Origin of the sequence: Paenibacillus enshidis (assembly GCF_042136365.1) — a bacterium.
GTDB lineage: Bacteria > Bacillota > Bacilli > Paenibacillales > Paenibacillaceae > Paenibacillus > Paenibacillus enshidis.
The window spans coordinates 1-57,671 of the sequence record NZ_JBHHMI010000013.1 but is presented as its reverse complement, the minus strand read 5'-3'; the positions used below and the strand labels follow the sequence as shown (position 1 = coordinate 57,671).

The window sequence follows — 57,671 nt, the reverse complement described above, 5'->3', positions numbered from 1 at the left end:
GATGGACCGAATTCCGTAGGGAGGCTTTCCCCCGAACGAGATGACGTGCCACATCGAACGCTTGTGGAGATCCAGTCAGACAAAGACTGTGATCGTCGAACAAGAAGCACCCGCCTCTTCAGGCATTGGGGGCATTCACTTAAGTCATTCTTATGGGCGGATCTCAACGTGATTAAGTTTGAGTGATACGACATACAGAGATTAGAAAAGAAATAGAAAGTTGTGAATATTAGGATTCGTAACGAATCGTTATTAATATAAGATAGCGTGCGGATTTTTAGGTTTTGCTTGATAATAGGGATACCTAACGCTGCGTTAATTTGATGTAGATAATAAAACCGCTCATCCCCTACTCTCCCATGCGCTTTACTTACTTGACAGGATGCATTCGGTTAAGGAATAATAGAAAATGACGATCCGTAACGGTGCGTGATCTTCGAAATAACGACACCTTAATTGCCTGAGTGCAGCTATACCTACATAAATTAACGCAACGTTATTTTCTATTTTCACGTATCGTAAGGAAACTTTATTAAGCGATTGGAGGTGACTACTTTGGAGGATAATGGTTTATACTACCCTCCACAGCTGCTTGCTCTTATAGTCAGCAGAATTCCCAATGATCTGATGAAGGTGTTTACGCAAATTTGGAACAGTAAATCAACCAATGAGTCGGGTAGTAGCGAGTCAGGAATCACTTGGACAAGCTTAGTGAAGGAGATTGGTGATCGCTCTATAGTTGAAAAAGCGTTGCTGATATTCGAGATTAATGGGTTTGTATATTCGGAGTCATCTGCGCTTGATCGGAGACAAAAAAAGTATCTTCCCCATAGTGTTCTGGGCAGGCAGCTAGCAAAATATTTAAGAGAACAACAAAATTAGGAGGTAACTATTAATGGATTATAAATTGGGTTTCATTACGCTTGAAGGATTTGTCCGAGGTGTTGCAAATAAAGAGAGCCTTAAACTTTGCTTTATCGCTTGTGGCCAATTTGGCGGCAAACAAGGAGATGAATTGGCAAGACTAAATCATAGTGTCCATGCCATCAATACGGCCGAGACTGATTTAGCGGATTTAAAAGTCATTAAGAACATTATCAAACTGGATAATTATAATGGTGCTGTGAAAGATATTGAGCGCGGTCAAATGGCCATTAGAGATAATCGCGAAAAAGTACTGAGTGTTCTGCAGCATCCTGATGTTACTGAAGCTGATTTTGTTTTTGTTGCTGCTGGTATGGGTGGTGGAACGGGAAACGCAGCTGCTCCTATGTTGCTTGCTAATCTTGCGAAAATTAGGAAACCTTTCAATGGGAAGCCTTCTTACGGTGGATTAATCTCTGTACCTGGCTCCTGGGAACAAAGAGGAATCAAGAAAAATGCTCGATGGGGATTGTCCCATATTGATGACTTGATCCGGGAAAATGCATGTGGATCGGTAATGATTATTGATAATGAGAAACTATATAATCTGACGGAGAGTATCTTTAGTGACAACGGACCACTCAGCTGGGAAGACTATGGAAACAGTACGATTGCTGCACTAATCACAGAAGTGCTTGCTTTAACAGCTCTTCCATCTGGTAAAACGTTCGATGCTGATGAACTTCTAGATGTATTGTGCACCCCTGGCTACTTTTCTTTTGGTAAAACTATAATCAAAGATGGAGATTCACGTGAATCAAACAGTTTGAGTAGTTACATCGATAGAGCTTTTAAATCTTCTCCAACTGCAAGTGACTACGATTATGAATTGGACGCAATAAATGGTTTTGTAGCGGTTGTGCACCCTAAATCGAGTAGAAATCCTATAATTACGGATTCAGATTTTCGCACAATTGAAGAAAACTTTGGTGAGTATATAGCAAATGCGGAAAAACCGCACAGTGGAATGATTGCAAATGAAGATTGGGGTTTGATAACCGGGAATGGGAAAGTAAAAGGGGAAGATCCTAAGGCTCTGCTGTATGTCGGAGCAGTAACGGATCAGTTGCCTGCTCGTATTACACAGATGCTTGAAGAGATTGAACAAGAGGAGAAAACTCTTTCTGAGAAGAAAAGCAAGCGAGCGTCACAGGCTCCTTTGGATCTATCCGCATTTAAAAAGCTCGACAAACGCGAGTTTGCTGCGAGTAGTGAGGTTGGAAATGAGTTTGACTTGTTTGCCCCCAGTAAAAGTAAAGATGATGAAGATGATGATAACTTCTTGTTGTAACCCTCTACATGGAAAGCCCTATCCCTATGGATGGGGTCTTTTCTTGTAGGGGTCTATAATATGCTTGTAGCTTGTTACAAGCATATTATAGACCCTGGATCTTTAGATGCCGGTTTAAATCAGTGTTGAGTTGCCGGCGGCAGAACGTCATTTCTGAATCTGTTTGATCGGCAGCCTGCCAAAATGATAAGCAGATTGCTCATGGATGATGTAGAAGCCCTCCCCTACTCCCTCCTCTCATCTTCTACAGAATTTGACCAAGAAAGCCCTGTAGATAGAATTGAAGTTCAAGAAATAGTGTGTCGTAAAGGAACGTTACACCTCTTTACGTTCCGTTAATTGAACCAAGTCTAAAGGCTGCTATATAAGACTTTTTCATATTAACGACCCCTAACGCTACTTAACGTAGCGTTATTTTTGTAAAAAATAGTACCCGTTTTTGGGGTACTATTTTCCGCCGAATAATCCAAATAACCCTTTTCGTTTGGGTGTACTGCTCTCTACTAGATGCTCTCTAGTGACAACTGCCCATTCATTTAAATTATTCTGCATCTGTTCTGACAACGAATTAACACTGTTCTGTAGAGTCTCTTGCACCCCCTCTTTAATCGTTGACATATTATCTTGAATTTGCTGGTTTATAGCGGCTTTTACTTCATTGCTGCTATCTACAGACAATTCTTTAAGTTCATTTATATGCCTAGAAAGCATTTCTTCGTTTTTTTCTATATGGGAATTGAGAACGTTGTCTAGGTTGGTTAGAAAACCATTTAGTCTGTTGCTTAAGTCAACCACTAGAGAATGCATTTGTTGTTGCTGCAGTGCTGTTCCTGGAGCTTGAGTAGGTACAAGAGATTGTCCTCCTCCCTCCTCTTCTATGTTGCTGTTTGTAAATCCATTAGCTCGCATCTCCATTACTTTTAGTATGAATTTCTGGATCATGGGCATTGAGTAGTTTTCATCCCGAAGTTCTTTGATCGTCTTGATCAAATCAATGTGATGAGAAGTATAATATCTATTATTTTGGGCGTCACGTGGGACATAAAATGCATCTCCAAGCTTCTCTTCCCAACTTCTGATTGTGCTTTGATGTTGTTCCGTTATTTCAGCCATTTCTGAAATGGTATAGACTTTTTCAAATTCACTCACACTTCCACCTCCTTAGTGCTTTTTTAGTGCTACAACTAACATGTAACCCCTCTACAATCAACACTTGTAGAGGTCTATATGTTCTATTATACACCACTATACATGCTTTAGAGAACCGTAAATAGGCAGAGAATATCAAAGAGCCCTCTTTCACTTGTATATCTCTACAATAAAGGGCTGTTATATTCGATGAATAAATACCCCTACAACCAAGATGTAGAGGTATTTATTGTAGATTGTATATCTCTAGAATGTAGACGGTATTTAACCGTTGTTGTAGAGGTCTATATGTTGAAAATATATATATACATGTACAGATTACTTTGGAGGTGGTCTTCATTGTATAGGTATAGATGTGTGTTGGAGTTGAATACATCTAAAGGTGTATCCATATAGATCTGTTATTGTAGTTGTATATATCTTAAAGATGTATACATATATATATTCAGTATGTAGGGGGTCTCCAAGTTACTTGGAGAGGATCGACATCATTAATCAGTTAATTAATTAGTTGATTAATGTATGACTATCGTTTATTTTAGGGAATAAGCGTTAGTATTTTCCTGTAATATTTAAGAATGACCTTGAGGAGGGGTATTTAGAATTCAATAGATTTGAAAGGATGGCATCTGATGAATTTCATATCAATGATTATTGGTGGTTTTTTTTCGGCATTAGGACATGTACTTGCCTTTGTCCTAAAGCATATTTATATGACTGCCAAGCAATTTTCGCGCAATAAGAAGAACGCATCTAAAATTTGGAACATGAAAGCTATATTTTGGCTGCTTGTAACTATAATCATGTTTCTGTTAATCGTTGCGAGGTACCAGGACGCTATTTTCGCTGGACGTGGGCCGGCATTGTATCTGTCTATACCTGGTCTGTTTTTGTTTTTATCTGGACATACGATTTATTCTTCACCGTTTCTAAGAGACGTGACAGGGATAAAGGTTCTGGTCAAAACGCTGCAGTTTTCACTTGCGGTTCTGGCTGGAGGGCAAATTCTGCTTCGCTTTATACCTTTAGCCGCAGTACTGCCTATAACCGCAATTACACTTGCAGCTACAATTGCTTTTGTTTTGAAGAAATCTGTTCTTGCACCCAAAGATGATTCTGTTTTTTCACAACTAACGAGTGTAGTAGAGCAGACCGAGGAAAACCTTGGAGATAACCTTGCTAAAAGGGTAAAGGCTCTTAGTACGATCTTCAGGAGAGAGAAGGGGGCGTCATTACCCATAAGCTCATTTGAAGCATCAAGCTTTGAAGGTATTGATCTAAGTCAAAAGGGTTGTTTATCTCATCTTAGATACAATGATCCTAGTGCAAAACTGGATTTGTTTTATACCGTGCCCACAGAAGATGAAGAAGCACGTCTTATTTCAATTAGCCTATACGACCGGGTGCAGCACTCACAAAACCTAGGCGGTACAGGTGCCGGTAAAACGATGTTAGCAACCACGAAATTAGTCCAGGATATTCTTAATGATGCAGTTGGTGTAACGCTGTTGGAACCAAAAGGATCATATATCTCAAGAATGTCTAACTTTATTGAAAGGGTAGGTAGGGAATACTACAGACTCGATCCCACTCTTGAGACATCTGATTGTTTGAATCCTCTGTATGTACCCGAAGGAGAGGACATTGAACAAATGATCGAGGCCAATATTGCAGCCTTTCATGCCTGGCTTGGACCTGATGCTAGACAATTCTTTAAAGGAAGATCTACGGGGTTAATTCGAACATCTATAAAAGCATTGAAACTTGGATACGGCAATAAATGTGGGTTCAATGATTTGTTTGATATCATTAATCCGGATGGACATGACAAACGAGCTGAGCTCTTGTATCTCTTAAAGGATAAAAGAAACTTGGTTCCAAGTTTGGTGAGTTATCATAACAATTTATCAGGTCAACAAAAACTGATGGAATACACGATTCAGACCTATTCAAGTGCGTATGATTACATGTTGGAACTCACTTCAAATAAATACATTCAACGGATGTTCTGTAGAGAATCTACTTTTACCATTGATGAAGTGATGAATCAGGGAAAGCTGTTATTAATTAACGCTGCGTACGGTAAGCTGCAATCTTTGACTTACACAGTTGGTAAACTTGTCCTGAGTTTGATGAGAGCAGAAACGATGAGAAGAAATACTTCAAGCAAATTAATACCACATCCAGTCTATGTCGATGAGGTAGAGATGTTTGCAGATAATGAGTTGTCTGTCTTCTTTGAAATGGCCCGTGAATTTGATGTCCCTGTTGAAGTAATTCACCAAGGGAATGAGCAGCTGAAGGATGAAAGTAAGCGTTTGGCAGCTATGGTCAAACAAAATGCAGCGCAAAAGTACATTCTCGCTGGCACAGAGGTGGAAGATGCTAATTATTACTCCGAATTGTTTTTAGAGGAATATGTTCCGACAATTTCAAGTGGAACTGATGAAATGTCAACGACCGGCTACAATACGCAGATCAGAGAGGAAAAGCGGAGGAAGGTAGACACTTCTGATATTTTAAGTTTGAAAGGATACAACTATGCTACTGGAGAGCCTGCCGAATGTTATTTCCGGGGGGTCATTAATAACGTGAGAATGGACGCAGTGAAGTGCCACATCTATCCGGTTCCTTCAGTCCTGTTTAGTCCATTAGGAGACAGTGAGCAAGCCAATTCAGAACAAGTTGATTTGGCCAAGGACAGAGAAGAGCAGATGGGGGGGGAGCCGGAGGTTGTTAGCGAAGATTCTAAAACAATTCCGCAAGAAGCCACTAAACCAATACCCGAGAGTACAAAGATCATCGCTAATAAGAAACCAGAAAGAATTCGCAATGCGATCTGGGATGATGAAGGTGAGAAACGGGAGGAGCAAGGTAAGGAAGAGGAGGGGGGAGGAGAAACAGCTGTAGACAACACGAAACCACTTCAAACTGCTTATGTTGATAACAAGATGATGTCTGTAGCTCAGAAGATTAAAGCGAATGCCATATCTATACGTGAAGAACAGAAAGAAAAAGATGAAGCGTAGTTCCGCTTCATCTTTTTAGTCAATCAATCTGTAAACGGTCTTGGAAAACTTCGTACACTGTTTTCCCCAGGGGTGTTATCTTAAATGGTTTGGACTTCCCAACAGACATGGATGAAATCAAACCAAGAGCCTCTAAGTGCAAGCAAGCGTTGTTGAGCTCACCTCTGCGAACTCGGCTATGGAGGGCCAGATCTTCTCGGTTATAGGTTGCATGAGAATTATCGTAAATTGTTTTGTAAATCTTCTTTGCGGCATCCGATAATTGCTCAAGAGCCTGTCCAAAGTACTCTTGAATTGACATGTTTAAATCTGTTATGTCGAATGGGTTTCGATACATCGTAAAACCTCACTTTAGTTATTTTCTCATGGAATTAATTATGACATAGTTAAAGGTGATTCACAATAATTAATTACTTAGTTATTTACACAGTTAGTTATTTAATTAGTTAATTGGTATCAGCCTGGATAGCAATACGAAATGTTCTAGGATGAGCCAACACTTAACTTAGTAGACTGCACAAAACTGAGATGGCCTAGGTGCGGTGAACTAACTAAGAATCTCATGACATAGCCATGTTGGAGGCTCAAAAGTCTCGATGATCTGAGAAGCACCTGCCTTTAGTTTCCACCCATTTGGTATCTATCTTCTAAAATGTTACTTTACGAATGAGTGTAGTCGGCTTTTGGATAACTGCGGAGTTTCTAGTATTTTTTTCAATGGATTGCATAATCGTGCGTTTGTATTTATTGAGTTGATTATAGGTAATGGTAAGCTCCTGCTCGATCTGCTCCGAGTGGAATATGAGCTTGAGGTTAGATGAATCAACTCCCTTGATCTGATCAAGATTAATAAATAAGCCACTTTGAATCCGTATGAAATTGTACTTTTCAAGTTTCGTTTCCAGGAGCAGATAATCGAATAGGGGCTTTGTATCATGAATGACTTCAGCTTCAAGGTGATATTCGATAAGATTGTCCTGGTTCACAGTTAGGTAAAGTACAAGCTGCAGATCAATCTCAATAAATTCGATACTCTCGAATGTTTCATCCGAAGTCGTATGCCCAGCAAGGGTCATAAGTAGGTTGAAATTAGCGTTATATGCAATTGCTAATTTTCGTAAAGTATCAGGTTTTGGAATAAGAGGGGTATTATTATTTCGATTTGTCCCTATCTCAAGATCTCGGATGTAGCCATGACTTAATGTACTTTTCTGAGCTGCAGTATGTAGGGAGTAACCAGAGGATATCCTCAGTTTTTTTAGATAGCTTCCTAATGAACTCATAAACCCTCCATGGATCAGTTATTTAAACAATAAAACCATATTTGTATTCATTATACAATCATAGGTACTTAGACCTAAACAATCAAGTACTATTTATTGCTCTTTCGGAAATTGTTAATCGATAAGAAACTTCCTGATCTATCCAATTCCACATTTATATATTAACCGATTTTTGAGTTAGTTTGAAAATATTGAACTTCATAACATAAAATAGTCGGATAAATGATATGTTTTGTCGAAAAAAGTCGTATTAAGTAGTAGTTTGTCGATCATTATTTTATATTCAAAGAAAAAGATGGCACCAATGGAAAAGTTATTGACCATATGTCGTATTTATAGTACACTTTCACTGTCTTTGGTCTATATGGACTATCAATGGTTCGTAAGAACTAGATTTATAATCGCGAGGAGAAGGGTGAATATGTATAATACGGTAAAAATGGATCATAATAAGAGTTTTCTTGAACAATCGGAAAAACACATGATGTTGATTGAAGGTAGCGAGGTAACCGAAGGAGACTTGGTGGGATATCTTCCAGGTTTGCGATTAGGTGTGAAAGGACATACCAGAGAAGAGTTGATTTCAAAAGCAAAAGAGTTGATCAAGGTGATGAAAGAAGAGGGATCTACGTTTTATAACGACGTCGAGTATATAAACCTTACGGTTTAATTTTGACACCTGGATTGGAATTTGCGGGCGCCTAAAAAGGTACTTTCACATAAAATAATAAAAAGCATTGTTTTTTGGGTTACAGTTATTGTAATATACTATCTAGTTATCTAATTAATTAGCTGATGACTGTATAATAATAGATTGAGATATTGGGAATAAATGTATAATACATCCGGTATCTCAATCATAAACCCAAGAACGGCTTATTTTTTTATTTTTTAGTCATTTAATTAATGACTTAGTTAACATCAATAAAAGATAAATATAACAAAAACTAACAACTAAATAGAATGGGGGATGTCATTTGGGGCAGGATCATCTTATTGATGAATTGGATTTCATCCTAACTCATCCTGCAGTCAAACCTGAAAACTTGGAGGGGTTCTATAACCAATGCTTGATGGCATACCCCACAGTGCCGCTTTATAAAATTGTGAATCATGTCTATAAGTCGAATAGGCAGCTGTTAGCGGATTGGTCTGCTGTAAATAGAACGATTCGACATGCGGTATTAGGGCTCGGGGTGGAACTGAATAATAGCGATGATGGTCTGTCTATACAGATATCCAAATCTGACTTGAACGTGAGTAAAGACTATTTTGTATATAATTACACATCAAAGCTGGAATTCAGCCAACTTAGAACACTTCACCAATTAGGAAAAATACGTATTCGTTGCAGCGATGCTAAAAGTTTGGAACTGGTTGGGATCAGGAAAATTCATTCAGGTACATACAAATTATACCTAAAGGGAGAGTTAACATTATGAATGAGGCGTTGACTATTAATAAAATGGCTCGGTATGAGAAAGCTTTAAAACACAAGGAGATCCTAAGCGGCCGGGTCAGCTCCATTGAAGAGCACATGCCTTACGGTCAAAAAATGTCTTGTGCGATCGTTGAACTGGATCATGGACTAAAAGGAATGATCTATGAAAGTCAATTCGATTCACAGCAATATCGTTCACTCGTTGGGTTTGTGGATCACACGATTGATTTTATGGTTTTGGATGTTAAGCAGCAGGGTCTAGATGCTGGTCTTCAGGTATTTGACAAAGAGAACGGTATTGTTTTGCTATCCAGAATTCAAGCTTTAGAAGTTCTGAGAGAGAATTTTTGGAGCTTACCTGACGAAGAGTTAATAGATCATGTGGTTGTCGGTGCTGTATCTGGCTTCGAGGACAGGGCGATTTATTTATTAGTCAATGGCGTTGACTGCTACCTGAGCAAAAAAGACTACGAGTATGACTGGAATGAGTCTATGAAGAAGAAACTTCCTTTAGGGGCCAAAGTTACAGTCAAAATCAAAGAAATTGATCGAGATAAGGGACGTGTACATGTTTCTCGTAAAGAGTTGATGGAGAATCCATGGGATCGTGTGCATGAAAACTTCGGCGTAGGGAACTTTTACTCGGGCAAGGTGATTAATGAAGTACAAGGCACAGGCCTTTTTGTAAAAGTGAAACCAGGAATTCATGCTCTTTGCTGGTTTCCAAATCGCAGACCCGAAGGTTCGCTACTCGGAAAATCGGTGACGGTCAGAGTTAAGAGCATTAACAAAGACACTCAAAGAATGGCTGGGAACATTGTTAGCTTCCCACATGAGGTTTACTAAGGGGGACGGACGGTCCATGGAAACATCACCATTGATTAATCCATTGGAAAGTGCAAATGTGCTACATAAATATCCTGTATTTGATGATCCGTACGCTCATGTCACAGGAATTGATCCACTTACGAATCATCAATTTTACTATATTGAAAGCTTGATCGAGCGGGAATGGATTACAGAGCGGGATATCAATATCGTGAAGACGATCTTTGTTCACCGCTGCATGACATTTACACAGATCCACTCCATTTTCTTTCCAGATTGTAGCCGGCTAGAGACGATTCGAAAGCGGCTTGGCCGCCTGGTTAAATATGGACTGGTCCGGAGAGTTTCTTGGGGAAGTTACTCCAAGAATAAATCAGAGTGTCCCATATTGTACGAATTGGGGGCGAGCGGAGCTGACATATTGAAGTATAAATATGGTACCCAGGTAGGTTCGAGAGATCCTCGGTCCACTAAGCCATCCACATTGACATTCAAGTTTAAGTATGTGGTTACCAACCAGCTCTATTTGGAATTATCCAAACTGGATTTGAAGCATTTCGAATTTAATCCGGTCCTTAAATTGAATGAAGAAGTGCAAGTTCCAATGGCCTATTATGTGTTACGAAACCCTAAGGGGTTGGACATACAATTCCATCTTCTATGTTACCGGGAAGATGAGAAGTGGATGAAGACGATGACCTATCAGCTGGATTTTTTCAAACGCTATTACCAGGCTGAAGACCAAAGAAGAACTGTCTTAGTGGTTCATGTTTCAGATGATGCCAAAGCTGAGTCAGCTATGAAAATAGTGCAGCTGGCAGGCCTATCATTTGAACCGTGGTTCATAACTGACGCTGACCTGTATAACAAGGATATACCCGTAACCGGTAAGTTCTTCATGTTTGAGAGTGACGGTTCGAGGTATTATTACGATCTTTCGTAGCAGTCCTAGTTGTTACCGGCAAATTAATCAAAACACATTGATTAATTGCCTAAGCGATGTAGTGAAAATTATATTGCTTAGGCAATTCATAGATGAAGAGGTGTGCTTGATGCAACGCATATTAATGGCCTCTGCAGATTCAGCCGAACAGGAATGGTTTACAGAGGAAATGAAAGACGCCCGGATCGTCGGGAAAATCCAGTCTTTAGAATTCTTCATCCAGCAGTGGCAGTCCGTACAAGCAGATACATGCATTGTGGCTGACAACGTTGCAGAAAATGAAGAATTGCTGCTAAGTCATGTGAATTGGCTCCAAGCACAGGAGTCTTCAGTAACGGTCGTCTTTATTCATTTGCGAGATGCTGAGGATGAATTCATCTCCACGCTTATGAATCATAATGTTATTTGTGTTCATTATGACAAGCTGGAGCCGGGAACGGTTGAATCAACCTTAAGTGCTTTTACGGATGGGGAGACAGAGTTTCAATATAGTGTCGAAGATAAGGCACCTTTGCAGGCAGATTCTGTTCCGGAAGACGTTGTGGAATTTAGCCCCCCGGATGAACCAGCTTCAGTTTCGCAATCTCAATCGGACGAGGCAGCAGATAGTTCAGATAAAGAGGACGTTAAACATGAGGAAGAAGTTCCTGGGAAGACGAAGCTACAAGAAGTCCTCCCGTTTCTGGCCAAGCGTGCAAGGAAGGCAGGAGAGCAAGAAGCTGCTGCGCATGAAGAGGGCCAGGCCGAGGAAGCAACTAAGGTGGAGGAGGTAGTAGAAGAGCCAGTGCCCGAAGCCCAAGATAAGCCAAGGAAGGAGGTGAAACCGAAGAAAATAAAAACGTCGGTTCCCAAAAAACAGGAGGCACCAAAAGCATTCGCTCTGCCAGCTACGTCTGGTACCTATACTATCGGCGTTGCCGGCATCCGCGGGAGAGTGGGAACGACGACCATTTCACTTCAAGTCGCTGCTTTCTTGGTTAAGCAGGGGCTAAAGGTTGCTATATGTGAGCTCCCTAAAAATGATCCCGTGTTCTGGAAGCTAGGCTTTGACCGCAATATTCCCTTCAAGGTAGAAGGTATTTATCTCTACCCGAGATGTGAGGACTTTATCGATATCATGTATTCCAACCAATATGATGTTGTCATCCTGGATGTTGGTAGTCTGTTAGAGAGTAATAAGCTCTCGCAGGTTGCTTATGAATTTGTACGACTTCAAAAGAAGATCCTGACTTCAACTCCAGGAATGTGGGACATGGACAAGTTGATGGATACGATTCAGCTGCTGCAGGAGAAAAACTTTCTATCGAAGACGGATATCATTGTAAATCCATCTGAAGGTAATGTATCAGCTGTTTCAGAGATACTTACTAAGAAATTCTGTGCCGAATTGGACATACGTTTGTTTCACTCCGGCATTATCCCTGACCCGTTTAAGGCTCAGGCAGACTCAATAATCAATGAAATTTTGCGAGGTGATCATACTTGATATTCAAAAGAAAAAAAGAGAGTCTTACGCTTTCGAATGGTTCGATATCTCTTTCTCTATTTGACCCTTCAGGGGCAGATACGACGGAGCTTGCATTGAAGCTTGCCAAAAAATACATCGCAGCTGGACAGAAGGTAGTGATTGTTGAATTGCCTTGCGTAGGGCTGCCAAGATTATCGGTTCATTCAGATCAATCGGCCGATTTGCCGGAAGAAAAAAGTATAGACCAGCTGCTCACCGATTTCGAGTGGTCAAAAGTCAAATCAATTGAAGAATACCTATTCCAAATTGATGGAGTCGATTGTATTCTTACCCACCCCAAACCTAGTGATAATTTGGCGGTGTTGATAAAGCTGAACAATCTGGAAACGTTATTGAAGGCACCAATTGACTTAATGAATCAGTTAGCCAAGGACTATAACCTTATCCTATTTTCGCTCCAAGGGCAGCTTTTCCATCCCATGACACTCGTTACTTTAAGACACACGGATGGGGTTATTGTGAATATTCCTGGTCACACTGCACTTCCTATTTCTGTTTCTGCATATAAAAGGCTGCCGGGTTACGGCATGAAAGATCAAGTGGTTTTATATAGCGAAATGGATACAGGATACAAGGAAGAGAAAGTACTGAATGATAAAGAACTCCTTGGATTTATCAATGACCTGAAACCAAAAACAATGGAAAATCAAGACAACATAGAAAATAAAAGCTTCTCGACGCATCTCGGAATTGTTAATCCAGCGGAGTACATTTCTTATCAAGCACTGAAGGAACATAATGAACGGGAGTTTGACAAAAAGGATAGTGAGATGATTGATCTCCTCGTCGACCAAACACGATCTTATCTCAAGACCAATTATGCTGAAGACTTTATTGTCTCATTCTATGATGAGAAGAAGCGTTTTCAAGTCTGGCAATACATTTCTGATTATATTCGTGCACAGACAACCTTTCAGTTCAGTGTGGAGATCGATGATGTGATTAGAGCCGTGCGAACAGAAATTACGCTGATGGGACCGTTGCAGGAAGCCTTGGATGATCCCAATACGTCAAGTATTGAATGCAATGGACCAAAGGACAATGTGAGTGAAATTAGTGGTAAGTCGCAACATGATCCTCGTATTGTGTTCAGGGATAAGGAACATATGCTGACTATTTTTAATAAAATGCTTTTCCCCATGGGAAAAACACTATCAGCAAATGATCCTGCCATCGATTCTCAGTATGGAGGATTCCGTATCAGTGCAGTACTAGATCGTAAAAAAGGGGGATTGACGACAGACTTTCCTACACTATCTATCCGTAAATTTCCTCCAGACGTGTATTCGAGTGAAGACTGTATCAAATATGGAAACATAAGTGAAGCGATTAATCAATTCTTTACAGACATCTATCCTTTAGGGCCATCAGTCATGATCGGAGGCTCCGTAAACTCGGGGAAAACAGCTCAATTGAATCGAATTCCTTCATATCTAAATCCTATTACACGGATACTAACCATTGAGGATAGTGAAGAGATGATGCTGAAGAAGAAAACAGCCTATAAAGATTATCCGAATATCGTCAGTTTTATTGTAAAGGAACATGAAAATGTTCGCCGGAGATACAATATTGCCAAAATCACAGCCATTACGCTACGACAAAATCCAGACTGGGTCATTATTGGAGAAGTTCGGGAAAATGAAGCAGCTTCTGAAGTTCTTTCTGCTGCCAACACTGGTAATATCGTGGCCTTTACAATTCATGCGAATGATGTGAGGATGATGGCTGTACGATTAACACAAATGGCTGGGGACACACCTTATATTGCAACTAAAGTGGGCGAATCCATTGATCTTTTGATCTACCAACAGAACATTAATGGAGTAAGGCGAGTGACTGACATCTGTGAGCTAATGGGCTTTGATCGGAACTCGCAACCTATTTTGAATCAAATCTTTAAATTTAATTTCCAAACCCAACAGCATGAACGAGTAGGAAAGCTGAAGAAGTTGAGAGATAAGATGATCAAAAAAGGAGCTTCAGCAGAAATTATCAATCGTTGGTGCGAAGAAGGAATCACGGTATGAACCTGATACTTTATGTTAGTTTATTAATCACTTGGTTGATCTCTTTTATTTTGCTGCTTCCTAAAGTACAAAAAGTGAACAATCAGTATCAAAACAAACAAAGAAATCGCCTCATGAATTTGCTGGGGTATGAAAAGGTACAAAAAGAAGCAGCCAACGATGGCTACACGATATCCATAAAAGAGTTTTCTTTTATCACGATATTTGCTTTAGCATCTGGCTTCATCATCGCCGTAGTGTTGGGGAATTATTATTTTATCGCTGTGGGTGTAGCAATATCCTATATGTTGCCAAGATATATCATTCTTAAAATGAAGCGGTCGAAGAGGGAAGAGAAAATGTTTGAGCTTCCTGATAACTTGAAGACTTTGACCAGTAAACTGTCAGACTTTTCATCAGTCCAGCGAGCGCTAGAGGTCGCAATTCCAGATATGCATGGAATCACGAAGTCAACCTTTGAAGATATTCTCGTAGATCTCCAAACAGGATTTCCTCTGGATACAGCGTTAGATACAGCCCAAAAAGACATTAAAATCAAGAGGTATTCAGAATACTGCAAAAAGTTACTCAGTGCACAGGAACAAGGTTTCCATGATCAGGCAATTAGGTCTTTGAAAGAGACAACGAGGGAATTCAGTACCGACAATTTAATCGTGAAAGATTTATTTATTAAATCGAAGAAGGATCGGAAGAGTCTGAAAATAGTGATGATAATGTGCTGGTTAATTCCTATCGCTCTTTCTACCATAAACTTCACGAATTCCAATATATTTTTGGAAACAACTTTAGGCAAAATTTACGTTGTCATATTTGTAATTCTGACCGTTTTTGTTTTTGTCAAAGCGGATGAGTGGCTGGCTGTTAATCTTGATAATCTTTGAGAAAGGAGGTGACTAATTAGCCTTGGATTTTATTCTTTATTGCTTAGGAATTATTTTGTTTGTGATTTTATTACTGCTATTAAATTTTGCACTACCAAATTTTAAGCAATATAAAGTTTACGCCCAGAGAGCTCAAAAACTGGCTAGTAGCGAAATCGAGAGGAGGAAGAGAAAGAGAGGGAAGATGGTCAGCTTCTTAAGTGAGCGTCTTCTTCCCAAATTAAACAAGAATCCATATATCAAGCTGGAGGTGCTCCTCGGTCGAAATATTCATGAGATCATTGCCGTCATGGGCCGTTACGAAAGCCTTTATGAGATGGTGGCCATCAAGACCGTCCGCTCTTTAACGTTTACCGCTCCAATTGCTCTTTTCTGCTTTATGTTGAATGGATTGTATTTTATTATTCCTATCGTCTTTATCGTCATCTTGATAAAAGAGACAAATGATGTGAAAAGGTCCTTCGCTCAAATGCAACGGGAAATTACAAAAGACCTTCCTACATTCATTGAACATATGAAAATGGCCCTCGAAACAGGTAAATCCTTCATTCATGTATTTCGGGAAATGGAAGGTAACTGCGGGCCCAAGATGCAGGCGCTTTTAAAACGATTAAATACAAACCTTCAAGATATGGAACCCAGCAAAGCTATAGAAATCTTTGCTCGTGAAACTACGCTCCCTGTGATGTTGCAATTTGCGACTGCCGTCAAAATCGGTATTGAATCCGGCTATGAAGAGGCTAAAGAGTACTTCGATGATATCAAGTTTGAGCTTGTTCAGTTAAGAACAACGTCCATCATTGAAATTACAAAATCCAGACCTCAGAGAGTCCGTCTTTTGTCTATGAGTTTGATTTTATACGCGATTATTTCAGTTCCAATTTGTCTGTTCCCTGCATTTTCAACTCTAATTTCAGATCTGTGAAAACTAGGAGGCTATATTAATGAAACAAACAAACGCAATTAAAAATGGAATGATCCGGTTGCATGTGAAAGGTGAATCTCTGGTAAGAAGGATTGCTCATAAAGCGGTCCGTAATTTCATGGATGGTCGTGGTAATTCCAGCACAAGTTCCATGGCCTGGATTCTTATTGGTATTGTAGCTGCAGGTGGTGTGTTCCTTCTGATTAAAGACTATATTCCGGTATTCTGGTCAAAAATTCAGGCTAAATTCGACACGATTGTTTAAGCTCCTATGCTTAGCTTTCTTCGGAGATTCATTAACCAGCGTGGAGATATTACCGGAGTATCCGTTGCAGTCACAGTACTCATTTTGTCCGTGCTTGCTTATTTTTATGTAGATTTATCCGGGATGTGGAATACACATCGTAAATTAGCTATAGCTGGTGATGAGGCATTAAAAGTTATGCAGGCGGAAGGCGGGTTTGACTCTTCCACAAGGCAGCTATTTATGGAAATGGCCAGGGCTCAAGGTTTGGATACATCTTTAATAACAGTAACGGGTACGCCAAAACGAGTTCAGAGGTGGGGAAGAGTTGAAATTGAAGCCTCTATGCAATATACCCTGCAGGCTTTTAAGCCTGTAGGGTATGGCGAGATTACGGTTACGATTCCCATGAGCTCTTACGGTATTGTAAGTACGTATTTTCGCGAAGGGAGCTGATACGATGTCTTCCTTCAAGATCATGATCATTACTTATCTTGCTATATTTCTTGTTCTACTCAGTGTTGACTTAGGGATTTACGTGAAAGCCAATGAGAGTGTTAAAAGAACCCTTGATAAAGCAATTGATTCGGGTATTATTTTGGCAACTGATATTAATGATTATTCAAACGGCGGTATCAAGTTGGAGCAAGGTGAATTGTATGATGGTGTTCGTTCGATTTTCAGAGACAACTTAAAGTTGGACTCCAACTTGAGCAACACGGTTTATAAGGACGGAAAACTTGAGGTGAGAATGGAATATCGAAGCGATGGAGCACCTCGCGTTGTTGCAAAATTCACCTGTAACGTAGTAATGGTTTCTGGACGCTTCATTGGCTTAGAAAGTAGGCCAATGAGCGTCACCAAAATAACCCCTTATAACTCCGAGTATAAGTAGAAAGGAAATTTAAGTGAAGAAATCTAATCTTGCGTTGAAGAAGCTTTGGAACAAAAACACCTATCGGGTGACAGTCGTGGGGCTCGCATTGATTGTCAGTTTCGCAATAGTGCTCGTTGCAACGCAGTATGTGAGCAGCAATACAGAAGTTGTGGAAGTTGTGGTTGCCAAGGAAAATATCGATCCGAATAAAGAAATAACAGATTTGGTAGAGATGGGCAGCATGGTCAAGAGCCAGGTTCCAGAAGATGCTGTTTATGGCTTGGACGAGCTATCGGGCAGCAAGTATTACGCTGGCTCTATCGGTTTTTATAAGGGACAAGCCCTGCAGAAGTCTGGTATCACAACTTCCGACAAATCGAGCTATGGAAGTGCACTGGAACTGGAAGAGTCACAGCGCTTAGTCGCAGTCAAGGTGGATCAGTCCTCAAGTACCGGAGGCATGGTGAAACCCGGCGTCATTGTGGATGCTGTGGTTTATCTGAAGGGAGATGGGGGGAGCAGTACGGTCATCGGTTCAGATGAAGATCCGGACCTGGCGAATCTCTTAGTCGTAGGGCGAGAGAACTCTGAGGGTACAAGCCCTGGCGAAGATGGCCGCAGCTCACTGACAACGATTGTGATCGTGAAGGCTCCTTCAGTTGAAGTCTACAAGAAGCTTGTGAAATACCAAGAAGATGGAAAGGTTTATTTGGCCCCGGCAGGAGTTAAGGGGAGCAAATAAATTGAATGTTCATCTAAGATCGGCCGCCAAGTTTATATTGTGGAGGTGTAAAAAAAACGAGAAAAATAGACAGAGCCATCGGGCTGGTGTAAAGTGGAATTATGATCAGTTACTATCTAATTGATTAGAAAGTGTAACGATTTTCACAAACATTCCACTAACACTAAAGGACAAAGGAGATTTGTAATTATGAAGAAGAAATTCATTGGGTTCTTGGCAGCAATGATGGTAACAGTTAGTTTTGGGACGGTGGCTTCCGCTGCGGAAAAAGTCATTACGGTTCAGGTTAATGCAACGAAAGTCGTCTTCCCTGATGGTAAGCCGGTGCTGGATGGTAGCCGTGTGCTGATTCCTGTTCGCTTTGTATCTGAAGCTCTCGGTGCCAAAGTAGACTACAAGGACAAGACCGTTTTGATCCAGCAAGGAGAAAACAAAATTTCTATGAAGATCGACAGCTCGATTGTTAATCGCGGATCTGAGCGTATTTTGCTCGATGTGCCGGCTAAAGTGAAGAGCAATCGTACTTACGTTCCTTTGCGCTTTGTATCTGAAGCGCTGGGTGCTTCGGTGGACTGGAATTCTGCAAAGAGTCTCGTTTCCATCACAACTGGAACCAATGTACCTCAGCCACCTAAAGCAAATGATTCTGTTTTCGCGCCTTTCCAATTCGGTGAGCAAACAGATCTGGCGAAATCCTTGTTCAAGAACAACATGAAAGTAGCCAATGGAACTTTGACTTTCACACTTCCGGAGGATGCCGGTGCTACCTATAAAGGTAAAAAACTGAAGCCTGGTGAAAAGTACTCTTTTCCGCTAGGAGAAGGGGGAATAACCATTACCAAAGAATATGTAAAAGAGAACACAATTGAAGGATACAACATCTATATGGATATGAATCATAGAAGTTTGAGGGGGGAATATCAGGACCTCAAAAATGATGTTGTGGTTCTGTACACTCTAATTCAAAACAACAAAATGATCGGAACAGCTGGGACTCTTACGGAGGTTGTCGACATTGCAGACTCACTGTAAAGTAGGTGTTTTTACTTAATGAAGTATAAGATAATTTTGGCTGTTTTTCTTCTTTCACTATTCAGTTCAACAGTTGCTTCTGCTGACGACCAGACACCCATGTTGAAGGATTATATTAATGAATGGGACTATGGGACTGACGGAAAGTTCCTACAGGGTTATATACCTGCGCTTGATGAAAATGTCTTACGCCCATGGCAGTTATCTCGTTGGACTGCAATCTTCAATTTTAGTGGTGACAGCACGACTTCAAGGATTAATAACTATGATGTATTTAATGTAAAGAAAAATATTGGCGATCCTGATTTTGACAAAGAGAACGGTTTTGGTCTAGTGTACAAAAGTCCCGATGCTTTAGGCGAGCTTTTCGATGCAATTATGAATGGCCAATCTGTTACCTCAAAGCAACGAGCCTACTTCAGAGAAGCATTTATTAAAAATGCTGATGATGAAGACTTCCTGCCAGGTCACCCTTACTTTTATCAAGTTGAACTTAACGAGCTATTACGTATTCCTGGAATTGTTCAACGGATGGGTATTAGCTTTAAAGAGACAAAAAAAATCAGCGAATCGAACCGCCAGGCCATTTACGAAGTAACGAAGTGGCCAGAAATAAAAGCAAAAGCCAATAACGGAAAGCTCAAGGTAGACATACAAACCTATGGGGTTGCGGACCGGGATGTGCGGATTGTAGCTACCTCAAAGGGGGCTTTCCCCAATTTGAAAAATGTAGTCAGCTTAAATGAAGGGAGACTGATCCACACCTCAGATCCTGTCCAATCTGCTTCACTGATCATCGACGATTACGAGTCCTTGGCTGAAGCTCTGGGGAGAGATATTGATGTAATAGTAGACGATGGCTACGGCCGCACAGCGATCCAAACGGTTCATCTTCCGGAAATGCCCAAAGAAATGGATTATATCCCGACTAAGTTGACGCTGACTGAAGGAAGACAGCTTTGGTTGAAGTGGAAGTATGTTGGCGAAGATTTCAACGCTGGTGACTACATAGACGGTCGGGGAATTCCAGATATCGCGACAGTAAAGGTAAGTGGTCCAGAAAACAGTCAGCAAACATTCCAAGAGATGTTCAGCGGGCTGCCGGAAACCATGAAGAACGGCCAGGAATTCAATCATTACCTCGGGAAAGTTGAGGTTGGCCGCACGCCAGGAAAATATAAGATAAAGGTCAATGCATTTGTGAATAACCCGAACCATCAGTCAAGGGCATTGGAGGTTCCGGTTGAGGCGTATAAGAACAATGAGATCGAGGATGAATTTGAAGTGGAGCTGCAGGAGATCGATCTTGTCGCACTTTCGATCACGGCTTCGCCTTCACGGATCAAGAGGGGGGATTCCTCTAACATTACGGCTAAGGTGATCAATCGTAGCCAGGAAGACCAGAAGCAGGTTCTGATCCGGATCAGCGCCGGCAAGGATACAATCTACGAAGTGAAGAAGGACATGCCAGCGAATAAGGAAATCAGCGTCGGGCCTGTGAAATGGACAGGCCGTGAAATCGGCTTGCACAACATTACAATCCATGTAGATCCAGAAGCAGTTGTTCCAGATGTGAATGAAGGGAATAACATCGCATCAACCGGCTGTATGGTTAGCAGTGGAGAAACGACTTCCGACTCGAGCTGCAGTAACAACAAATCAACGGCAAATGTTACATCCAAATGGACAGTCACGTATCCGTACATTGTTCGCATATTACCGATTTCCAGACCAGTTTGGGAGTATGAGGATGTACTCTATCATGAGACCTTGTCGGTTTCTACTGAGATCAATACTCGCCAAGGAATCGCTACGGATAAGAATAACCCCAAAGAAAGTGATCGTCATAGTCGAGGCAGTTGGGCCATCATTCCATATGCGAAAGAAAAGGGCCTCAATCCTAATGAAGTTACACGAGCTGGATATGGCTATGAATTGAAGGTCACCACGAATTACTATACCAACTGGGAAAAATTAGTTCCTAAAGGGCTCAAAGGGACGGCGGAGAAGATTGGAGGAACGTATTCAGGTCCTAAGCCTGGAGAGGTGATCGCCAAGTTTTATGATCGGAAGGGCAACTACATTGAAACTGTAACCTTAGAGCGAACCAGTGGCGGAAATACGGGAGCAGCTACTTGGGAACTCCCAATCAAAGAGCATACCATGATAACGGGAGAGACTTACCGGGACCGCAAAATATTCACTGACAAAGACTGGAGCGATGGTGACGTAACCGTAAAAGTATATGTCAGAGCTGAAGATTCCTATGGGGACATTTACGCTTGTACCACATCCAAAGTCAGAATCTTTGGAAGTATGTTTGAAGATAGCCAAAATGTAAGGCAACGTTATTAATGGGACTTGTTATTCAGTACGTATTCGTATTGGTCCTCCTAATCATATTCAGCATAAAGGATATTCAGACAAGAACCGTTCCATGGCGGTGGGTAATGGCATCCGTATTAGGGACAATTCTGATTAGATGTTTCTATTCTCCAGAACCCTGGTGGCACTATCTCCTGACAGGCCTATGTATTCTCCTAGGGCTGTTAATGATCTCAATTAGCTTAAAAGATCAGCTGGGTGGCGGAGATATTCAATTATTTGGATGGCTTGGCCTTAGTCTTGGATTCTATAGTGCACTGTTCGTCCTGATTGGCACGCTTCTGCTCACCATTGTCTACGGACTGATCAGGAAGAGAACCTTTCCCGTCGTTCCTTTCATGTTAATCAGTTTCATGACCTTGCTAATCATGGAGTGGAAAGTGGGTGCATTATGAAGGCGATGTGGAAAGTAGTAGATGTACTCTTTTGGATCTCAGTAGGTACTATCCTGGTAAAACTCGATTTGCTTAACATGATTGTAGGCTTTTTGCTTATTGTGAACCTGTTTTATTACATCGGTCAGTGCTTCTTGGATAAACGCCTAAATTGGTTCTATGAGTACTCAGTAAAAGGGGACAAGGTATTCATTCACTTTTCACCAAAGGTTCTCTTCGGTTTTTGGATTAACTCCAAGCAGCTGCTTCAGTATCGAAAGCATGCACTGGAAGAACTCAAGAAAAAAGGTGTTCATACGGTGTATGGAGATACCATCAGTCTAACAACCATAAATAACAAATTGCCGGTTGAAACGAAGCTGGATAAATGGAGCAGGGAAGGCATACTCACGATCATCTCGACCCTATTTGTAAGCTATGGCAATATCCAGAATGTGCTGAAGCTTAGCTTAGCCCGGAAAACCGTGAACGTACTCTGTAAGTACCCTTACATGCGGTTTAAATACGCATAATAGTTAATTAATTGGCATGTGAATGTAAACTAATATTAACCATTTATTATAATGACTTTGTTTCGTAATTAGTTAGTTTTAGATAGTCATCCGTCCGCGTGAAGCGGATCGCTCATCCCCCATTCATGTAAAGGGGTTGATTGCTTTCAATAAATACTTAGTTCTTATTCTTGAAGTTAGGAGGTTGTAGATGATCTCTAGATTTCGTAGATTTTCGAGGGCATCTTTTTTTAAGACGTTGTTAGTTGCTTCTTTGATACTGCAGACCCTTGGAACGGCCGTTGTGCCACTTAAAACATACGCAGCTGCACATTTATATAACTATTCCAAATATGAGGTAGTCTCCACTCCATACGGGCCATGGAGCGACCCGAAGGCGGCGGGATCGACTGGAATAGAAGATCGGTATAGTTCAGACGGTATATCGGTAACAGCGTACTCAAGATATTCCTTTGACCCAAGTACAGGAAAGTATATTCTCTCGGGAGATAACGTGAGAAATGAGAATATCAGGAATTACGATAGAGATGATTATCCGTATATTCAGAGCATCCAATTAATGTTCAATAACGGTGCATCCTACCAGAACATATCCTCCGATACCAATAAATTATGGGTGGGAAGAGGATGGGATACGGATAATGGCAAGGACAAGTTGAATAAGATTACCTATACATCAATTCCGTCAGGATATAGTTACAGTAAAGGAAACTATATCTCCTCTTTGCAAGCTGCTGATGGAGCTTATCCGAGTGACGGTAGGCATAGCGATGGATATTGGTATGTGAAAGGTAGTGTCGTGAATGCTGCCCCAAGCCTATCCGTATCGACATCTGGAACGAAGTACCTATCGGACGTTGCTGGTTATACAAGCATCACGGTATCGGGTTCCGTCAATGATCCAGATGGAGATAACGTAACCATCGGGGGAATGATCGCAGGGGTAAGTAAGTATGTAATGAATGCATCTTCTGGTGCTTGGGCGCTTACCTGGTCGGCAAGTGAACTGCCCCAGGGCAGCTACGGTCTTACGATTGCAACTGTGGATCTTTATGGAGGGAGTTTTTCGTACACATATGATGGTACGATCATCGTCGATAAGACGGCGCCGGGCGCACCAGCACTGCTGATCAACAATGCAGCATACTCCAATGCCGATAAGGTCGTGACGATCCAACACGGTGCTGACAGCGGCGGAAGCGGTGTGTTAAAGAGCCAGTACCGGGTCGGGACAGGCGGGGCCTGGACGGATTACGTTTCGGCCGTGAATGCTACCCAGGAGGGCGTCAATATTTATGCCCGAACCATAGATAATGCAGGCAACATCGGACCGGTTTCCGAACTGGATCCCAAAATTGATAAAACGGTTCCGACAGCTCCGACGATAGCAACCGGCAAGACCGGAAAATCCAATACAACAGTTACCGTCACCCTCACGCCAGGAACGGATGCAAAGTCCGGAGTGGCCAGAACGGAGTATGCTCTGGCTGGAGCCACCGTTGCCGATTGGAAGACCTATTCAGCTTCCTTCCAGGTGTCCAATGAAGGGCAAACCACCGTCAGTGCGAGAACCGTGGATAACGCAGGCAATATCAGCAGCATAAAAACTGCTGTCGTGCACATCGACAAAACAGGACCCGCAAAACCTACAATCGTACCGTCAAAAGCACTCTCGAATGCGGCCATACCTGTAGAGATTGTACCCGCTGCAGATAGTGATTTAACCGGTACGGAATTTAAGCTGGATGGTGCGGTGACGCAGAATTGGCAGCCATACAACGGACGGTTTTCCGTTCCCGCGACTGAAGGAACAACGACCATTACTGCCCGTTCCACTGACGACGTAGGGAATCTGAGCCCCGAAGGCACAGCGTCCGTACAAATCGATATGACCAAGCCGACCAGCCCGGTGATCACGACGGATCCGATCGGTAAGGCGGCGACAAACGTTACGGTCAGCATCACATCGGGAACAGATACGTTCTCGGGCGTAGAGAAAACAGAATACGCATTAAGCGGCACGGAGAATGCCGACTGGAAGGAATCGAAAAATCCATTCACAATCACAACCGAAGGTGAGACGGTTGTCAGGGCGCGAACGATCGATAAAGCGGGGAATGTCAGTGACGTGACCGAGAAAATGATCGAGATCGACCGGACAAGTCCCGGCCTGCCGGAGATTCATCCTACGAAAACCGTATCTAACCGGGATATTCGGGTGACTATTGAACCGCCTGCCGACAAGGATGTCAGCCTTATGGAATACAAGCTGGAGGGAGCCATAACCCAAGGCTGGCAGCCGTACAATTCCGAATTTGTGATCCCCGCTGCTGTGGAAGGGGAGACGGTAATTACCGCCCGCTCAACAGATGACGTAGGCAACGTGGGGAAAGAATCAAGCGTTACGGTTCTCATCGATACGACCAGTCCAACGGCACCCGTCGTTGAAGTAAGTAAAGCCTCTCCGAGTCCGGAAGATGTGAGCGTTCATATCCGTCCTGGAACGGATACGGGATCGGGTATACATCGGACGGAGTATATTTTGTCCGGCGCCACGCCATTGAAGTGGCCAGTGGACGCGGAGGATGATTTTACTGTCTCTGCAGAAGGAACGACCGTGATCACGGCCCGCTCCTATGATCAGGCCGGGAATGTCAGTCAGGAAGCTGTCTATGAGCTGACGGTCGATAAGACAAAGCCGGTAGTCACCGTGACTACCGACGCCGAATATGCTCAAGATGCAATACAGGCCGAGTTTAAATTTGCAGATAGCATTTCTGGCATCGCCAAACGATATATTCAGATTTCCGATTCGCCTACTGCACCACAGACCTGGAAACCGGTTGACAGCGACACTGAGACTACGATCACAGATGAAGGCATTTGGTACGTACATGCCAAAGCCATCGATAAGGCCGGTAATGTGGCAGATGTGGATCCGCTGCGAGTAGTGGTAGACCGGACAGCTCCAAGCGTACCGGTGATTACTACGACAGAGGACGACTATACTGCCGGCAATGTGGATTTCAAGGTGGATGGCAGCAGCGACACGCTCAGCCCGTTCTTCTATGAATACCAAATTGGTAATGGAGCCTTTGAAAAGGGCAGCAGCGGCAGCATAACGGAAGACGGTACAGTGGTGATCTCTGCCCGAGCCATCGATGCCGCGGGGAATGTGAGTGCTGTAACCAGCAAGACAGTATATATCGATAAGCATGGGCCTGTTATAGATATCTCGCCGGACGGACGCAGTTGGTCAGATGATGATATCCAGGCTTCAATATCCTTTGAAGATGAAGGTTCAGGTGTCAAAGAACGATATTACAAAATTACGAATTCCCCGGACGAACCTGCCACCTGGGACATAGCAGCTGATAACCAGGTTGAGCTCACGTTTCCGGATGAAGGCATTTGGTACATCCATGCCAAAGCGGTAGATCTGGTGGGGAATGAGGAGATCACCGTTTCGAAGCCGTTCCACCTGCAGGAGGAGCCGGGGGCTTCAGGTTTAACCGTTCAATCGGTAAAACAGGATGAGGGAGTCCTGGAGTGGACCTTGCCGAGTGGAACTGCTTATACGGATGGCTATCAATACACCCTATACAACCGGTCTACTGGGCAGCATTTCACAGCAGATTATCCGGAAAATGTACTTACCGTTACGGGTCTGCAGCCGGGTACCCGATATCCGTTTGAGCTGGAAGTCAGCAATCATGTTGGAAAAGCAACCAGTAGCACGGTAGAGGTATTGACGCTTCCTGCAGCTCCGCAGCATATGGTTGTGTCACCAGTCGAAAATGACTCCAGCCAGGCACTGGTCAGCGCGGACCCTGTGCAGTCGGCAACTGTCTACCGCTTGAGAGCAGTACAAGCCGATACGATGCAGGAAATGTTCAATGAGACGGTTACGACCAGCGTGTATGCGCCGGTGCTGAACCTGCAGCCGGCTACGTTCTATGACATTTCCATATCCGCAATCAATGAGAGCGGGGAAGGCCAGGCCACTCACCAGTCCATCATGACGCTTCCAGCGTCTCCCGGGTTTACCTATGTCCGGATTGGAGAGCGGGATGTCGATCTGCAGTGGGATAGCGTAACGAGCGCTACCTATTATGAACTGGACCGGGACGGAGCAACGGTGTACGACGATGTGTATAACGCCTTCCATGATCTCGGGCTGAACTCTGGTACCGAGTACCGCTACCGCTTGACCGCAACGAACGAGTCCGGCAGCGGGGATGAATCGAAGCTGGACCTTATCACCCTTCCGGCCAAAGCTGACAACTTCCGCAGCTTGGACGCAGGAGAGGATTGGATCCGGCTCGGCTGGCGACCTGTCCGAGGGGCAGCCGGGTTCTGGTTCTCGGTGGATGGCGGGCCGCCGACACAACTGGGATCCGATCAGAACGAAATCACGATCCATGATCTGCCGGCTGGCCAATCGGCTCAGTTTACGATCCAGGCATTTAACCGCAGCGGTTTAGGGGTAACAGAAGCAACTTATGCACTGACGCTCCCGCTGCAGGTGGACGGAATCCGATTCACTGAAATTGGCGAGAAGAGTGTCAAAGTGAACTGGAATGCTGTGCCTGGCGCAACCAAGTATCAGGTAAGCATGAATGGACAGACGATAACTGTTTCCGATACGTTTGCCGTGTTCACCGGGCTTGAAGGCGGAACGGCCTACAAAGCAAGCGTGTCGAGTGGTAATGCATCCGGGTTTGGGGAAAAAGTGAGTGCTAACGTGCTTACTTTGCCAGCAGCTCCGGAGAGAGTGAACAGTATAAATGCAAAGGACACGTCATTTACCTTGGCATGGACACCTTCAAAGAGCGCTACTTTGTACCGGATCGAGCAAGAAGGTAGCGGAGAGCTTGGGACCGTTACGGAACCGGCCATGAACGTTAGCGGCCTGCTACCGGGTATTATCTATCACTTCCGTGTCTTCGCCGTGAATGACAACGGAGAAGGGAACTATAGCCGATTCACATGGCGGACGTTGCCGAGCGATATGCAAGAAGGATCCCTTAGAGTTTCAGAAATTACATCATCCTCCGCCCAAGCGACTTGGAAGGAAGTCACCGGTGCAGACATCTATCGGGTTTATCTGGATGGACAACCCATCATCGCGGAAACGACAAGCCTGTCGTACGATTTAAACGGCTTAAACAGCTCTCGGACTTATGTGGTTGCTGTCGAGCCTGTCAACGCCAGCGGAAGTGGAGGTATGCTTTCAGCAGCCTTTGAGACCAAACCATCAGGTGATTTCACGTTAAGCAGTGATCATACTACAGATTCTGTCACCCTCTATTTCGAGGGTGTGCAACCGAATGATACCGTGGTCGTTTCGTTGGCTGGAAAAGAGGTATATCGTGGTATGGCCAAATCTTTTACCAAAGGAGAACTGACTGCTGGAACCAGCTACACTTTCATCGTTTGGACAGAAAATACCGGGGGAGTGAAGTCCGTGCCGAAAGAGCTCACGGTGCGGACAGACACGAAGCCATCCTTGGGAACTGGTGGAGGAGGCGGTGGGGGTGGCCAAACCACAGTCATCAAGGAACCGGGTTTCCCGATTCAAGTACCAACGGAGCCACAGACTCCTGTTGCTGAGATTGACACCGGTACAGGAGCACCCATAGATATAATATTCAAAGATATTGATAAAACCTTCAGCAGGGAGAAAATCATCTTCTTGGCTAAGAGAGGAGTAATTGAAGGTACCTCAGATACGACATTTGAGCCATATCGGGAAGTGACGAGGGCAGAATTCACGTCCATGATTGTACGGGCATTAGGACTTCCAGAGGAGCCAGATACACTGCTCAGTTTCGAGGACATTCAGCCTGAAGGGTGGTATATCCCAGAGCTGAAAACGGCGACCAAGCATGAGGTGGCTCATGGCTTTTCGGAAACTGTATTCGCTCCGGACATGCGGATCTCAAGAGAGCAGGCGTCCAAAATGGTTGGCAATGTAGCACGGACGATTCATGAAACCGATAATTTTGAAGGATTATACATTGACGAATCGGGGATTGCGGAGTGGGCCAAAACAGAGGTGCTTGGACTTACGAAGGAATCTTTGCTTCAAGGTTATCCAGATGGTAGCTTCCGTCCGAAGCAAAGTGTTACAAGACAAGAGGCCGCTGAGATGATCTTCAATCTAATGAATAAGCATTGATACTCTACAGGGCTAAATTTCTGTAATGAGCGTATAGGAGTCCGTGATTTACGGTAATAAAGAGGCGATTTTGGTCAGACACTTTTTTAGGTATATATTTGAGGCTTTTGCATAACCAGTAGAGCCCCACCTTGTTTCTACTGGTTATGCAGCTGTTTTCATAAAAAAGCAAACCTCACGCTGAGAATTCGAATTATTGTTGTTGACCAGGTACAGCTCTAAATACTTCGTTAAATTCAGAATAGGTCATCGAGGTTGACGTATAAATACGTATACTAATTAATTGGAATATAAGTGTTTTATAATATTTACCATTTTTATAATGGCTAAGTTTCGTAATTAGTTAGTTTTGGATAGTCATTTGACCGCGTGAAGTGGATCGCTCCCCCCAATCATGTAAAGGGGCCGATTCATGAAGATTGCATTCCGTAATTCCTTGGTTTTTATTCTTTTATTCTTGAAGTTAGGAGGTTGTAAATGATCTCTAGATCTCGTAAATCTTCGAGGGCATCTTTTTTAAAGATGTTGTTAGTCGCTTCTTTGTTACTGCATACCCTTGGAATGGCAGTTGTGCCACTTAAAACTGCTCATGCTTACTATGAAGGCCAGACCTTTTCCGTTGCAGGAAATCAAACTGGCGATACAAAAAAGTTCAATACCTTAGTTACGACTTTGGATTTTGGAGCGCCTGGAATAAACCCCTTCGAATTTGCAATCAACGGTGAAGTGCGTAGTGCAAGGCCCTACACGGTTAACACTATTGAATTTTCGGAAGATGGGAGTACATGGTTTGCTGATAGGTTGGGATCGGATGCTGGCTCGACAAGCACCACTTATGTAATGTCATCTGTAGGATGGGGTCAAGCAAGGAATTCCCAACTTACCTATGTTCGCTATATCAGGGTTACATCTGGAGGGCAGCGAAATGGAGCTGGTGTTGGGGGGATATATATGACCTTGAATAGGGTTCAAGACTATTATATACCGACACAGCCCCATATTACTTTAAGTCCAGCTGCCTACACGAACGGTAATGTTTCTGTTGTTATTGATGGCAGCATAGATAATGAAACGGCAGTCAAGAAGTATCAGTATATGCTGAGTGGGGCAACATCAACGGGTTGGACTGACTATACGGGATCACTCGTCCTATCTAATTCAGGTGTTACTCAGATTACAGCAAGAGCGCTGGATTACAACGACAATACCAGTCCAGTTTCTACTGCAAATGCATATATCGATAAGACAGCTCCAAACGCCCCATCGATCGCAGTTGACCGGAGCGGTTGGTATAGCGGCAATAAGGTGATCACGATCGCTCATGGTCAAGACAGCCTAAGTGGGGTCCAGAAGTCTCAGTATCAGATAAATGGTGGCGGTTGGATAGATTATACTGGACCATTTACTGTAAGCGAGCGATTGACGGTTGGAGCGAGAACACTGGACCAGGTTGGAAATATCAGCTCGGTCACGACGCTGGACACGCTGATCGATAAGATGGCGCCTGCAGCTCCATCGATTTCCGTCGATCGAAACGGCTGGTACAGCGGCAATAAGGTGATCACGATCACGCATGGCCAGGACGCCGTAAGTGGTGTTCAAAAGTCTCAGTATCAACTGAACGGAGGCAGCTGGACGGACTATACGGGACCGTTTTCGGTAGGAGAGCGTGTAACGGTTGGAGCGAGAACGCTGGACCAAGCGGGAAATGCCAGTCCGGTTTCCACGCTCGACACGCTGATCGATAAGACGGCACCAGGAGCTCCATCAGTATCAGCAGATCGAAGCGGATGGTACAGCGGTAATAAGGTGATCATGATCTCACATGGTCAGGACAACCTGAGCGGCGTCCAAAAGTCGCAATACCAGCTCAACGGAGGCAGCTGGCAGGACTACACTGCACCGTTTACCGTAAGTGATCGGTTGACCGTCGGAGCAAGAACGTTGGACCAAGCAGGAAACACCAGCCCGGTCACGACGCTGGATACGCTGATTGATAAAGCATCACCTTCTGCTCCAACGATTACAGTGGATCGAAGTGGTTGGTATAACGAAAATAAGGTGATCACGATCGCACATGGCCAGGACACTGTGAGCGGTGTCCAGAAATCAGAATATCAGATTAACGGAGGTAACTGGTCGGAATACAAGGGTCCATTTACTGTAAGCGAGCGGGTGATCGTCGGAGCAAGAACATTGGACCAAGCGGGAAATGCCAGCCCGGTCACGACGTTGGATGCGCTTATAGATAAATCAGCTCCGGAACCACCACAAATATCAATATCAGGTGGCAGCAGTTGGCAGAGTGGTACGAAGACTGTCACCATTACTGATGGAAATGACCAGGGAGGTAGCGGTGCCAGAGAGACTGAATATCGAATCAACGACGGGGATTGGACGAAGTATACGGGTCCATTCGTAGTCAAAGAGGAAGAACAGACCATATATGCTCGCACCTGGGATAACGCTGAAAATGTGAGTAGCGAGGCATCGGCCGAGTCCAATATCGATAAGACAGCACCAACGACGCCGATTATTCATATGAATCCGGATGGAGACACTTCTGAGAATATAGAAATCTCAATTACACCCGGGTCGGATACGCTCAGCGGAGTGAAGATAACCGAGTATAAGGTTGGAGCTGCAACAGGTTGGCAGAAGTATACCGGTCCGTTCGTAGTTTCTGAAGAAGGGGAACACCAGGTATTCTCCCGGAGCACGGACAATGCCGGTAACATCAGTACCATTGTAAACGGAACGGCAGTTATCGACCGGACGCCGCCGACCCCGCCAATCATTAGCTTGTCCACGGACGACTACACAGCGGGTGACGTTCAGTTTACGATCTCAGGCTCTGCAGACGCACGTGCCTTCGGTTATGAGTACAAAATCGGTAATGGCAGTTATACATCCGGAGACCAAGGTGAGGTTTCAGAAGATGGATTAACCGTCATCACTGCACGCGCCGTGGATGCTGCAGGAAATATCAGCGACGAGACATCCACGACGGTTCGCATTGATAAGAAAGATCCTGTCATCCATATGAGCCCGTCGCAGCGTGAATGGTCTGCAGATTCAATAACAGCCACTATTCAATATCAGGATGATGGATCAGGTATTAATCCAGATCGCCGATATTACAAGGTTACTTCTACACCAGATGAGCCAAATAGTTGGGAATTGGCGAACAGCAACAGCTTCCAGGTAAATATCATGGAAGAGGGTACTTGGTATATCCATGCTAAGGTTGAAGATTATGTAGGGAACAGCGAGGTAATCAACTCATCCGCCTTGCGCCTGCAGCTACCACCGGAGGTTCCTGAGCTTTCAGTACAGTCCGTGGGACTTCAAGAAGCTGCACTACAATGGACACTCCCTGGCGGAAATACCTATATTGACGGGTATGAGTACACTTTACGTAATCTTACGAATGGAAAAACCATGAATGTCACCTATCCTGGGGACCGGGTGATAGATCACTCCTTATCTCCAGGTACGAACTATGAGTATGAGCTCACAGTCCGAAATCATGTGGGTGAAGCGGTAAGCCATTCCGTTCGTCTGCTCACTTTACCGGCTGCTCCAGCAAGTCTGGCTTTGCATCCAGTGGATCGAGATGCTGGACAATTGACAGCAAGCTTTGATCCGGTACAGTCTGCAGATAGCTATCGGATTGTGGCCTATGAAATGCCGCAGCAGCAAGAAGTGTATAACCAGACAGTAACCGATAGCGTATATCAATCGGTGCTCAACCTGCAGCCGGGAACCGTCTATAATGTAGCGGTATCGGCGATCAATGCTACCGGTGAGGGACCTGCAATGATTCAATCGATTCTATCACTCCCGGACACTCCAAATGGGTTCAAATCGGTTTCGATTGGTGAAAACCGAGTGGATCTAACCTGGCATAGTGTGACGACGGCGACTTACTATACGCTGGATCGGGATGGAATGTCAGTTACTGAATCCGTGTACGAGGATTATTACTCAGATACCGGGCTGTCCGCTGGTATCCGTTACGATTATCGACTGGCTGCAATTAATTCTACGGGCCCGGGCGCATACAGCCATCTTGATGTACTGACCCTCCCAGGAGTGGTTAACGGTCTCACGGTTATAGAGGCGCGCCGAAATGAAATGGATATTGCCTGGAACCGCGTTCGCGGTGCATCCGGATACAATATCTTCGTTAATGGGGTAGACGAGCACCGTGTTGGGGCAGATGTACTGAAGACGGCCATTACGGACTTACCCGCAGGCTCGCCGGCAAAAATCACCATCCAAGCCTTCAACAGCAGCGGCATGGGGGTAACAAATGATGTTTACGGACTGACTTTGCCAGAGCAACCTGGTGAGGTTACGGTGAGTGATATTCAGGAGCAGTCGGCTGTACTAAGCTGGACACCCATCCACGGTGCAACGAAGTATAACATAGACATCGACGGCCGCAACTATACGACAGCAGATACTCAGCTGCGCGTAGCTGGTCTCTCGGCCGGAACGAACTATGCCTTTACTCTGACGGCTGGTAATACTTCCGGCTATGGAGACCGTCGTAATGGCGAATTGCTAACTCTGCCGGGGCAGGTCGTAGGCTTTACTGCTCAGCAGCCGAAGGATCGTTCCTTCATGTTAAGCTGGGAACCCGTTAAGAGTGCAACCAATTATATCGTCTATCAAGGTAAAGATGAAATAGGGACCACAAGTGAAGCATCCATCCAGGTGCAGGATCTGCAGCCGGGTCAAGATTACGCATACCAAGTCATTGCGGTGAACGGCACCGGAAAAGGGGCGCCAGGTACTTTCCACTGGCGGACTTACCCAAGCAGCATTCAGCAAGGCGATGCTTGGATCACGGAGGTAACAAGTAATAGTGCAGCAGCAGAGTGGCTTGAGGTTCCTGGAGCTGACTATTACAGGGTATATCTGGACGGCGAACTGCTTGGTGATACCACAGCATTGCGGTTCAATTTCACAGGATTTGAAAGTTCAGAGCTGCACACGGCCGTCATTGAGCCGGTGAATAGCAGCGGAGCCAGCTCCCGTTTCGAATTGCCGTTTGAAACATTACCAGATAGCGAATTTACAGCGGAGGCGGAACCGACGTCCTCTACTTCCATCACCGTAACCGTGGGCAATACGAAGCCAAATGACACCATCGTCATTGCTCATAAAGGAGAGGTGATCTACAAAGGGAAGAATCCAGTCTTTGTATGGGAACATCTTAAAAGCGGAACAGAGTACGAGATTGAAGTCTGGACGGAGAATAGAAATGGGGATAAGAGCGAGTCGCAGATCATCACCGAGCGGACATATTCCAGCTCCAAGCCATCCGTTCCTCCCGCAATAGATAACGTAATTGATGTTCCTGCTGTAACACCTCCTGCTGATGTTCCTACATCAGCTCCAGTAGTGGATCAGCCGGTGGACAACGGATCAGGTAAGCCGAAGTTTACTGACATCGATCGTTCATTCAATAAGGGGAAAATTCAGGCACTTGCTGACGATGGTATTCTAAAAGGCACCTCAGATACCACATTTGAGCCATTCAGAGAGGTAACCCGTGCTGAGTTTGCTTCCATGATGGTTCGTGCCCTCCAGCTGCCAACGGAGCCAGATACAGCCCTTACGTTTGAAGATATCCAGGCAGACGGTTGGTATATCCCTGAGCTACAAACAGCTATTAAGCATGTGGTTGCCCGCGGATTCTCAGAGAGTGTGTTCGCTCCGGACATGCGGATCTCAAGGGAGCAGGCCTCCAAAATGGTTGGCAATGTAGCGCGGACGATTCAGGAAACCGATAATTTTGGAGGATTCTACACTGATGAATCGGGGATTGCAGAGTGGGCCAAAACAGAGGTGCTTGGACTTACGAAGGAATCTTTGCTTCAAGGTTATCCAGATGGTAGCTTCCGTCCGAAGCAAAGTGTTACAAGACAAGAGGCCGCCGAGATGATCTTCAATCTGTTGAATAAGCATTGATACTCCACACGGCTAAAGCAACGGGCTTCATGGTTAAATATTTATTCGGATTTTGAGATGGATAGACAGTTTAACAAAATCCAAAATTACTAAAATATGGGGAGTTCTTATGCCAATTGTTGGTGGGACATACTTTACTCCAGAGGAATGGGATGAATTTTGTTGGGAGCCTGGTCCAGAGGAGTTGAGTTGGATTCGTCGACGGAACAAGGAAATTGCAGAGGAGCTCATGTGCAAGAAATGCGGCTTGATCGGTTGTGAGTGTGAAATGTAACAGCCATTCGAAAAGGGATATGATCGGCTTTATTTCCATGGGTGTGAAGATTATCTTGTGTGTGGATTGACTGGGAATTAAAAAGGACAATTCCACCAAATAAACTGAATTCCCAATAATTATAATGAGTATATAGGAGTCCGTGATTTACGGTAATAATTGCGGCGAATTTGGTCAAAGACTTTTTTTGATACATGTTTGAGGCTTTTGCAGAACCAGTAGAGACCCCATTGTTTCTACTGGTTTTGCAGCTATTTTCATAAAAAAAGCAAGACTCACGTTGAGAATTCAAATTACTGTTGTTGGTCCGTGTACAGCTTTTTTCTAGCTAAATCCGCGTAAGATTCAGAATAGGTCATCGAGGAGGAATTGGTGATGTCAACAGAAGTAAGAAGAAGATGGTTTCTATTAAATAGAAGTATTTCATGGGTGTTGTTCATTTTTGGGGTGTATCTATCAATACCATATCTGCAAGAACTGTATCTGGAAGCTCCAGAAGAATTTTGGGGCAAAATGCTGGGAGTCTACTTTTACACGGTATTTGTATTTCTGATCATATACGCTACGATAATAGTCTTTTATTACCCTGAATCAAAGAAGAAGAGGATGACAAAAGCTGTAAAATCATCCTTGTTCGCTCCATTAGGTTATTTTTGCCTCGTTTACTTATACGAATTTGAAGGTGTATCGGTAATTGTATTTTTACTGTTATTTTGCAGCATTCTCGCTCAGCGTATAGACTGGCCGCGATTCTTGGGCTTTTCTGAGGACATAGCACTGAGTACCATGTATGGTGCTAAAGTTGCTTACTTTGTTTTCTTGCGGTTGCGTGGTTTTAGACAGTCGATCGAGTCATTAAAGGACGTCTTCAGCTCAATGGATAATCAGAAGTAGTGCTCGAGTTCGCTTTGAGTGGGGAGGCAGAAAATATGTCAAAGAGTATTCCACAAAATTGGCTAGGGTAAGTTCAAACAGTGCAGGAGGAAAAACAGTTGATCGATTTCGTAGAACGGGCATTCCAGCAAGGCGGTTATCTTTCAAGGTTAATCCAGGGCTACTCTCCAAGGGAGCCCCAGATCCGGATATCTACGAAGGTCGCAGAAGCGCTGGATGAAGGAAGGCATCTGCTCTGCGAAGCTGGGACGGGTACAGGGAAGTCCCTGGGTTACTTATTGCCGGCAGCCAAATGGGCCATAGAAAACAAGAAGAAGGTCATTGTCTGCACGCATACTATTCCCTTGATGAATCAAATTGTCTCCACCGAGCTGTCGCGGGTCGCAGAAATCATTCAAATGGATAACCCTACACATCGGCTTCGTTATCAGCTCGTGAAGGGGAAGTCGCATTATATCTGCAAATCCAAGCTGAAGCTATTAAGGCAAGATTACTCCCCGGGTTCATCTGAAGGGAAAATGCTCGAAGCCATTTTGAGTAAAGTCAAAGAAGGTGTCCATGATCGGGCCGAGATGGGGTTCCCCATCGATGACCACCTTTGGAAGAAGATCAATGCGACGTCATGCAAGGATGTAAAGAGAGACAGTGAGTGCGCTTTAGAATTGCTGAAGTTTAATATGAGCCTGGTCCACATCATTGTCACGAATCATGCGATGTTTTTCCAGGACCTTGTGATGCGGAAGAAACTAGGGCGGGGGACCTTGCCGGACTATGACGCAGTCATATTCGACGAAGCTCATGAAGTGGAAGAGGTATGCTGCCAGGCATTTGAAAAAAAAGTATCCAAGCGTCAGCTGGACATCCTCTTGAATGAATTCTTTGCTCATGATGAAACTCAGCAGTTGGATATGAAGAGCCAACTAGAGCTTAATGATCTGCGCCGTGAAGTGGAGAAGGAAGCGGGGGAGCTGTTTAAATCGATCCAGCTGCGGATTGGAAAGAGTCGATACAAACTATTGTCATCGCCTTTTGGTGCAGACCGGTTGATTGAAGCCATTGCAGAATTCACGAAGACTAGCAAAAAAATGAAAATCAAGCGGTCATCGGAGATACTTGAACGTATTTTTGAGTATAATGACAACCTGGATTTCATTTCTCAGGTGGAGAGGAGGTCTTGGGGGTACTGGGTCAGCTCGGAGAAGGGAACCGTTGCTTTTCACGCTGCTCCACTCTTTCCGAAGGTTGTGCTTGGATATGGACTCTTTGATAAGGTCCCAGTGATCCTGGCTAGCGCTACCATGTCTACAGGGGGGAACTTTAATTTCTTCGCCGGCAGGATGGGAGTGAAGGAATATGGCAGTATAACTGTGGACAGCCCCTTCGACTATGCCAATAAAACAATGCTGATCTGCCCTGAAGGGGCGCCGGACGCTTCTTCTCCTGATTTTGTTCCCTATCTCAGCGATCAGATTAAGGAAATTACCATGTACTCTGAGGGTCGTATGCTTGTCCTATTTACCAGCTTCGAAACGATGCGGGTCGTGGCCCAAAATCTTGCTCCATTTGCAGAAGAGTATGGATTTCTGTTAAAGGTTCAGGAGGTCGGATCGGATCGGGAAGAGATCATCCAGCAGCTCAAGACGAATTCCAGAACGATTGTATTGGGTTGTACAAGCTTTTGGACTGGAGTGGACGTGCCTGGTGACGCATTGACAGTCGTGGTCATTGCAAAGCTACCTTTTCCGCAGCCGGATGAGCCAATTACTCAGGCTCAGATTAAACTGATCGAAAGCGTGAATAGGAGCAGCTTCTTTGACTTCATTTTCCCAAAAATGATGATCAAGCTGAAGCAGGGATTCGGACGCTTAAACCGGTCCATGCAATGCCAAGGAGCTGTAATTATTCTGGATAATCGGGTTCTGACTAAACGATACGGCAAGATGATAATTAAAGGCCTCCCATCCTGTGCGTTTAGTCGGAATCTACAGGATTTGATGAATATACTACCCTGCTAGTGAACATCAGCTGACCTAGGAAATTTGCAACCATATCATAGATCGATAGACTAATAGGAAGTTAGTTGTGTTAATCCTTGGATTAGACTATTATTTGTGCATAAATGAATCATAGGGAGGCGCACTATGGATATCGAAGAGTTTAACATGTTTCCGTGAGTAGTCCCCTTCCTCTGCAGGTAGGAGATGAATCTCGGTTAGGCGAAGCCTACATGCACTTGTCTATGGTATGAGGCGCGCACTTTCCTAGTCAAATGTTTGTGTGGTAAGACGGGAATATACGTTCTCGTTAAGGCGGTGACTCTTCGTGCAAATCACGTATCAATTTCGCCTCTACCCGACCCCCGAACAGGAAGAACGCATGATTCGAACGTTGATCTTGTGCCGGAAGCTGTACAATCGGGCGAAGGAGCAACGGGATACCGTCTACAACCAAGATGGCAAAACCGTCACCTACGCCAAGCAGCAAAATGAATTGCCCGCCTTCAAGAAGGAATTTCCCGAGTATAAAGAAGTTCATTCGCAAGTGCTGCAAGATTGCCTGCGGCGTTTGGATGATGCCTATCAGCGATTCTTTCGCGGCGATGCGGGTTTTCCTCACTATAAGTCAGCCGACCGATATCTCTCTCCTTTACATACCCTCAGCCTGGTGCGGTAGACAAGACTTTCGCCCCGGATGGATACGTCTATCTGTCCAAAATCGGCTTTGTCCGCATGCGTACACATCGTCCGTTCGACCGGGCGAAGGTGCACGTGAAACGGCATGCAGACGGGTGGATCGTGGGGATCGGCGTGAACATAGAGGCAGCGGAAGCAGGCCAGACGGCGGAAACAGCCGTGGGCATCGACGTCGGGCTACGCACGTTTGCGGCGCTGTCCGATGAGACGAAGGTGGACAACCCACGGTATCTGCGAAGAGCGGAGAAGCGGCTCAGACGCGCCCAGCGGCGGCTATCCCGCAAAGCGCGCGGTTCCCGCAACCGGCAGAAGGCCAAACGGAACGTCGCGAACATCCACCAGAAAGTGGCGCGGCAGCGCAAAGATTTCTTGCACAAGCAATCGCATCGCATCGTTCAGGGACATGACCTGATTGCGGTGAGAGCAGCTAAAAGTGAAGAACATGATCCGTAACCGCCGGCTGTCCAAAAGCATTGCGGATGCCGGATGGCGAAGGTTCATCACGTATCTGTCGTATAAAGCGGAAAAACAGGGGAAGCGACTCGTACAAGTGCCCGCCCAGGGCACATCGCAAACCTGCATCTGCGGTGCGGATGTTCCCAAAACGTTGGCGATCCGGCTTCATGAATGCAATGCATGCGGACGGGTACAGGACAGGGACATCGTTTCGGCCCAGGTCATTTTGCAGCGGGCTTTGAGCATCGTAGCGTGATGGACCGAATACCGTAGGGAGGGTTTGCCCCGAACGGGATGCGTGCCGCATCGAACGCTTGTGGAGATCCAGTTAGACCTTTCATTGTTGACAAATCCTTACTTTTCTTTAGTCGCAACGCGTTACGCGCTCATCGCGCCGATTGTCAGTCGACAAATACCACTCTCCTCTCGCCGGAGAGTTGAAGAAGTGTCTTCGTGAAACGGCAAGTTGCATTTACGAGCTGCCGGGCGGACAGCAAATGACCGTGAGCGAGCGAACGCATGAGCACTACCTGCCGCGTATCGCAATGGAACTGGGTAGCGCTGAATCCCAAACCTCGACCGACTTGTGATAGGTGCGGGCGATGAAACTAGCGGCCGCCGCGCAGCGTGGAACGGTTCATTTCTGCTGGAGAGTGATGCGGCCGCTCCCGGGGCAGTTTGCCGCCAGCACTTTGGCCGGCCACCTGAGCAAAGCCGGCAAAGAGCCGGATGCTACTCATGGAGTAGGCATGTTCTGCAGTTTCGAAGCCAGCGAGCGATATTTTGGAGCACTTTCAGGCCGACTTCAAGTACTTCATCTATCTGCCGGATCTGAAGATGTCGGGCAAAAAGAGCCAAACTTCCCCGCTTGCCATCTTGGACGACAGCCGCTACGTGCATGCACATATCTACTGGAATGAGAAGCTCCCGCGTTTGGAAGACAGCCTGAAGAAGGCCATCCTGCGTCACGGCATTCTAGACCTTCTACTGCTACAACGGCTCGGCTTTCTCCCCTCACCTTTCGGCGCAAATCTGCGGAAGTCTCGGAATCTGCCTCTCGCACGCAAACCGTACCGTCCCCAAGTCCGCTGGAAGGTCGAGCGGCTGTTTCAATTCGTGGACTCGAGCTTCTGTCATGAAGTGAGGCGCTTGAAGACAGGAGATTGATGACGACGCCGGAAGAGAACTGAACCCCGGCGCTTCGAAGCTGTCTTGCCGGGAAAACGGCAGGCCCCGTAAGCGCCTTACGTTAACAGAACTAGAGGAGGAACAGCGAACGGTAGATAAGACTGGCTGTATCCAGTTGTATGACAAAACGTACGTGGTAAACAAAGTTGGACAGCCGAAAAGTTGCCGTGAGGCATGATCCGTTTGACCTTAGCGAGGTGCAAGTATGGCAAGGGGAGAAATGCTACGCCGATGCCGTGCCGGTGGAGCTCAGAGTGCCTGTAGGCGGAAGTGATGCGCCGAGTTGGGGAGAGCCGGTCGAGTGGCAGATGGTGGTGGTGATTGACGATGAGCATGAAATGATTTACTCTTGCAACCGTACACTGCTGTTACAAAAATATTTTTCTACTTGCCTCAGAGGTTGAAGTTTGATATTATAACTATATTACTTATTTTTTAATTTTCTTTGCTGTAAAAGTAAAGACCACTCATCATAGGGCTAACTATGCCGCGAATTCAAAGAACACCTATTCTAGGTGTATTTTTTGTTTTCGCGGCTTTTTTGTGTCCAGAAACAAGGAGGAAGAGAATGAAGATTAGTGTAAAGCAACTCTCATCGGAGTTGGCAAAAATCAGAGAGGAAGATGAACTATCGAAGATAGGGATAACTCCTGGGATGTATGCGTTTCTTAATGCGGGATATACTGCTAGCTCAACTCATCAGATCGATTGGGATTCATTTTCACTGGAAGATGCTGAGCGAGCCTTTGAGCATGTTAGAGACTATCAACCATCAGAATATGTGGATGATGACGTAGACTGTTCATTCAATATGAACAATGTCCTTCATGATTATATGGAGTGCATAGGTTTGGTTCGGTCCATACGATTATTGAAATATGTGGCCATGCCAGATCTCATTCACTTCTTTTAGGGGGGATCACATGATCATCCCCAGCAGGACATTAAGCCATTTCTATTCGGAGACTTTATATGAAATGACATCATACTTTGATGTAGCTTGCATGTATAAGCTATTTCAACATAGGGTAGATATTCGCAGACTTCCTGCCAGAGCTTTGAACGAGGACCAAGAGGGTACTTTTGTATTCTTTTTGAAGGTCCTCTTTCCGAATGCTGTTGTTTATACCAACGAAACATTTCTCCATTTTAAGATTCGGTATAAACCGCTAAAAGCATTGTCTGTGCTAATGGAACCCTTGCAATACAAACGGTTCATAAATCACTTATGCAATAAGTCTCAATCCTATTGCGATTTTGTGATGTTGGATACCGATTTCTTAGACGATCAGATGGTGGTCTCGATTGAACGATATGCAGTTACCGCTTATCACCAGATTCTAAAGTTCCTTATTGACTTTCCGAAGATGGTAGACGACGAACTGAATAATCAAAGAGAACGTCTATTAGAAAAATTAGAACAATATATCGCCTACAAGCGGAGGGAAATAGAATATGGAAAGGCATCTCGAAACAGTTACTATCTACAGAACTGAAATAATAATTCAGGACAATGCCCCTGTGCATGTTCGAGAATTTGCTGATGCACACCAGACATCCGAGGGCTATTACACGCATGAACAGTTTATCCGTGCGATCACTAATGCTCAAGAGAATGTCTACATTTCGACACCTTTGCTCCCAAGGGACTGTATTCGATATTTTCAAGGTGAGAATGGGAATCATTTTCTATTCCTTGAATTAGATCCCATCAACAGAACAGTCTACTATCATTCCTCGGAGATCAATGATCTGCCATTCCCAAGGTTGGTTATGGCCGTCAAGCTTCGGGAGCGGGATAAAAAATACCATGTCGATGAAATGTACGTCGTTGCCGTAAAAGAGCCCATACATGAGGATGTTGAGGTCTATCGTTACCCATATACGAATGTATACGATAACTACAGCGTATGTCGCGGAACGATTCAGCTACCGGAGTTGCTGGGGCTTTCACAGATCAATTTTCTTATTCGAATGTTTTACGAATCCCCCAATACGGATTCGTTATATGAAAAGGCAAACAGTTCAAAACTCTCATTCCGAGAGTTGACAGATAAGATCAAAGGGGAAAATTTTCCTGATGAAATCCTTATCAGTGCGAATATGACGCTCACTGAATGGATGAAGAAAATAATAGAACAAGCCTAGGAGGAATAATATATGTCGAATCAGGACCTGTTTGGATATTTTTCAAGAAAAAAGGAAGAGCCAGTAGGAGATCAGGAAAAGTCTCCAGTTAGTGGATCTGATTCTGAACACCAGGAGTGTACATCTCCTACCCATGACGACGCTGGAGTTCCTTCAAAGATGTCTGGATCCGTTGACGTGAGTCTGCAAATTGACCCAGATCAACAGGGTGAAGCACAAAGTGAAGATGAACAGAGCTCAGATCCAGAAGAGTCATCAGGCCCAGAAAAGCTGGAACTTGACCTCTTCCCCGATGAGAAAGCTGCCAAAGGCGAAAATAAGGATAAGCAAGTTAAATTCAATCACATGACCTTTGCTGTATACGCTGGTAATACAATACCGGTAAGCAAATTGGTACCGGATGTAGAAAACTGCAACATGGAGGATGTTCGGAAAAAGCTTGAAAAGCACTATCCCGAATTGTCCAAGCAGCGCACAAAGATGGAATATGATCAGAAAAAGAATCTCATCATTTTCACCGTAACGATCGGCCGTAAAGGTGCGAAGGCTATTGAGGGGATAGAGGGTTATTTCACCTCTTATACGGAACTCCTGGAAGACATACAGCCTATTAATTATCTTGCTGCAAAAAATGGCCACTACGAAATACGAAAAAATGCAATCGGTACATTTGTGAGCGAATGTACCAATGTAGTAGCCAAGGAGAAGCTGGTAAAACTAGGAGACGGACTTGAACCCGCACAGAATGAATGCCAAGAGGGGTTTCATTTAGAGCTTCCTCCAATCCCATACCTAATTCTACAGCAGATCGTATCCTTTTTTTCAGATCTTGCCGCAGCTTGTGACGTGGAAGCCACGAGCGTAATTTATTGGGATACGTGGCATCGTCGTTATTTCGCGGATATTCCTCCTCAATTAGTGGGTAAAACATTCGTAGATGTGCGATACCCTTCGTACTTCGATGCTATTAAAGTACTCGAGATACATTCGCACAACACAATGGATACCTATTTCAGTTCAACTGATAATCGAGACGAGTTGGAAATGATGGTTTATGGGGTCATTGGCTGTCTGCAGCAGCAGGAGGATGATGTTGCATTCAATCTGAAGCTAAGAGCATCAATGCAAGGGCGATTCTTTAATTTGCAACCATCCTACATTTTTGATCACCCAATTCCAGATCAAAATATTCTGAACAATATGCTTCCAGATTCCAACCGGCCCTTAAGGACGGATTATACGCACTATCCGGTTGAATGGGTATCTCGGTTGAAAATATCTGGAGGGGGAAAGATGCGATGAATTTACTTTCCTTGTATAAGGGATCATATACAACAAAGTACAAATCTGTACTCTATAATATCATTATCTTGGGGTGCGGCGGCACAGGCGGGTATCTGGTACAGCGGCTTTCAAAGATGCTGTATGCCTTCGGCGAGACCCGGTACATATGTACTTTGGTAGATCCGGATACCGTAGAAAAAGGGAATCTTTTACGCCAGCCATTTCTCCCTTCCGATATAGGGAGAAAAAAAGCTGAGGTTTTAGCAGAACGTTATGGGCTGACCTATGGACTTCGTATAGGATCTGTGACGGATGCTTATGTGGAGAGTGTAGACCAGCTCGAAAAGCTGTTTGCTCGTAAAGAGTATAGCTGGGGTTACGATCAATACGTTCAGGACGTGTTGATCGGCTGCGTGGATAATAATTATTCGCGCCAAGTCATGAATGAATACTTCAAGAAGTCTTCGGGATTGATATACATCGATGCCGGCATTGAAGGAGTTTGGGGACCCGAAAGTCCCGCGTATAGGTGGTCTTCCGAAGAGAAAGAGTTGCATCAGAGCAGCGGCTATTCTGGGCAAGTCGTTGTAGGTCTTAAATATGAGGATAAGGTTTTACTTGATCCCGTACTGGAACTGTATCCAGTATGGGAGAAAGATTCAATTCCCCCGTCCCATAATTGCGGGATCGAGCCGAATCAACCGCAACGCATGATATCCAATGAGATGGCTGCACTACAAATCTCGGTCATTCTAAATGAGCTGTTTGCGAGTAATTCAATCTTGATACATCAAATTAATTTCAATGCTCAGCTTGGAAATAGTAGACCCGTTTATGTCGAAAATTAAATATTTGTCAAGGATTCCTTGTGAATCCTTGGCATTTTTTGTATTGACTAATGTCAGAAGCTATGGTAAAAATAAATTATTAATGATTTATTGATTTTCTTCGTGAGCTCCAAATTAAAGGACGCACCGAAGATCAATGTTGGCTGATTGAGCCATAATAAACTTATATAAGCTTATTTGCTATGGAAACAAACACCAATTAGGTGTTTTTTGTGTTTTCATGGCTTTTTTTATTTCTAATCAAAATGAAAGGATGAATTCGTTATGAACATGGAAGAAAGAATGAAAAGAATCATGGGTTGTATTGTTACTGATGAAAAATTCAAAAGGGACCTACAGCATGACCTTAACATGCTGAAAATGCATCAAATCGTCTTCTGGTATGTGTACGATTGTGGTACTCATTCATTCCCAGTCGAGGAAGTGAACCAGTTCCAGGAGGAATGGATTGAAACTAGGAAAGATATGTATAGCGGCCATACTGAAAGTATGTCAGCACTGTTTTTAATCGATGGAAAGGCTGGGAGGATAACAGCCGTTGATTTTCAAAGTAGTGACTGGGTTTCAAAGGTTACAGCTGCTTAACTTGGACATGAAGAGAAGGAAATGATTCAATTTGTGAATCATTTCCTTCTCTGGGTGGACCAATATGCCATTATGGCTAACTATAAGGGGGATTTTGTTTATGAAACTTCAATTAATGTTTGAGACCAATAAAGACTGCTCTTGCTATGTACCTGCTCTGAAACTTGGTGTTGTAGGATTTGATATTGATGATGCCCGTGAGACCATTAAAGACCTCATCGAACTGGAATTGGCCAATGGAGCTGCAATCGAGACCTATTCGTTTGACAAGATTCAGGTTGATGGTAAGTCCTATACCTGCTTGATCGAGCAGAGCTCAGAAACAGGTAGATATTCATGTTACTTGCCTGGACTAAGACTGAGCGCTTCCGGATCTACACAAGGTGAATCAAAAATTGCTGCTGCAGACCTGCTTTTGAAGCATAAAGAGGAGCCATTTGCAGATGAAATCCATCTCGAAATGTTAACGGTAGCACATAAAGTTGCAATCTAATTCAAAGAGGTCATGTTCATACATGGCCTTTTTGATTGTCTGGATGTGGAGGATGAATGAATATAAGTGAATTCATAGACAAGCGATATCGCTTGTTTTATAATAAAAATAAGCGATATCGCTTATTTATTGGGGAGGTGGCTATCTTGGGGAGATCGGTACCAAGGCGATCTAACGAAACTAAGCAAACCGGCCAGGGAGTGATTAAAGAATACAAACTGCCACCAGAAGATTTGGCGAAAATTGTAGGAAAGCCGATTCCTAAATCGCATAGCAAGCCATTGGGTTTTAAAACTCGTAGGTAACGCATTTTGCTATGAAACAGGTCAAAAATTTCGTCATGTTCAACTGACAGAAAAAGAAAGGTGACTAAAGCATGGAAAACACCAAACTGTATTTGCTTCCTCCTCTTAATGAGGGAGTAAAAGTAACTTTCACAATGGAAACATTTAATTATGAATATGGATCTGAACTTGACGACTATGGAGATCGTGAAGTTGTTGATGTTTCGCGAGAATTTAGCATACAAGCTGTGGTGCCAAAAATTTCTTTCCTAGATTGGATAGAAACACTTTGCTCACTTCGAAATAATCAAGTCACTACAACTCATTTATACACTAAACAAATCATCCCCTATACGCCAGATGACAGTGCTGTTTGGGCGTATTTTAATCAGGTAAAAGGGAATCTACTAACTAATGGATATAGATACGACAATCAATATAAAGTAAGGATTTACATGTACTTTATCGAAGAGTTCAATTATTTTGTACTACTTAGACTTCTAACTCACCATGATAAAGTGACACTCCGTTCTTAGATAGTTACCGGGAGGTTATGGAATGAGGGAGTACGCAGTGTATAAGGGAGAAGAGATGCTAGCAATCGGAACCGCTGAGGAATGTGCTGCAAAGTTGGGAGTACAGGCGGACTACATCCGATGGTTGACGACGCCGACAGCGAAAAGACGATTGGCTAAACGGAAGAATCCTGATAAATGTGTTGTCGGTGACTTAATTTCATAGAACTTTAGGAGATCGTGAATGCTGGGATGGTATGGCTATGATCACGATGGAAGATACGGAAGTAGCAGATTACAAATCGGTGGGGGTATGAACATGCGAAACACTTTAGGGGATCTGAACAATCATTTATTCGCTCAATTGGAGCGACTGAGTGATGAAGAACTGAGCGGCGACAAATTGGCCGAGGAAATCACAAGGGCTAAAGCCGTGACTAGTGTGGCTTCTCAAATCATCGCAAATGGGTCGCTGGTTTTGGAAGCTACGAGGCTCGGGAATGACAAGATGAATGTTGATACCAGCTTGCCAAAGATGCTGGAGGGCTGATAATGGTTCTTCGGTACACCCCTGAACAACGGGATTTCATAAAGAACAACGCTGCTGGTAAAGGGAATGCAGAACTGACGGAATTATTCAACGCACGTTTCGGTTTGAATTTATCTGTAGAGAAGATCAAATGCTTTAAGGCTAACCATAGGATTAGCAGCGGGTTAACTGGCAGATTTGAGTCTGGGCACGTTCCAGCCAACAAGGGGAAGAAGGGCCTTAGTCAGGGTGGCGTGGAAACACAATTCAAGAAGGGCCGCAAGCCGCATAATTACGTACCTGTGGGGTCCGAAAGAGTTAATGGTGATGACTACGTTGATATAAAGGTAGCCGATCCGAACAAATGGCGAGGGAAGCATTTAATTGTATGGGAGCAGCACCAGGGCTGCTCCGTTCCTAAAGGACATGCTGTTATCTTCGGCGACGGGAACCGCCGCAATTTTGATCCAGACAATTTGATACTGGTTACCCGGGGGCAGCTTGCAATCATGAACAAGAACGGTCTGATTCAGAAAAATGCTGAATTTACAAGGACCGGTATTATTATGGCAGACATTATCAAGAAAATTGGGGAGAAGAGGCGTAGGAAGAAATGATAAATGAATACCCAATCCCAACCAATTGCCCTTATTGCAGCAGCATCGTCATACCAGCAACGCTGCGATCTATGGTAGAGAATACGGCAATGGCCGCTGTTATAAATGTAGAGAATGCACGCCTATGTCGGTGTGCATGATGGGACGGATATTCCGCTGGGTCGTCTGGCCAATCGTGAGCTGCGTGAGCTAAAAAAGCAGTGTCACGCCTTGTTTGATCCGGTCTGGAAGAACAAAAAAAGGCTGGAGACGGGAAGAACGGCAGCAGGTCATTGAAACGGGCCAAAGCCGGACAGAAGTCCTCTGGATCAATCCGGTTGCTGCCGGTCAGGTGGGGCAGATGCAATTATTTTGAGGGAAAGGACGGATACAGGATGAACCGGATAATCTTCTTCAGCGGCGGAAAGGCGAGTCTGGCAACTGCTGATTATGTAAAGACCAAGTATCCAGAGGACGACATTATTCTATACTTCACTGACACTCTGTGGGAGAACGAGGACTTATACCGGTTTATCAATGAATCATCGGACAAACTGCAGTTGCCAATGTTAATACACAGTTCCGGCATGAACCCGATACAACTAATGTTTGAAAAAAAGCTTGTCTTTAACAGCATGATCGGGGATTGCTCCAAGATACTCAAAATGCGTGTTGCCTCTGACTTCCTCAAGAAGGGGAAAAGGCCAGTAGTAGAAGAATGGCGGAATAAACAGTATTTGAAGAATGAGGATTTTGTAAGGGATGCGGTGCTGTACTTTGGAATTGGGTTCGAAGTGGACAGTATTACGTTGATTGGCCGACAGGCCCCCGGATCGACCGAACAACCCAGCGTAGCGGGGGCCGAATAAGGGCTTCTAGGGCCTTAACAGGGAGGGATATACATGGATAAGAAATATGCAATTGCCAGAGAAAATGACAAGGAGCAAACAGAATTTCTGCAAAATCTATATGGCGATGATTGTTACACAGATGATTTGGGATGTGTGCTTGAGTTGGACGAGGTTTCGGCGCGTTTGCATCTGATTGACGATGAATATGTAATCGAACTTCGGTATGACGAGGACGGATGTATTGAAGACTTTGTTCGGATTGAGGGGGAGGAAGAACAATCATGAATAAACCACAGGACATGATGGATGAAAAGCTAGACTTTGCTATTGCGGATCTGATGGGTTGGGTAAATGCATGGGATGGTAAAAGGCTTGTATGGGTTGATGGGGCAACAAATGAGTTTCGGCGTAAGGTGACGGAGTGGCACCCATCTTCTGATCCTGCCGCCTCTCTGGAGGTACAGGCAAAGGCGATTGATATAAAGTTCTATAAGCGAGAGGGCCTTACTTACGATCTGACTTATCGCCTATTTAACGACGTAGAGGATATAGAAAATTGCCACGATGCTTACCCCGAAGACTTCAAAGTGCGCGTTGATACTATTCTGGCGGATCGGGTAGGGGAGAGCGTGGTATGACACAGTTCGCAAAAGTAAAGCAGATAACAGCGTTGATTATTAACCTCGTTTTAACGCTGCTGCCTGCCTGAAAGAGTTCAGGATCAAGCTATGTCGGCAGGCCCTATCAACATGCCTAATCTAAGGCATACTGAATCCCTTCACCACCTAAATAGTATGGACAATATTAGCGTATTCGCTTACTCTTATATTGTCATTTTTTATAGGTAGGTGGAAAGGGTGAAAGAAAAAAAGTACAACCCATTGGATCACATTATGGATGTTCAAGAGGCATCAGAACTGTGGGGACTTGCCCCATCAACAATAAAAGACCTTTGTCATAACAAATTGGAAGAAAAGGGATTAGCTATCAAAAAAGGAAAAACATGGATTTTATATAGAGATCAAGAGAATCCTAAGAAATACAAAGATTGAGCCCAACACGGCTAAAAGTCGTTGGATTCTTAGCCAGTTAACATCCGCAATCCGTTTCTGGTTTGGACAACTAGTTATTCCACGGCTCCCACCAATGCGGCTGATTTGGTTGTGGCCAAAACGGATCTGCAGCAGGTGGCCATGCTAATGGGCCACTATAAGGAGGACGGGACGCCGAACATCGCGATGACCATGATCTACACCACGCCAGGCGTCGAGGATTTGGAGGCAGCGGTGGAGTCGATCAGCTGGACTTAAGCAGAGGACGATTAGGAGGTGGCGTTTAGCCCTATGAGAAAGTTCTGTGAATGGCTTTGGGATCAGAGAAGAGACTTTTTGCTTACCTTTTTGATGATTTACTCAATTATGATAGTGACCTGGATATTTATTGCGATTTTGGATTAGTGGTGTTGGTTTCGAATGTATAGTTCGATGCAACAAGGAAATAAAACCAATTGTCCCTACAGGCACTCACACCCGATTCTACGAAGTGGGCAGAGACAAGCTCGTGAATTGAATCATGAGTTGTTGACTCCCAGACATGAAGCCACCGATGTCAGGTATTGCGCCAACAGCGGTGGTTTTTTGATTAGTTGACTGCTCCCCATAACATTATATGCTTGTCGTAACTTGGGCGGCTGGGGATTCGTGCAATTTGAACAATAACTTTTGACTGCCGCAGCATCTCCAGCATCTTAATATGCCTCCGACCCTGAGTACGACGTACATGAATCCAACCACGGTATGTGGCGGACAGGTTCCGGCCGATCTCCCCCTGTCAAACAATCCCCGTGGCGTACCGAAAGCTTTGACGACCGGTCGCGTGATCCTCCATGCAGACTTGGGCAGATTCAGGAAGCTGGTCAGCAGATAAATTGCCGTAAAATATAGCGGCTTGCAGATAACGCATGTATCCTTTGCGAGGATTCAAAGAACCGTTTTTGGTGCCTGGACTCCTAGACGTCGTTTTGCAGCTGCTTGTATTTTATATCAATTTTTCTCCACAATAAGGACAGTGTAAGATTTCAACTGAATCAACATCCTCACAGTCGTATTCATCAACAGGGTAACTGAAACACAACTCCCATGGTCCAATAGAATCTTTCATTATATAAACCTTGTCGTCTTCAGGTTTAGCATAACTGGATGGTTTGTTTTCTCTATATTTCTTGTTGAAGTTTATTATTTGATCACATTCATGATGTCTCGTATTTTCTGCCTTATTATCCATCTACATATTCATCCTCTCTATAGAACAATTTCGGGTGATAGCCTCATAATTCTACTTGATTTCGATTCAAACGAACAGGGTAGAAGTATTACGGTGGATAAGAAAATGGGATGTCATGTGAATTTTTGTTCGGTGACAAGGTATGACTTCTCTTTATGATACACTCAAGGTAAATGCCGCAGGGAAAGGTGTGTGATGTGCCCAGTATACGAGCAGATCCGGTGCCAGATCACATTAAACGGTGGTTTAAATGTGATATAATGGAATCGTGGAAGCCGCATTCCACCGTTTCATAAGCCCGACTTTTTTCGTCGTGTTATCTATTTTCAATTGAGAGGGGTCACAAATGTTTCATGAATTTCAACAACATCTAGAAGAAAGAGGCCTCGTCCTTGCAACAAGAAAAAGTTACCAGTCTAGCTGGAATCGGTTTGAGAAATGGTTTCAAGCTGCAAATTCGAACCAGGAGGAGAACAATCCAATTTATGCCACCCAAAAAGATATAGCAGACTTTAAAAGGAATTTATTGGTAGCTGGCGGGAGAGAGGGAAAACCAGCCTCACCGGCAACGAATAATTTGACGTTCGTCCATCTGAATGCGATTTTTCGTTTTTTTGCCGATAAAGGATACATACCAGACAATCCGGTCGGAACGGTCAAGAAGCCGCCAGTACCTCGTCGTCTTCCGAAGTGGTTGACCCGTAATGAGCAGAATGCACTGCTGAGGGACGTAAGGAACCGGGGGAGCAAACGGGACAACGCCATCATCCTGACCTTTTTGCGACTTGGGCTCCGCGTCCACGAGGTTTGCGATCTGGAGCTCACGGACATATCGATGAGCGAGCGTAAGGGTACGGCCTATATTCGGGGGAAAGGAGATAAGGACCGGGAGTTGCCGATCAGTGCGGAGCTGCGACGATATTCACCAGCAGGCTGCCTGAACGGATTCAAGAGCGTAGTTGAGACCTCCATCCGAAATTGTTTCCAAGATCCTTCCTGTTCAACGTAACGAATTCGGAAACCAGAATCCAGAAGACCGAGGTGGTAGCGGGCGGCACCAATATGGGGGTCCAGAGTCTTTTCCTTCATTAAATAGTGGTCATTCAATTAAGCCGACGCTGCATAGAGAAATTCTATTTAAGGTTATCTCTGAAACAGATGGAGCTGACAAGCTGAAAAAGATAAAGGACGTTCTGAATAAAGTTGATCCGCAGGAACGGGGCATTCCGGAGGAGCAACGGCATGCAAGGAAAAATCATGAATAGGCTGTATAGCCGATTCTTACGGGGGGTTACTTGAATGGAATTTGAAGATAATTATACATATCCTGCTTTTTGTGATGGGAAAATGCGAGAATTCTACATTCATGAGCATGATGACGATGAATATAGAATTGAATGGTTTGATAACGATCAAGAGGAATGGGTGCATGTAGATCAGTTGATGGGCTGGTATGCTGGCGCAATAAAGATGAGAAGTGCAGCGAACGGACAACAGGACAATTAAGCTTGTTGGCAACGATGTTCCGGCAAGTTGGAGTGATATGAAAAATGGGGGAATTTACAGCTATGTCCAAATCAAAAAAGACAAACCGTAATAGGACGGAGTGGAAATTTAATGAGAACCTATGATGTGCTTGAAATTAACCCGAATAAAATAATCATTACCTACTGTAATCATGGAATCGTTCGTGTTACAAATATCGAGATTGGCCGCACATATTGGGTTCATCCAGATAACCCTTTAAAACTTAAGCATCGCGGACGAAATTGTGTTGTTACTAACTTCTATCGGGATAAACATGGTCATGCTATTGATGCTTCTGTCCGCTTTTTGGATGACAACCGCAAAGGCCGTGTCGATCTTAATGATCTTGTTGCCGACGAACCTGCTCTTACACTAAAGCGATTATACGAAAAATATGATAACCTCCAGCAGTATTTACCTGACAACGTCCCCGACTTATTATTCACCAAAAATGAACTTAAGTACATGGGACGCGTTCCTAATGGAGATCCAGTCGCCAGCGTTTACTATGCTGACCAGAAGCGATCCTTTCCTTTGTTCGATCTGCAGGCGACGCGGACGACGAGGAAACAGAAGGGCTTTTCGTTAATCTCCAAGAACGAGACTCCTGAAGATATTATTAAGCGTCGAAAGTGCGCTTCAGGTCTGAAATGAACCCGAAGCTGGCGAAATTTGCTCCTTGCGGCTCTTGGTATCCTTGATAGTCGGTTGGACTTAATACAGAAGAAAGAGGCTTGAAAGTGGATCTCGCAGAAGATAATTTTTTATGGGGTTGTTCGTAATATCTATCCGGAAATTATTGGAATCCATCTCATAAATGTCAAATTTAAAACTTTTTCACGGGAGTGAGCTTAATGTCTTTTCCAGAGCAATTAACCGATTTTGCATTCTTTTATAAATATGAGAGCCATCTTCAGAATCTGGCTGACTTTGCAGAGAAAGAGGATTGGGATTACAAATATACTGAATATGAATATGACCTTCCAGTGCTTTCTAATTACATCAAATATACATATAAAAAATTAGCTGAGGAAGAGAAAATATCAATAACAGATGACGGTAAGTATGCCTGCTTTGATACTGGTTTAATGACTAAGAACCAGGAACCGATTTATGCTTTCTTCGCAAAAAATCGAAATAAAGACCTTGAGCCATGGTTTTTCACACAATGGGCACGGAAAGGCGATTATTGCCTTAATATATTCCCAGTATTGCCTGAAATGGCCCATTATTTTGAGGATCCAAACGATCTTGTCTTTGATACGCGCTTGGAGATCAGGGCTAACGTTGAACATATTATAGAAGAGAATAAAGAAAGATTCCCCGAACCCTTTCGGACTATGGATTTATATATGGTACAGACAACATTTAAAGGGGCTTTAGATAATGCCAAAATGAGGGTTAGACGGAGTTACAAAATTGCAATTCCTCAATATTACAGGGGGAGGATGCAATTGCTTTTACCCATTTGCCTTGCCAATCCTAACAAAGCTGATATTGCTCTAACTATTGAGAAAATGGATGGTTTTTATCGAGCCTCAACCATATTGACATTGGATATGGCTTATAATAATGCCCGCCAGATTGCGAGACCAGATAAAGACTGGTTGCAGCCATAAGAGAGCATCGCCACTGAACGTACCTTCTATCGAAGGAGCACCTGAGCTGCCATGCTCTTAGGCATACGTTCGGTCATGACCTGGTTGTGACAAATTATCCAAGGTTGCTCTGGGTCGTATCTGCTTATTACCGTATTGACTCGCTTGAAAAAATACAATGAGAGTTTTGCTAAGATTTTGGGCTATAAGCGGCCGTGACAGGAGTTTCTAAGGAACCTGGTGTAGAGGAAGTGTTCTAGATGAATGTAGATGACGTGCAGGGCGGGGGAACGGAAATCAAGTACGATCGATGGGGACGGATGAAGTATCATCCAGATTATCATCCCAACCAAGGTAAATCCTATTCGATTGCAGAACTAGCATATATCTGCAAGCATTATTCAAGAGGCAATGTCAAGACGCTATCTCTTGATGTTGGTAGAACTGAGCATTCTCTTCGTCAGCGGATTAATCAACTGAGGAAAGATGGTCAATTCAATCACTATAAGTTCTTGAAGCTCGGAGATGGCTAGCTTCAGTCCAATACGGCCGTGATGGAGATTTTACGACCTCCTGGCGTCGAGGATTTGGAGGCAGCGGTGGAGTCGATTAGCTGGACATAAAACCAAAAATGGAGGGTTATTACATGGATGATTTTTTAACTAGAGGAAGGAAATACAATTTGTAGGACGCGAAAGTGGAGGTTGATTGCTATAACTGTTTTGGAGATGAGACACCTGGATGTAAACTATGCAATGATACTAAAAAAATTAAAGTGACAGAGAGTTTTGCTAAGATTTTGGGCTATAAGCGTGACGTAACTGGAGTTTTTAGGCACTTAAAGTGGGAGAGTTGACAGCTATGGCCAAATCAAAAAAGACAACCAAGTAATAGGTTGCGTGGAAGGTGAAGACGCTGGAAGAATATTATGAACGTCTGCTTAAAGAAAATGATCGTCTTCATAGAATTGATTTGGACAAGCATCAGGAAATTGCCGATCTCCGTAATGAAATAAAATGGCTGAAAGAGCAACTCTCAGGTAATACGATGACCGAGAGGGAGGAACTCCTACTTCGTGTGGCCAAAGTTATTGTCCGCGAGTTGGACAAGTAATTGATCATCTGGCGAGGCTCGGGCCATAGGTACGATATTTCTGGATGGTCTCATTAGCCGATCGCGGAGCGTGCCCCGTTGGCCCCGGCTGCAGCTTCGTGGCGTAGGCTCCTTCCGGCTGCAGTCCGATCCTCCCGCGCCGTTGGGATGGTTCCGCACCCCTATTTTACCATAGTTCGCCAACAAAACATAGCACAGGAGTGGATTTATGTGCTATGTTTTGTTGGTTGCCTTCCAAGCACCTTTAAACCAATACGGTTGTTATTAGTATATTTCAAGAATGGTGCCAGGTGTGAAGCGACGCATAGAGACGTAGTGCGCCTAAGCCCGGGCGCTCGCCACGGCGTAGGCGCTCTCGTTATCGGGCGGACTAACCTGGCAGCGGGGCGTACCGGCATTTAGGCGGCGCTCTTCGCCGCCTAAATGCCGGTAGCATCAGCACTCTTCCAAAGTAAAAGCCTGGGTTATTCGCTCATTCGTTTTTCGTAGTCAAGGATGTCATCGTACGTCAATTCGTTGATAGGTTCTCCCAAAGCGTCGCAGCTGGTGGGATGACCCGGCGCAATGCTGCTATCCTCCAGAGACGTAGCTGTGCAGGCAGCCTCAGAACTGCAGACGGCCATACGACACATTATGCTTCCAGATCCTGAACCCAGGACTCTCACTCCGCAGCAGATTTTGTCACTCAAAAATATCTGTGACCGACTAGAAAGGTTTCATTTAAAACAGGATCGTAATAGGTTGGAAGAGCGGAGTAAATTAAAATCCTATGCCCGGCCGCTGAGGGACCGAGCCATGGTATACGTATTACTTTCAACCGGTCTCCGACGTGAAGAGTTGGTCAACATTGACTTGGATCAACTGGTACCTAATGCCCCCGACCTTTTGCCGACAGCTCGCGGGGCCAGGATCGTTAAGGTGCGCGGAAAAGGAAAAACCGAGGGTACTGTATACCTGTCTGCAGATGCCCGTAACGCTTTGTCCGATTACCTGCAGCATGAACGTCCGCTTGACGAAACAAGAGAGACAAAGGCTTTGTTCTTGAGTGTTATCACGCAGCCCAAGAGGAAGCCTGACGGACGAATACATCCACGTAGAATCAATGGAATCCTTGAGGAGATTGGTAAATGGCATGATGCTGAGCAAAAAGATGAGCGTAGAAAGATTTCTCCGTTACGTCCGTATGATTTGCGCCATACATTTCTTAATGAGTTGGCCAAAAAAAGTGTTAGTTTTGTTGAGGATTTATGACTTTGTTCAGATGTCTACTGATTCAACCGATATTTATATATAAGACAGATTGTCAATTGGAGGGATGATAAATGATTTGGAAGGATAAGGAGTTAGTAACAGTAGGAGATTTAATGGATTCAGGTATTAACGCCTGCGAAACGGAAGAAGAGGCCAAGCAGTTTATGGCTTTGTATAGAGCTGAAAACCTTGATGCTGATAATAATATTGGTTACATCAGCGGGTATTACTCGCCAGAGGAAGCAGCAAGGATAAGGCAATGGTTTGGAGTTGAACATCCATTTATCGAACCAGGAATGAGTCCAAAAGAAGTATTTGAGGCAGGGCTTAAATTCGGGAAAAAATGATAATTCAAAAATCATGATAGTTAGGAGTGGAAAAATTGAGCAATCAGTCCGTGGAGTGCGTTGATGGAGGTTTTCTTGTTACTCACGAGGATGTGGCTGTTGTATTTGTTTCAGATAATGAGTTACTTCTGGACAACGGGCTCGACGCACCGAAGTTTAGTCTTCGTGATCTGAAAAATAAAGTAGCATCTTGGAAAAATGATCCATTTTTCCACAACCGATTAGAGCATTGCTGTACTTAAAATCGGATGAAGACAGCAGCCGCTCCATAAAAAGGAGAGTGAGATAACTTGAGTAAGGAAACTGAGATTAGAGTACTAAAGGTATTGGCGTCATGATCGTAAGGCAGCAAAAGCATGTCGAACGTCTAAAAAAGTCGGGGATCGCTGATATCGATAAAATGGATGGACGACAATTCGAGCATTATCTTGGCCACTTGTTCAAATCGCAGGGATAATCAGTCAAAGTGACTCGTGCGGCCGGGGACTACGGGGCTGATTTAGTGCTTGAGAAGGCAGGGAAAAAGATCGTCGTACAAGCTAAACGGTACAGTAAGAGTGTCGGAATTGAAGCCGTTCAACAGGCACATAGCTCGCAGAACTACTACGGAGCGTCAGAAGCTTGGGTATTATCCAATCGCAATTACACCGAAGCTGCACGTAATTTGGCCAAGTCAAATAGCGTTCGGTTAATTGGACGCGATGAGCTTGTTGAAATGATTTTGAAAATGAATCCAGGTGCGGTCCCTTCTCCGAAAAAGATCATTCAGGAGAATCCTACGCAAGCTCAAGCGTGCAGCCGTTGCGGAAGCCCTATGGTTCTAAGAAAAGGCTCAAAAGGGGAGTTCTACGGGTGCAGTGCATTTCCGAAGTGCAGGAACATTAAGGCTATTTCGTGACATTAAGGAGTATTTACGCCTTTGCATAAATACTCCTTTTTTGATTCGTAAACCAATTACTTTTCAAGGAGAAGCCGATGAATATAAAGAGAGAACTGCGGCAGGCTGCAGAAAACGATGAATATGTAACCATACGTGAGAGTGATGGTTCCCGCCGTTTCGGCAAAGTGAGAATGGCGGACAATGAGTCACTTGTCAAAATCATTTCGGACTCAGCTACGGAATGGGTCCGAATTAAGGACATTACTCATGTTTCGAGGGTGCTTCCCTTTAATTCCAGGGAGCATACAAATGCAGACGGATCTGCAGATCTAAGCTCAGAATAATGGTTAATTTATTGGGGAGTGTTTCAACTTTAGTGTAATTGGTTTACTGCCAAGAGTTTAAATCAGCTGATACAGGGATAACCTTTAT

At 44.2% G+C, this 57,671-nt stretch carries 58 protein-coding genes; 54 read left to right on the top strand and 4 right to left on the bottom strand.

What is annotated here, in order from left to right; genetic code table 11:
- The first annotated feature begins 555 nt into the window (after positions 1-555).
- Together ACE41H_RS15445 and ACE41H_RS15440 are read left to right on the top strand one after the other, a co-directional pair.
- Positions 556-882, top strand: a complete 327-nt coding sequence (locus ACE41H_RS15445) for a hypothetical protein (RefSeq protein ID WP_375356312.1) — start codon at positions 556-558, stop codon at positions 880-882.
- Positions 883-895: 13 nt separating this feature from the next.
- The gene (locus ACE41H_RS15440) at positions 896-2,215 is read left to right on the top strand and encodes an FtsZ/tubulin family protein (RefSeq protein WP_375356311.1); all 1,320 of its coding nucleotides are present in this window, start codon (positions 896-898) and stop codon (positions 2,213-2,215) included.
- A gap of 447 nt (positions 2,216-2,662) precedes the next feature.
- On the opposite strand, the gene ACE41H_RS15435 is transcribed toward ACE41H_RS15440, so the two are convergent.
- On the bottom strand, positions 2,663-3,364 hold the full coding sequence (locus ACE41H_RS15435; protein WP_375356310.1) for a helix-turn-helix domain-containing protein: 702 nt from the start codon (positions 3,362-3,364) through the stop codon (positions 2,663-2,665).
- 632 nt (positions 3,365-3,996) lie between these two features.
- Here ACE41H_RS15435 and ACE41H_RS15430 point away from each other — a divergent pair.
- Complete coding sequence (locus tag ACE41H_RS15430; protein WP_375356309.1) at positions 3,997-6,393, top strand: type IV secretory system conjugative DNA transfer family protein; 2,397 nt, start codon at positions 3,997-3,999, stop codon at positions 6,391-6,393.
- 647 nt (positions 6,394-7,040) lie between these two features.
- On the opposite strand, the gene ACE41H_RS15425 is transcribed toward ACE41H_RS15430, so the two are convergent.
- Entirely contained in the window at positions 7,041-7,676 is a 636-nt protein-coding gene (locus tag ACE41H_RS15425; protein WP_375356308.1) for a helix-turn-helix domain-containing protein, read from the bottom strand.
- A 421-nt stretch (positions 7,677-8,097) separates the two neighbouring features.
- Between ACE41H_RS15425 and ACE41H_RS15420 the strand changes: the two genes are divergently transcribed.
- The 23 genes from ACE41H_RS15420 to ACE41H_RS15310 all read left to right on the top strand — a co-directional run bounded on the left by ACE41H_RS15420 (position 8,098) and on the right by ACE41H_RS15310 (position 39,175).
- Positions 8,098-8,346 (top strand): hypothetical protein, encoded by a 249-nt coding sequence (locus ACE41H_RS15420; protein ID WP_375356307.1) that lies wholly within the window; start codon positions 8,098-8,100, stop codon positions 8,344-8,346.
- 307 nt (positions 8,347-8,653) lie between these two features.
- On the top strand, positions 8,654-9,118 hold the full coding sequence (locus ACE41H_RS15415) for a hypothetical protein (RefSeq protein ID WP_375356305.1): 465 nt from the start codon (positions 8,654-8,656) through the stop codon (positions 9,116-9,118).
- Positions 9,115-9,963, top strand: coding sequence for a 30S ribosomal protein S1 (locus tag ACE41H_RS15410; protein ID WP_375356304.1), 849 nt, complete (start codon positions 9,115-9,117; stop codon positions 9,961-9,963). The genes ACE41H_RS15415 and ACE41H_RS15410 overlap by 4 nt, the downstream gene beginning before the upstream one ends.
- Positions 9,964-9,979: 16 nt before the next feature.
- A complete protein-coding gene (locus ACE41H_RS15405; protein WP_375356302.1) occupies positions 9,980-10,888 on the top strand; it encodes a replication-relaxation family protein in 909 nt (302 codons plus the stop codon).
- 109 nt (positions 10,889-10,997) lie between these two features.
- Positions 10,998-12,374: a hypothetical protein gene (locus ACE41H_RS15400; RefSeq protein WP_375356301.1), complete on the top strand. Its 1,377-nt coding sequence runs from the start codon at positions 10,998-11,000 to the stop codon at positions 12,372-12,374.
- Positions 12,371-14,446 (top strand): ATPase, T2SS/T4P/T4SS family, encoded by a 2,076-nt coding sequence (locus ACE41H_RS15395; RefSeq protein WP_375356300.1) that lies wholly within the window; start codon positions 12,371-12,373, stop codon positions 14,444-14,446. Before ACE41H_RS15400 ends, ACE41H_RS15395 begins: the two co-directional genes overlap by 4 nt.
- Complete coding sequence (locus ACE41H_RS15390) at positions 14,443-15,327, top strand: type II secretion system F family protein (protein ID WP_375356299.1); 885 nt, start codon at positions 14,443-14,445, stop codon at positions 15,325-15,327. The genes ACE41H_RS15395 and ACE41H_RS15390 overlap by 4 nt, the downstream gene beginning before the upstream one ends.
- A 22-nt stretch (positions 15,328-15,349) precedes the next feature.
- Positions 15,350-16,252: a hypothetical protein gene (locus ACE41H_RS15385; protein WP_375356298.1), complete on the top strand. Its 903-nt coding sequence runs from the start codon at positions 15,350-15,352 to the stop codon at positions 16,250-16,252.
- Between the two features lie 19 nt (positions 16,253-16,271).
- Positions 16,272-16,517 (top strand): hypothetical protein, encoded by a 246-nt coding sequence (locus ACE41H_RS15380; RefSeq protein WP_375356297.1) that lies wholly within the window; start codon positions 16,272-16,274, stop codon positions 16,515-16,517.
- A 6-nt stretch (positions 16,518-16,523) separates the two neighbouring features.
- A complete protein-coding gene (locus tag ACE41H_RS15375; protein WP_375356296.1) occupies positions 16,524-16,952 on the top strand; it encodes a DUF4320 family protein in 429 nt (142 codons plus the stop codon).
- A 4-nt stretch (positions 16,953-16,956) separates the two neighbouring features.
- Complete coding sequence (locus ACE41H_RS15370; protein ID WP_375356294.1) at positions 16,957-17,391, top strand: hypothetical protein; 435 nt, start codon at positions 16,957-16,959, stop codon at positions 17,389-17,391.
- A 13-nt stretch (positions 17,392-17,404) separates the two neighbouring features.
- Positions 17,405-18,115: a CpaB family protein gene (locus tag ACE41H_RS15365; protein WP_375356293.1), complete on the top strand. Its 711-nt coding sequence runs from the start codon at positions 17,405-17,407 to the stop codon at positions 18,113-18,115.
- A gap of 189 nt (positions 18,116-18,304) precedes the next feature.
- A complete protein-coding gene (locus tag ACE41H_RS15360) occupies positions 18,305-19,147 on the top strand; it encodes a copper amine oxidase N-terminal domain-containing protein (protein WP_375356292.1) in 843 nt (280 codons plus the stop codon).
- Positions 19,148-19,165: 18 nt separating this feature from the next.
- Entirely contained in the window at positions 19,166-21,502 is a 2,337-nt protein-coding gene (locus ACE41H_RS15355) for a CARDB domain-containing protein (protein WP_375356291.1), read from the top strand.
- On the top strand, positions 21,502-21,927 hold the full coding sequence (locus ACE41H_RS15350; RefSeq protein WP_375356289.1) for a prepilin peptidase: 426 nt from the start codon (positions 21,502-21,504) through the stop codon (positions 21,925-21,927). Before ACE41H_RS15355 ends, ACE41H_RS15350 begins: the two co-directional genes overlap by 1 nt.
- Entirely contained in the window at positions 21,924-22,439 is a 516-nt protein-coding gene (locus ACE41H_RS15345; protein ID WP_375356287.1) for a hypothetical protein, read from the top strand. The genes ACE41H_RS15350 and ACE41H_RS15345 overlap by 4 nt, the downstream gene beginning before the upstream one ends.
- Positions 22,440-22,932: 493 nt before the next feature.
- Positions 22,933-28,620 carry an OmpL47-type beta-barrel domain-containing protein gene (locus ACE41H_RS15340; RefSeq protein ID WP_375356285.1) on the top strand — a complete coding sequence of 1,896 codons (5,688 nt, stop codon included), beginning with the start codon at positions 22,933-22,935 and terminating at the stop codon, positions 28,618-28,620.
- 951 nt (positions 28,621-29,571) lie between these two features.
- A complete protein-coding gene (locus ACE41H_RS15335) occupies positions 29,572-34,602 on the top strand; it encodes an OmpL47-type beta-barrel domain-containing protein (protein ID WP_375356283.1) in 5,031 nt (1,676 codons plus the stop codon).
- Between the two features lie 649 nt (positions 34,603-35,251).
- The gene (locus tag ACE41H_RS15330; RefSeq protein ID WP_375356281.1) at positions 35,252-35,770 is read left to right on the top strand and encodes a hypothetical protein; all 519 of its coding nucleotides are present in this window, start codon (positions 35,252-35,254) and stop codon (positions 35,768-35,770) included.
- A gap of 98 nt (positions 35,771-35,868) precedes the next feature.
- Positions 35,869-37,785, top strand: coding sequence for an ATP-dependent DNA helicase (locus ACE41H_RS15325; RefSeq protein ID WP_375356279.1), 1,917 nt, complete (start codon positions 35,869-35,871; stop codon positions 37,783-37,785).
- Positions 37,786-38,092: 307 nt separating this feature from the next.
- On the top strand, positions 38,093-38,443 hold the full coding sequence (locus ACE41H_RS15320) for an RNA-guided endonuclease InsQ/TnpB family protein (RefSeq protein ID WP_375356277.1): 351 nt from the start codon (positions 38,093-38,095) through the stop codon (positions 38,441-38,443).
- Positions 38,404-38,916, top strand: a complete 513-nt coding sequence (locus ACE41H_RS15315; RefSeq protein ID WP_375356383.1) for an RNA-guided endonuclease InsQ/TnpB family protein — start codon at positions 38,404-38,406, stop codon at positions 38,914-38,916. The genes ACE41H_RS15320 and ACE41H_RS15315 overlap by 40 nt, the downstream gene beginning before the upstream one ends.
- On the top strand, positions 38,906-39,175 hold the full coding sequence (locus ACE41H_RS15310) for an RNA-guided endonuclease InsQ/TnpB family protein (protein ID WP_375356382.1): 270 nt from the start codon (positions 38,906-38,908) through the stop codon (positions 39,173-39,175). The genes ACE41H_RS15315 and ACE41H_RS15310 overlap by 11 nt, the downstream gene beginning before the upstream one ends.
- A gap of 352 nt (positions 39,176-39,527) precedes the next feature.
- Here ACE41H_RS15310 and ACE41H_RS15305 read toward each other — a convergent pair whose 3' ends face one another.
- Positions 39,528-39,659, bottom strand: a complete 132-nt coding sequence (locus tag ACE41H_RS15305; RefSeq protein WP_375356275.1) for a hypothetical protein — start codon at positions 39,657-39,659, stop codon at positions 39,528-39,530.
- A gap of 43 nt (positions 39,660-39,702) precedes the next feature.
- Here ACE41H_RS15305 and ACE41H_RS15300 point away from each other — a divergent pair, with 43 nt between their 5' ends.
- From ACE41H_RS15300 to ACE41H_RS15215, 18 genes are all read left to right on the top strand, one after another.
- Positions 39,703-40,086 (top strand): hypothetical protein, encoded by a 384-nt coding sequence (locus ACE41H_RS15300; RefSeq protein ID WP_375356273.1) that lies wholly within the window; start codon positions 39,703-39,705, stop codon positions 40,084-40,086.
- A 167-nt stretch (positions 40,087-40,253) separates the two neighbouring features.
- The gene (locus tag ACE41H_RS15295; RefSeq protein ID WP_375356271.1) at positions 40,254-40,511 is read left to right on the top strand and encodes a hypothetical protein; all 258 of its coding nucleotides are present in this window, start codon (positions 40,254-40,256) and stop codon (positions 40,509-40,511) included.
- A 164-nt stretch (positions 40,512-40,675) separates the two neighbouring features.
- Positions 40,676-41,020, top strand: coding sequence for a hypothetical protein (locus ACE41H_RS15290; protein WP_375356269.1), 345 nt, complete (start codon positions 40,676-40,678; stop codon positions 41,018-41,020).
- A gap of 542 nt (positions 41,021-41,562) precedes the next feature.
- Positions 41,563-42,255, top strand: a complete 693-nt coding sequence (locus ACE41H_RS15285; RefSeq protein ID WP_375356267.1) for a hypothetical protein — start codon at positions 41,563-41,565, stop codon at positions 42,253-42,255.
- Between the two features lie 12 nt (positions 42,256-42,267).
- Positions 42,268-43,557, top strand: a complete 1,290-nt coding sequence (locus tag ACE41H_RS15280; protein ID WP_375356265.1) for a hypothetical protein — start codon at positions 42,268-42,270, stop codon at positions 43,555-43,557.
- Positions 43,554-44,387, top strand: coding sequence for a ThiF family adenylyltransferase (locus ACE41H_RS15275; protein WP_375356263.1), 834 nt, complete (start codon positions 43,554-43,556; stop codon positions 44,385-44,387). The genes ACE41H_RS15280 and ACE41H_RS15275 overlap by 4 nt, the downstream gene beginning before the upstream one ends.
- Positions 44,388-44,651: 264 nt before the next feature.
- Positions 44,652-44,972 carry a hypothetical protein gene (locus ACE41H_RS15270; protein WP_375356261.1) on the top strand — a complete coding sequence of 107 codons (321 nt, stop codon included), beginning with the start codon at positions 44,652-44,654 and terminating at the stop codon, positions 44,970-44,972.
- Between the two features lie 100 nt (positions 44,973-45,072).
- Positions 45,073-45,465: a hypothetical protein gene (locus ACE41H_RS15265; RefSeq protein ID WP_375356259.1), complete on the top strand. Its 393-nt coding sequence runs from the start codon at positions 45,073-45,075 to the stop codon at positions 45,463-45,465.
- Positions 45,466-45,521: 56 nt separating this feature from the next.
- Positions 45,522-45,770 (top strand): hypothetical protein, encoded by a 249-nt coding sequence (locus ACE41H_RS15260; RefSeq protein WP_375356258.1) that lies wholly within the window; start codon positions 45,522-45,524, stop codon positions 45,768-45,770.
- A 71-nt stretch (positions 45,771-45,841) separates the two neighbouring features.
- On the top strand, positions 45,842-46,285 hold the full coding sequence (locus ACE41H_RS15255; RefSeq protein WP_375356257.1) for a hypothetical protein: 444 nt from the start codon (positions 45,842-45,844) through the stop codon (positions 46,283-46,285).
- A 298-nt stretch (positions 46,286-46,583) separates the two neighbouring features.
- Positions 46,584-46,814: a hypothetical protein gene (locus ACE41H_RS15250; protein ID WP_375356255.1), complete on the top strand. Its 231-nt coding sequence runs from the start codon at positions 46,584-46,586 to the stop codon at positions 46,812-46,814.
- A 2-nt stretch (positions 46,815-46,816) separates the two neighbouring features.
- Positions 46,817-47,410, top strand: a complete 594-nt coding sequence (locus ACE41H_RS15245) for an HNH endonuclease signature motif containing protein (protein WP_375356253.1) — start codon at positions 46,817-46,819, stop codon at positions 47,408-47,410.
- 114 nt (positions 47,411-47,524) lie between these two features.
- Positions 47,525-47,686: a zinc-finger-containing protein gene (locus ACE41H_RS15240; protein WP_375356252.1), complete on the top strand. Its 162-nt coding sequence runs from the start codon at positions 47,525-47,527 to the stop codon at positions 47,684-47,686.
- Positions 47,683-48,258, top strand: a complete 576-nt coding sequence (locus ACE41H_RS15235; protein WP_375356250.1) for a phosphoadenosine phosphosulfate reductase domain-containing protein — start codon at positions 47,683-47,685, stop codon at positions 48,256-48,258. Before ACE41H_RS15240 ends, ACE41H_RS15235 begins: the two co-directional genes overlap by 4 nt.
- A 33-nt stretch (positions 48,259-48,291) precedes the next feature.
- Entirely contained in the window at positions 48,292-48,525 is a 234-nt protein-coding gene (locus ACE41H_RS15230) for a hypothetical protein (RefSeq protein WP_375356249.1), read from the top strand.
- Positions 48,522-48,878, top strand: coding sequence for a hypothetical protein (locus tag ACE41H_RS15225; RefSeq protein WP_375356247.1), 357 nt, complete (start codon positions 48,522-48,524; stop codon positions 48,876-48,878). Before ACE41H_RS15230 ends, ACE41H_RS15225 begins: the two co-directional genes overlap by 4 nt.
- Before the next feature lie 219 nt (positions 48,879-49,097).
- Entirely contained in the window at positions 49,098-49,292 is a 195-nt protein-coding gene (locus ACE41H_RS15220; protein ID WP_375356246.1) for a helix-turn-helix domain-containing protein, read from the top strand.
- Positions 49,293-49,397: 105 nt separating this feature from the next.
- On the top strand, positions 49,398-49,550 hold the full coding sequence (locus ACE41H_RS15215) for a hypothetical protein (RefSeq protein ID WP_375356245.1): 153 nt from the start codon (positions 49,398-49,400) through the stop codon (positions 49,548-49,550).
- Positions 49,551-50,277: 727 nt separating this feature from the next.
- Here the strand turns inward: ACE41H_RS15215 and ACE41H_RS15210 are convergent.
- Positions 50,278-50,523 (bottom strand): hypothetical protein, encoded by a 246-nt coding sequence (locus tag ACE41H_RS15210; RefSeq protein ID WP_375356243.1) that lies wholly within the window; start codon positions 50,521-50,523, stop codon positions 50,278-50,280.
- Between the two features lie 346 nt (positions 50,524-50,869).
- Here ACE41H_RS15210 and ACE41H_RS15205 point away from each other — a divergent pair, with 346 nt between their 5' ends.
- The 10 genes from ACE41H_RS15205 (at position 50,870) to ACE41H_RS15160 (ending at position 57,583) form a co-directional block, all read left to right on the top strand.
- On the top strand, positions 50,870-51,532 hold the full coding sequence (locus ACE41H_RS15205; protein ID WP_375356242.1) for a tyrosine-type recombinase/integrase: 663 nt from the start codon (positions 50,870-50,872) through the stop codon (positions 51,530-51,532).
- A gap of 290 nt (positions 51,533-51,822) precedes the next feature.
- Positions 51,823-52,029, top strand: coding sequence for a hypothetical protein (locus ACE41H_RS15200; RefSeq protein WP_375356240.1), 207 nt, complete (start codon positions 51,823-51,825; stop codon positions 52,027-52,029).
- Between the two features lie 111 nt (positions 52,030-52,140).
- Positions 52,141-52,704, top strand: coding sequence for a hypothetical protein (locus ACE41H_RS15195; RefSeq protein ID WP_375356238.1), 564 nt, complete (start codon positions 52,141-52,143; stop codon positions 52,702-52,704).
- 200 nt (positions 52,705-52,904) lie between these two features.
- The gene (locus ACE41H_RS15190; protein WP_375356237.1) at positions 52,905-53,669 is read left to right on the top strand and encodes a DUF3825 domain-containing protein; all 765 of its coding nucleotides are present in this window, start codon (positions 52,905-52,907) and stop codon (positions 53,667-53,669) included.
- Positions 53,670-53,908: 239 nt separating this feature from the next.
- On the top strand, positions 53,909-54,181 hold the full coding sequence (locus tag ACE41H_RS15185; protein WP_375356235.1) for a DNA-entry nuclease: 273 nt from the start codon (positions 53,909-53,911) through the stop codon (positions 54,179-54,181).
- A gap of 373 nt (positions 54,182-54,554) precedes the next feature.
- On the top strand, positions 54,555-54,761 hold the full coding sequence (locus tag ACE41H_RS15180; RefSeq protein ID WP_375356233.1) for a hypothetical protein: 207 nt from the start codon (positions 54,555-54,557) through the stop codon (positions 54,759-54,761).
- 564 nt (positions 54,762-55,325) lie between these two features.
- A complete protein-coding gene (locus tag ACE41H_RS15175) occupies positions 55,326-56,012 on the top strand; it encodes a tyrosine-type recombinase/integrase (protein WP_375356231.1) in 687 nt (228 codons plus the stop codon).
- A gap of 71 nt (positions 56,013-56,083) precedes the next feature.
- Positions 56,084-56,359 (top strand): hypothetical protein, encoded by a 276-nt coding sequence (locus ACE41H_RS15170; protein WP_375356229.1) that lies wholly within the window; start codon positions 56,084-56,086, stop codon positions 56,357-56,359.
- A 502-nt stretch (positions 56,360-56,861) separates the two neighbouring features.
- The gene (locus ACE41H_RS15165; protein ID WP_375356228.1) at positions 56,862-57,257 is read left to right on the top strand and encodes a restriction endonuclease; all 396 of its coding nucleotides are present in this window, start codon (positions 56,862-56,864) and stop codon (positions 57,255-57,257) included.
- A gap of 77 nt (positions 57,258-57,334) precedes the next feature.
- The gene (locus tag ACE41H_RS15160; protein WP_355323229.1) at positions 57,335-57,583 is read left to right on the top strand and encodes a hypothetical protein; all 249 of its coding nucleotides are present in this window, start codon (positions 57,335-57,337) and stop codon (positions 57,581-57,583) included.
- Positions 57,584-57,671: the final 88 nt, after the last annotated feature.

What these genes read in the sequence shown, in the direction of transcription:
- ACE41H_RS15305 (WP_375356275.1), bottom strand. Translation starts at nt 39,659, where the DNA reads ATGAGTAGCATCCGGCTCTTTGCCGGCTTTGCTCAGGTGGCCGGCCAA.
- ACE41H_RS15245 (WP_375356253.1), top strand. Translation starts at nt 46,817, where the DNA reads ATGGTTCTTCGGTACACCCCTGAACAACGGGATTTCATAAAGAACAAC.
- ACE41H_RS15400 (WP_375356301.1), top strand. Translation starts at nt 10,998, where the DNA reads ATGCAACGCATATTAATGGCCTCTGCAGATTCAGCCGAACAGGAATGG.
- ACE41H_RS15175 (WP_375356231.1), top strand. Translation starts at nt 55,326, where the DNA reads ATGCTGCTATCCTCCAGAGACGTAGCTGTGCAGGCAGCCTCAGAACTG.
- ACE41H_RS15310 (WP_375356382.1), top strand. Translation starts at nt 38,906, where the DNA reads ATGATCCGTAACCGCCGGCTGTCCAAAAGCATTGCGGATGCCGGATGG.
- ACE41H_RS15390 (WP_375356299.1), top strand. Translation starts at nt 14,443, where the DNA reads ATGAACCTGATACTTTATGTTAGTTTATTAATCACTTGGTTGATCTCT.
- ACE41H_RS15360 (WP_375356292.1), top strand. Translation starts at nt 18,305, where the DNA reads ATGAAGAAGAAATTCATTGGGTTCTTGGCAGCAATGATGGTAACAGTT.
- ACE41H_RS15425 (WP_375356308.1), bottom strand. Translation starts at nt 7,676, where the DNA reads ATGAGTTCATTAGGAAGCTATCTAAAAAAACTGAGGATATCCTCTGGT.
- ACE41H_RS15380 (WP_375356297.1), top strand. Translation starts at nt 16,272, where the DNA reads ATGAAACAAACAAACGCAATTAAAAATGGAATGATCCGGTTGCATGTG.
- ACE41H_RS15405 (WP_375356302.1), top strand. Translation starts at nt 9,980, where the DNA reads ATGGAAACATCACCATTGATTAATCCATTGGAAAGTGCAAATGTGCTA.
- ACE41H_RS15240 (WP_375356252.1), top strand. Translation starts at nt 47,525, where the DNA reads ATGCACGCCTATGTCGGTGTGCATGATGGGACGGATATTCCGCTGGGT.
- ACE41H_RS15345 (WP_375356287.1), top strand. Translation starts at nt 21,924, where the DNA reads ATGAAGGCGATGTGGAAAGTAGTAGATGTACTCTTTTGGATCTCAGTA.
- ACE41H_RS15195 (WP_375356238.1), top strand. Translation starts at nt 52,141, where the DNA reads ATGAGAACCTATGATGTGCTTGAAATTAACCCGAATAAAATAATCATT.
- ACE41H_RS15270 (WP_375356261.1), top strand. Translation starts at nt 44,652, where the DNA reads ATGAACATGGAAGAAAGAATGAAAAGAATCATGGGTTGTATTGTTACT.
- ACE41H_RS15185 (WP_375356235.1), top strand. Translation starts at nt 53,909, where the DNA reads ATGAATGTAGATGACGTGCAGGGCGGGGGAACGGAAATCAAGTACGAT.
- ACE41H_RS15255 (WP_375356257.1), top strand. Translation starts at nt 45,842, where the DNA reads ATGGAAAACACCAAACTGTATTTGCTTCCTCCTCTTAATGAGGGAGTA.
- ACE41H_RS15370 (WP_375356294.1), top strand. Translation starts at nt 16,957, where the DNA reads ATGTCTTCCTTCAAGATCATGATCATTACTTATCTTGCTATATTTCTT.
- ACE41H_RS15260 (WP_375356258.1), top strand. Translation starts at nt 45,522, where the DNA reads ATGAATATAAGTGAATTCATAGACAAGCGATATCGCTTGTTTTATAAT.
- ACE41H_RS15275 (WP_375356263.1), top strand. Translation starts at nt 43,554, where the DNA reads ATGAATTTACTTTCCTTGTATAAGGGATCATATACAACAAAGTACAAA.
- ACE41H_RS15280 (WP_375356265.1), top strand. Translation starts at nt 42,268, where the DNA reads ATGTCGAATCAGGACCTGTTTGGATATTTTTCAAGAAAAAAGGAAGAG.
- ACE41H_RS15285 (WP_375356267.1), top strand. Translation starts at nt 41,563, where the DNA reads ATGGAAAGGCATCTCGAAACAGTTACTATCTACAGAACTGAAATAATA.
- ACE41H_RS15330 (WP_375356281.1), top strand. Translation starts at nt 35,252, where the DNA reads ATGTCAACAGAAGTAAGAAGAAGATGGTTTCTATTAAATAGAAGTATT.
- ACE41H_RS15205 (WP_375356242.1), top strand. Translation starts at nt 50,870, where the DNA reads ATGTTTCATGAATTTCAACAACATCTAGAAGAAAGAGGCCTCGTCCTT.
- ACE41H_RS15200 (WP_375356240.1), top strand. Translation starts at nt 51,823, where the DNA reads ATGGAATTTGAAGATAATTATACATATCCTGCTTTTTGTGATGGGAAA.
- ACE41H_RS15335 (WP_375356283.1), top strand. Translation starts at nt 29,572, where the DNA reads ATGACCTTGAATAGGGTTCAAGACTATTATATACCGACACAGCCCCAT.
- ACE41H_RS15420 (WP_375356307.1), top strand. Translation starts at nt 8,098, where the DNA reads ATGTATAATACGGTAAAAATGGATCATAATAAGAGTTTTCTTGAACAA.
- ACE41H_RS15430 (WP_375356309.1), top strand. Translation starts at nt 3,997, where the DNA reads ATGAATTTCATATCAATGATTATTGGTGGTTTTTTTTCGGCATTAGGA.
- ACE41H_RS15265 (WP_375356259.1), top strand. Translation starts at nt 45,073, where the DNA reads ATGAAACTTCAATTAATGTTTGAGACCAATAAAGACTGCTCTTGCTAT.
- ACE41H_RS15375 (WP_375356296.1), top strand. Translation starts at nt 16,524, where the DNA reads ATGCTTAGCTTTCTTCGGAGATTCATTAACCAGCGTGGAGATATTACC.
- ACE41H_RS15290 (WP_375356269.1), top strand. Translation starts at nt 40,676, where the DNA reads ATGAAGATTAGTGTAAAGCAACTCTCATCGGAGTTGGCAAAAATCAGA.
- ACE41H_RS15160 (WP_355323229.1), top strand. Translation starts at nt 57,335, where the DNA reads ATGAATATAAAGAGAGAACTGCGGCAGGCTGCAGAAAACGATGAATAT.
- ACE41H_RS15230 (WP_375356249.1), top strand. Translation starts at nt 48,292, where the DNA reads ATGGATAAGAAATATGCAATTGCCAGAGAAAATGACAAGGAGCAAACA.
- ACE41H_RS15170 (WP_375356229.1), top strand. Translation starts at nt 56,084, where the DNA reads ATGATTTGGAAGGATAAGGAGTTAGTAACAGTAGGAGATTTAATGGAT.
- ACE41H_RS15355 (WP_375356291.1), top strand. Translation starts at nt 19,166, where the DNA reads ATGAAGTATAAGATAATTTTGGCTGTTTTTCTTCTTTCACTATTCAGT.
- ACE41H_RS15410 (WP_375356304.1), top strand. Translation starts at nt 9,115, where the DNA reads ATGAATGAGGCGTTGACTATTAATAAAATGGCTCGGTATGAGAAAGCT.
- ACE41H_RS15210 (WP_375356243.1), bottom strand. Translation starts at nt 50,523, where the DNA reads ATGGATAATAAGGCAGAAAATACGAGACATCATGAATGTGATCAAATA.
- ACE41H_RS15225 (WP_375356247.1), top strand. Translation starts at nt 48,522, where the DNA reads ATGAATAAACCACAGGACATGATGGATGAAAAGCTAGACTTTGCTATT.
- ACE41H_RS15350 (WP_375356289.1), top strand. Translation starts at nt 21,502, where the DNA reads ATGGGACTTGTTATTCAGTACGTATTCGTATTGGTCCTCCTAATCATA.
- ACE41H_RS15250 (WP_375356255.1), top strand. Translation starts at nt 46,584, where the DNA reads ATGCGAAACACTTTAGGGGATCTGAACAATCATTTATTCGCTCAATTG.
- ACE41H_RS15440 (WP_375356311.1), top strand. Translation starts at nt 896, where the DNA reads ATGGATTATAAATTGGGTTTCATTACGCTTGAAGGATTTGTCCGAGGT.
- ACE41H_RS15190 (WP_375356237.1), top strand. Translation starts at nt 52,905, where the DNA reads ATGTCTTTTCCAGAGCAATTAACCGATTTTGCATTCTTTTATAAATAT.